This is a genomic window from Collinsella sp. TM09-10AT (genome assembly GCF_003436275.1).
Taxonomy (GTDB): Bacteria; Actinomycetota; Coriobacteriia; order Coriobacteriales; family Coriobacteriaceae; genus Collinsella.
On record NZ_QSOP01000015.1, the window covers coordinates 6,449 to 58,518 of the forward strand.

The following is a 52,070-nucleotide window of genomic DNA, read 5'->3' on the forward strand; positions in this document are numbered from 1 at the left end:
TGATCGCTCACTTAATCTAATGGGATAGTTAGTGAGGCCGGAGCAAAAGCTCCGGCCTCCTTATATAAGGGCTCGGCAAAGCCGAGCCACTAAATTTATATCAGCCCCAGAACATATTTGAGAACTGTTCCCGGAGTACATACTCCTAGGGCCGGAATGAGGTTGCTTTCCAACGCATTCCGCAGGGGGCGGCATTATTTTGTAGCGCGAAGCGCGAATCAAAATAATGCCGCATGCCCGAGGACGCGTTGGAAAGCAACCTCATTCCGGCCCGAACAGGTCCGTCTACCAGCGCATTTACAAATTCGTAAACTTTTTTGAAAAAAGTGCTTGCACAGTTCTCGAATCATAGGTTATTATCTTCCTCGATGAACGCGCGGGTCGAACAAAACGAACTGCGAATCAACAACATAGCATGTCGGAGTGGCGGAATTGGCAGACGCGCTAGCTTGAGGTGCTAGTGACCGCTTTTTGGTCATGCGGGTTCAAGTCCCGCCTCCGACACCATCGCATTTGAGAAGCCTCTTCGGAGGCTTTTTTGTTACCGATAGACGGTGGGGTCCACGATGGAAACGCTTGAACGCAACGAGTGGGCAGACGTTGCCCAACTAGTCGAGATCACGAGCGATGCTGTCATCATCTGCGAGCTCGACGGAACCATTCTGCATGTGAATAACCGCTTACTTGGTTTGATGTGCGAGGAACGCGCCGACGTCATCGGTGGAGATGTTAAAGACGTCCTGTACTCGTCCGCTTTTGAACGTGCGACGGAACATCGTCTGCCATTTGAAACTGATGGCTCCGAGAACGAACTGATGCTCAAGCTAAGTGACGGCTCTTTTATTCCCGTCTTGGTTCGTGCGGGCTCCGTAACGCCTCCACGCATCTTTGGGCGCCGCGCACCACGTGTCCTGGTGGCGCTTCACAGTATCGAGGAACAGTATTCTCACGACCGTCAGCTCAAGCGTGCGTTATCGGAGCTTAGAGTGGCGAACAAGCGTCTCTCTGGGACGCTCTCGGTCATTATGAGCACTGTGGGCTCCGATGAGTTACCCAGCCTGCTTGATACCGTTTTGAACCAGCTTGTAGGAACGCTCGATGCTTCGGGTGCCGCTATCTATTTTTCTGAGAGCGGCGGCTTTAAGCTCCGCGGTGTTTCCAAGGAGCTGTACGACAGCTACCTGCCCGAGTTTTTGCCGTATGGCGCTGGCATTCCGACGTATGTTCTTCGCGAGTCGCGTGCCTGTCGCTTGTCGATCCAACAGGACCTTGAGGGCGATAAGGCCGCCTCCGGTATGTTCATGGACCTGGATAATCGTTCAAAGCACCTGTTGCGCATGCAGGATATGCCTCCGTACCGCAGTGAAATCTGTCTTCCCGTTTTTTACGGTACGCAGATCCTCGGCGTGCTGGAAGTTGGTTGGAAACGCCCCCAGGCACCGCTCGCCTATGACGTTAATGTGCTCGAGGTCATTTGCGATTACCTGTCTATCCAGCTGGTCGGCATGGCATCGAGCCTTCGCTCCCGTCGCACGGCCGAGCTTGGTCGTTCCCTCAATGTGCTGCGTGATGAGTTGTTTACCTTTCTAGACGATTCCGCTGCGGCTACCCAGGCGGTGTCGTCCGAGATCTGCAATATGCTCAACTGCCATTTTTGCCCTGTTGAGTATGACGCCAGTCTGGATTCCTACGTCATAGATTTTGAAGGCGGCAGTCGCGTTGCTTTGCCGGACGATCCCGAGAAGCTTTTCTTTTCCACGACGGCGCCAGCGGCACGTCTGGGGGCTGCCCCTGATGGCTTTGAGGCATCTGTTTTGGGCGGCACGAGTGCCGAGGACCTTAAACACGTCCGTATAACTCGCGTTGACGAATCGATGCCTATGGGAGGCTGGCTTAGAGCGCATGGCCTGCCTTGCCAGGGTCTCTACGTCGACGCCGGCATCGAGGCGGGGCGCCCACGCCCTGAGGGCGATGGCAAGCACAGTAACGACGCAATCGTTCCTGCTTCTGTTGCGAAGGGGCCGACGACGCGTGCGCTGCTGCTTCGTGATGGCAGCCAAGAGCCGATTGATGACCTTGAATATGACTACTTGGTGCACTTGGCCCATGACTTTGAACTGATCTATGAAGGCGAATCTCAAAAGCGTGAGGAGCGCCATATCGCTCAGACCCTCCAGATTGGCATGAGAAATTCACTGGGGGATGTTCCGGGAATCGCCGCCGATTCGGTGTACCTGTCGGCCACGAACTCGGCGTTGGTCGGCGGCGATTTCTATACGCTCATCCGTCTTCCCGACGATTGCGCCGTCATGATTCTGGGCGATGTGTCTGGCAAAGGCATTGAGGCTGCATCGATGTCCGCACTCGTCAAGACGGCCCTGACGGCATATGCCTGGGAGGGCGCTGGACCGGCCCGCATGGCACGCTCCCTTAACAGCATGCTTATGGGCTTTTCGAGGGTCGAGACGTTCGTGACGGCCTTTATCGCCAAGATTGACCTTAAAGCCGGACGCGCAACGTATTGTTCGGCGGGCCATCCTCCGACCATGGTCATCAGGCCAGAGTCGATGCCGCTGGGTGGCGGCGAGGCTCGTGGGGGAGAGGTCGAGCTGCTTGGATGCCAATCGGGGGTAATCGGTGCCTTTGAGAGCATGGTGTACGAGACAGGCGTGTTTACGTTCGCTCCTGGTGACATGCTATTTATGTACACCGACGGAACAATCGAAGCACGTGACCGCTCGGGTGCTTTTTTTGGCGAGCAGCGCCTTCGTGACCTTCTGCTCTCTGTCTCGGGTGAGGGCGTATCGGGAATCTGCGGCAAGGTCTTGGGCGAGCTCGACCGATTTACCGAATCGGCGCTGGACGATGACATTGCATTGGTGTCCCTTGAGTTTTTACGGGGTCGTTCATAGACGACGCTGGGCGGGCTGAATCCGTACGGTTGGGGAAACGAATGCATCGAGTGGGCTTTTTTGGGGAACCATAGTCGTATGAATGAGTGGAATGACATAGCGGTTTTGACGCCACCAGGCGATATCGACATCGCCACGGTGCCTGCGCTGCGTCGGCGGTTGGATGCTTTGATTGGCCGCGGCGTGCGTCGTGTCGTCATCAACTGTCAGGCTGTTAGCTTTATCGATTCGACGGGCTTGGCATTCCTGCTTACGCGCGCTCGTGAGCTCATGAGGCGAGAAGGCCTGCTCTCGCTCGTCAATGCATCGGGTGAAGTTGTTCGCTTTTTGGAGATTGCTCGTCTTGTCGATATTCTTCATGTCGCGGGGCCGACACGGGAGCCTATTCCCGCCATTCCGGTGGGGGAGCTGCCTCGCTGGAGTAAGAGCGTCGAGGTCCGTCAGGGTATCGAGAATCTTCCATACTACCGACATCGCATCGCCGAACTCCTTGAATCGCTTCCGTTGCGCCGTGATGAGCGCTACGATGTCGCATTGGCGTCGGGGGAGGCGCTGGGTAATGCCTATGACCATGCGGGCGGTATCGGGTGCGTCCTGACGGTTCAGGCCTATGGCGATCGCGTTGTGGTTGAGGTGCTTGATCGAGGTGCCGGCTATTCTATCGATGAAACGAGCGAACCGGTCGCATCAGAGGAGCGCGGCCGTGGTATCAAGCTTATGCGTATGCTCGTCGATAACGTGGAGGTTGCTCGTCGTACGGACGGCGCCGGCACGCGCGTGCAGATGGTGAAGCTGTTTAGCGGAGCGCTGGAGTCGTGTGCCTAGCCAATCGCTTTAGCGCGTTTAGCTACTAAGAACATGCGGCAGACAAGTTTTTTGAAAAAAGTACTTGCGTCTTTTGGACAACTCGCGTAAATTAATAACCCGCAAGCGGACATGGCTCAGTTGGTAGAGCACAACCTTGCCAAGGTTGGGGTCGCGGGTTCGAGCCCCGTTGTCCGCTCCATTGCATTTCCGGACCGTTTAGTCGGTCCTTTTTCGGCGAAGTGGCCAAGTGGTAAGGCAGAGGCCTGCAAAGCCTTTACCCCCGGTTCGAATCCGGGCTTCGCCTCCAGGCAACATCCGGGCGCTCCGGCGCCCGTTTTGTTTTACATATGCGGACATGGCTCAGTTGGTAGAGCACAACCTTGCCAAGGTTGGGGTCGCGGGTTCGAGCCCCGTTGTCCGCTCCAACTATCTTACGCGGTTCTAACGAACCGCGTTTTTTGTTGACGCTGCGCGGGCCCCGGGCACCCCATCTTGCCCCTCAATCGTCGGTCGCGTACATAAAGTACGCTTCCCTCCTCTTTCGCGGCAACCTGGGGCACCCGGAGCCCGCTCGCTGTCGTGGCCGGGGGAGTAAGTCTTCCGTTCTTTTCACTAATCGATCGATTCGTCCCAGGAGGCTCGAGCCCGAGAGGGGGCGAGCGTTTGGGGCGTGGCTGCGGCGTTGATTGCCGTGAATGTCAGCTTTGGGCGTATCATCGTGGGCATCTCGCAAAACCTCGTTGCAAGGGAGACTCATCCCATGGCTACAGAAAAGTCCTCGTCGCGCCCATGGATGTCCGATGCCGCGATCTATCAGATCTATCCGCGCTCGTTTAAGGATTCGACTGGTTCGGGTCTGGGCGATATCGCGGGCATTACCCAGCAGATGGACTATCTTGAGCAGCTGGGCATCGAGGCTATCTGGCTGAGCCCGTTTTACCCATCGCCTCTTGTCGATGGCGGCTATGATGTGGCGGACTACTGCGATGTCGACCCACGTCTCGGCTCGCTTGACGACTTCGATGACATGATCGCTGCGGCTCATGCGCACGGCATCAAGGTCATCGTCGACATCGTGCCCAACCATTCGTCCAACCAGCACCCCTGGTTCAAAGCCGCTCTTGCCGCCGGCCCCGGATCACCCGAGCGCGCCCGTTATATCTTCCGCGATGGTCGCGGCGAGCACGGCGAGCTGCCTCCCACCAATTGGAATGCCAACTTTGGCGGCCCCGCCTGGACGCGCGTCGCGGACGGTCAGTGGTATCTGCACATGTTTACGCCCGAGCAGCCGGACTTTGACTGGTCGTGTCCCGAGGTTCATGCGTTCTTTTGCGACGTCCTGGCGTTTTGGAGCGATCGAGGCGTCGATGGCTTTCGCATTGATGTGGCGCACGGTCTCGCCAAGGATCTCGACCGCGATGACCTCGACCGGTGGCATCTCGCCGAGGGCGATGACATGGTTGAGGACGGCACCCATCCGCTGTGGGACCGCAACGAGGTCCATGAGATCTATCGCGAGTGGCGCCGCGTGTTCGACCGTTATGATCCGCCGCGCAGCGCCGTTGCCGAGGCGTGGGTTCTGCCCGAGCGCCAGTATCTCTACGCACGCCCCAGCGAGCTTGGCCAGACATTCAACTTTGAGTTCGCCAAGGCCACTTGGACCTATGATGACATGCACGCTGCAATCGAGAAGGGCTTGAAGGCGGCCATCGAATCCGATTCCGCCTCGACCTGGGTACTCTCCAACCACGACGTGCCGCGCGTGGCGACACGCTATGCCCTGCCGCAAATCAAGGCGACGCGCTACCATCAGATTGCGCTCGACTGGCTCTTACGCGACGGGTCGTCTTATGACGAGGACCGTGAACTCGGCGAGCGCCGCGCGCGGGCAGCCCTTTTGCTTGAGTTGGCGCTTCCGGGCTCGGCATACGTGTATCAGGGTGAGGAGCTCGGCCTTTTTGAGGTGGCTGACATCCCGTGGGCTGCACTCGAAGATCCCACTGCGACCAATACGCACGGACCGAAGCGCGAGAAGGGGCGCGACGGCTGTCGTGTGCCCCTGCCGTGGGTGGCAGCGGACGATCCCGCGCAGGGCGGATCGTTTGGGTTTTCACCGGCGGACGCCGATGCGGCGCCCCATCTGCCACAGCCTGCATGGTTTTCCGATTACGCTGCCGATAGGGAAGAAGCGGACCCGGCATCGATGCTTGCGTTCTATCGCGACGCCCTCTGGCTGCGGCGCAAGCTGCGCGGGTGCGCCAACGATCTTGCGTGGCTCGATCTTGACGGGTGCACCGGCCTTGCGGATGGTGCCGAGGGCGCTGAGGGCGGCGTCATCGCCTATCGCCGCGACAACGGCTGGGCGTGTGTGACGAACTTCGGTGCAGCACCCGTGGAGCTGCCGGCGGGTAGGGTCCTGCTCACCTCATCACCGCTTGCAGATGGCAGGCTCGCGCAGGACAGCTCTGTCTGGATCATGCTCGCTGAGTTGTAGGGGGCCTCTTGCGGCGAGCTTGCGTTTGCCTACACCTTCCGTGGTGGCTGATGTCTTCGCGAGGTTCGCGAGGGCGTCGCAAAACTTTTCAAAAAAAGTTCTTGCATTTGGGTGGATCATCCCGTATATTAAATCCTCGCAGGCGGACATGGCTCAGTTGGTAGAGCACAACCTTGCCAAGGTTGGGGTCGCGGGTTCGAGCCCCGTTGTCCGCTCCATTTGGGCGTTTAGCTCAGGGGGAGAGCGCTTCCCTGACACGGAAGAGGTCAGAAGTTCAAATCTTCTAACGCCCACCAAATGTTCGCAGCTCAGAGGCTATGTCCTCTGGGCTGTTTTGTTTTGCCACCAAGCACGCCGCCAAATAAGCCGCCAAATATTGATCCAAGGTCTGTACGCGATGGTCTTCGCATCCCGTGGGGGCGCCGGCAGATTGCATGTGTCCTGGTCCATCGTGACCGCAACATGTTGGTCAAGCATAATCTTTTGGATTCTTTTGGCGTGAGCGGCTTGGTTTTGGTAGGATTTGTCAGCGGCTTGACTAAGGGGGTTTTATAACTGCCATGCAGGTAGCCGTGTTGGTAACGTTTTACCGACTTGTCAAATACCCCTCATTTTTAATGCGTCTGCAAAATGACCAATTGCTTTGACCTGCTGAAACACTATATGTTGTGTTTGACCTAAAAAAAGAATACAGGATATAGATGCTTCTTTGTCGTATGATAGATGGCGGACAGAGAACGAAGACCTTAACTGCCTCTTTTGAACGTGTCCTTGAACCGCTTGATTGGCTCTAGGGAATGTCCGCATGGAGGCTTATGGTTTATCGAGAACACAGATTGCGCGACGGCGCCGCAAGGCAGGGGCAGGCCCTGCCGGGCATCGTTTGGCTCTGAAGCGCAATGAGGCTACGACGCGAAAGAGGCAAGAGGATGAAGATCATCAAGCGCAGCGGCACCGAGGCTGTCTTTGACATCGATAAGATCGTCAATGCCATCCGCGCCGCAAACTTGGAGGTCGAGGAGAGCTCTCGTCTTACCGACCGCCAGGTGGTTTATGCGGCGCAAAACGTCGCCGAGGCATGCGAGAACGCGGGCCACACCGTTTCGGTCGAGGAGATCCAGGATTTGGTCGAGGACGAGATCATGCGTCTCGACTGCTACGAGGTCGCCCGCCACTACATCATCTATCGCTATGTTCAGAGCCTGAAGCGCCAGAAGAACACGACCGACGACAAGATTCTGTCGCTGATCGAGTGCAATAACGAAGAGGTCAAGCAGGAGAACTCTAACAAGAACCCGACCGTCAATTCCGTCCAGCGCGACTATATGGCCGGCGAGATTTCAAAGGATCTGACTCAGCGTGTGCTGCTGCCCCAGGAGATCGTGGATGCCCACAATGAGGGCCTGATCCACTTCCACGATTCTGACTACTTTGCCCAGCACATGCATAACTGCGACCTGGTGAACCTGGAGGACATGCTCCAGAACGGCACCGTTATCTCGGGCACGCTGATCGAGAAGCCGCACAGCTTCTCGACTGCCTGCAACATCGCGACGCAGATTATCGCCCAGGTTGCTTCCTCCCAGTACGGCGGCCAGTCTATTTCGCTGACCCATCTTGCCCCGTTTGTTGAGGTGAGCCGTCAAAAGATTCGCGGCGAGGTTGCCCGCGAGCTCGAGGAGCTCGGTGTTTCGGCATCTGCCGAAAAGGTCCGTGAGGTCGTTGAGGACCGTCTGCGCGATGAGATCCGTCGCGGCGTCCAGACGATTCAGTATCAGGTCGTGACCCTTATGACCACCAATGGCCAGGCGCCGTTCGTGACGGTCTTTATGTATCTCAATGAGGCCCGTACGCCCCAGGAGAAGCACGACCTTGCCATGATCGTGGAGGAGACGCTTCGTCAACGCTATGAGGGCGTTAAGAACGAAGCCGGTGTGTGGATTACCCCGGCATTCCCCAAGCTTATCTATGTACTCGAGGACGATAACGTTCACGAGAATTCTCCGTACTTCTACCTGACCCAGCTGGCTGCCAAGTGCACCGCCAAGCGCATGGTGCCCGATTACATCTCCGAGAAGAAGATGCGCGAGCTCAAGCTGTCGAAGGGCGAGACCGCCGGCAACGGCGATTGCTACACCTGCATGGGTTGTCGCAGTTTCCTGACGCCCGACCGCTCGGGCAACGGCTTTAACAATGTTGCCAACGCGCTGAACTATGACCCGACCAAACCTAAGTACTATGGCCGCTTTAACCAGGGTGTTGTGACCATCAACCTGCCCGATGTCGCGCTGAGCTCGCATCAGGACATGGACAAGTTCTGGAAAATCTTCGACGAGCGCCTCGAGCTGTGCCACCGCGCCCTGCTGTGCCGTCATGAGCGTCTGATGGGTACGCTTTCGGATGCCGCACCGATTCTTTGGCAGTACGGCGCCCTGGCGCGTCTGAAGAAGGGCGAGACGATCGATAAGCTGCTCGTGGGCGGCTATTCCACCATCAGCCTGGGGTATGCCGGCCTGTATGAGTGCGTCAAGTACATGACGGGCCACAGCCACACCGAGAAGGAGGGCACGCCCTTTGCCATGGCCGTCATGCAGCGCATGAACGACAAGTGCGCCGAGTGGAAGGCCGAAAGCGATATTGACTTCTCGCTGTACGGTACCCCGCTTGAGTCGACGACCTACAAGTTCGCCAAGTGCCTGCAGCGTCGTTTTGGCATCATCCCGGGCGTGACGGACAAAGGCTACATCACCAACAGCTACCACGTCCACGTGTCCGAGGAGATCGACGCATTCGACAAGCTCAAGTTCGAGGGCATGTTCCAGCAGCTTTCGCCGGGCGGTGCCATCTCCTACGTCGAGGTTCCCAACATGCAGGACAACCTCAAGGCTGTCATCCGCGTGATGCAGTACATCTACGACAACATCATGTACGCCGAGCTCAACACCAAGAGCGACTACTGCCAGGTGTGCGGCTACGATGGCGAGATCAAGATTGTCGAGGATGACGGCAAGCTGGTGTGGGAGTGCCCCAGCTGCGGCAACCGCGACCAGGAGAAGATGAATGTCGCCCGTCGCACGTGCGGCTACATCGGTACCCAGTTCTGGAACCAGGGTCGAACCGAGGAGATCCGCGACCGCGTGCTGCATCTCTAATACCGCTCCGGGACTGAGCCGAGAGGGCCGCTTGGGCATTTGCTCGCTATTTCGGACAGTCCTGCGCAAGACGAAGGCCACATTAAGTGGCCTTCTTTGCGTGCGGAACTCATATCGAGCAAAAGCCCAAGCGGCCCTCTCGGCTCAGCCAAGTTGATGTAGCTGAGATGCAGCACGCGGTCTGCTCACTCCTCGAAGTTTTTAGCGGAAATGAGTTGACTTGCAACAACGCTTTGCTTGCGATAACGGTTGAGCTGCAGCATTGTTTTTATTGGACCTCGAACCCTATACTCGATGTTCGCTGAGTTCATTGAGTATCGCTCGCGAGGGGTCTGGAGTATATCGTCCCGCCCGCAGTTTCGCAGGCCGAAGGCCGAGAATGTTTGAGGACGGGATGATATACTCCAGACCCCCAGGAAGGTTACCTATGAACTACGCGAACATTAAGTATTTCGACATTGCTGATGGAGAAGGCGTTCGTACTTCTCTGTTTGTAAGCGGGTGCCGTCGTGGGTGCAAGAATTGCTTTAACTCTGTTGCGTGGGACTTTGCTGCGGGCGAGCCCTTTGATCGTGCCGTCGAGGACAAGATTATCGAGAGCCTCGATCATCCCTTTATTGACGGCCTGACGATTCTGGGCGGAGAGCCCATGGAGCCCGAGAACCAGGCGGGGCTCGTTGAGTTTGTCGAGTGTGTTCGTGCCGCTTATCCTGCGGGGTCAGGAAAGACCATTTGGTGTTTTACCGGCGATGTGCTCGAGGAGCTTATGCCGGGAGGACGCCACCATACCGAGGTCACGGACCGTATCCTTACCTGTCTTGATATGTTGGTGGACGGCCCGTTTGTTCAGGACCTGTACGATATCACGCTGCGCTTTAGGGGCTCGAGTAACCAGCGCGTGATCGATATGAACGCCACGCGCGCCCGTGCTGAGCGCGAGGGCGTTGCGCTTTGTGATGCGGTTGAACTTTGGCGTGATGATCCGGTCTATTCGACCCATACTATGTAGCTTGTGGTCGATGCCGGAGGGCGTGGTACCATAGCGCGAACGTGAAATCGGAAAAGTGAGGCCCAGATGGTCGATCAGGAAAAAGTCGAGGCCGCCATTAAGCTGTTGCTTGAGGGCATAGGCGAGGACCCAACTCGTGAGGGCCTGCTGGAGACCCCGGCGCGCGTTGCCCGTATGTATGGTGAGATCGCCGGCGGCATGGACCAGAGTGCCGAGGAGCACCTGTCCAAAACCTTTGCCGTCGCTTCGAACGATTTGGTTATCGAGCGCGACATTACGTTCTACTCGCTGTGCGAACATCATCTGCTGCCGTTTTATGGCAAGGCCGCCATTGGTTATATCCCTAACGGTCGGGTGGCTGGGCTTTCCAAGCTCGCCCGCACGGTTGAGGTTTATGCCCGCCGTCTTCAGCTGCAGGAGCAACTGTGCACACAGGTTGCCGATGCCCTCATGGATTATCTCGCTCCCCAGGGAGCGATTGTGTTGATGGAGGCCGAGCATATGTGCATGACGATGCGTGGCGTGCAAAAGCCCGGCACCAAGACCGTGACGCTTGCTCGCCGCGGCGTCTTTGAGACCGATCCCGCGCTCGAGGAGCGTTTCTTTAGGATGCTGGGCCGCTAACCATGAGAGTCGTCAACGACTTTACATCGAAGACCGATGAGGGGACGTCGCGTCGCGGCTTTATGGCTTCGGGCCTGGCCCCCTTTGGTGCCATGCCTCGCATTGATTACATTTGTGCCAACGGGCTGTTCCGGCGGCACCTGGGCAACATCGTACAGTTGGAATCGGGGCGCATCTTCTGCCGCCACGGTATTGACCATCTGCTCGATGTCGCTCGCATTATGTGGATCAAGAATCTCGAGGAGCAGCTCGAATTTGACCGCGAGGTCATCTACGCCACGGCACTTCTTCACGATATCGGCAAAGATGAACAGTATGAATCGGGTATATCCCATGATGTTGCAAGCGAACGCGTCGCTGATGCGATTCTCGGCGGCATGCCCGATGACGTGGCGTTTGAGCCGGCCGATGCCGCAGCCATTAAGACGGCCATTCTGGGCCATCGAAAGCTGCGCGTGAACAGCCAACCGCTTGAGCGTCTGCTCTATGCGGCCGACAAAGCGTCGCGCGCCTGCTTTGCATGCCCCGCGCGCAATGCTTGCAACTGGAGCGATGATAAAAAGAACCTGTCGATTCGCGTGTAGTTAGTTTGCGCGGTCGGGGTTCTAAACGAAGGAGACGATCGCGATGAGTAACAAGAAACTGCCCGAGAATGCAACCAAGACTGAAGGCGCCGAGCTCGCCCGCCGTGGAAGGGGCGAAATATCCACCGCAACGGCGGTGCCCCATGTAAGCTATGACGATTTGCGCCATGCCGATCGTATTGTCATTGACGGCCTTGAGGTTTTTGCCAACCATGGCGTGTATCCCGAGGAGAACGCGCTGGGTCAGAAGTTCATCGTTTCTCTGGTGCTCTATGCCGACCTGCGCGCGGCGGGGGAGCACGATAACCTGGATGCCTCGATTGACTACGGCTCGGTGTGCCACGATGTTGATGGCTATCTGCGCGAGCATACGTTTAAACTCATCGAGGCGGCAGCCGAGGGTGTGGCCCAGATGCTGCTGCGTCGTTACCCCCTGCTGCTTGGTGTGCGCATAAAGCTCGATAAGCCGTGGGCTCCTGTTGGCCTGCCCCTGGCAAGCTGCGGTGTCGAGATCGAGCGCGTGCGGTAACCGGTTCTAATACGTCTCTATGGGTGGCTGCTTGAGCCGCTGCGACAGAGCTCTATTGTTGGGACAGTACGTGTCGAGCAGGGCGTGAAAACGCTGATTGTGGCTTGGCTCGAGCAAGTGGACGAACTCGTGGGCGACAACCATGTCGAGGCATTCGACGGGGTAGGCGGCGAGCTCGCGCGCGATGCGAATGGCGCCGGATTTGGGCGTGCATGATCCCCAGCGCGTTTTCATGCTGCGCACGGAGATGCGGGCCACGGTGACGCCCATTGCGACTTCGTACGCGTGCACGATGTCGCGCAGCGCCGATGTGACCTCGGACGCAAAGAGCTGGTCGATGTGGGCTTGGAGCTCATCGGACGTTAGGCCGTCGAGGATTGCGTGCCGCTTGGCCTGTGGGCCTTCGTCCGATTCATCGGTACCCATAAAACTTGCGAAGGTGGCCTGTTTGGGTCGCGGTGCGGGTGATGCAAAGTTGTGATCGAGTGCATCCTGTACCGTGATGGGCTTGCCCCAAAGTGCAATGATGGACGAGGGGCTGAGCGGCTCTGGTGCCGTCGCCTGACGCTGCTCGCGCTGGGCAAGTCGGCTGGTAATCCAGGCGCTGTTGCGCTTCACAAACGCTTCGATACGCTCGCGGGTGGCGCCGAGCGGTGCGCTGGCGTGGACCTCACCGCTCGAAGTGACGCGTAGGTTGAAGTTCTTGACGCACTTTTTGGTAACGACGACGGGGATGGGCGTCCCATCCGGTCGGGATGCGGAAATCGTAAACTGCTGCGTCAAAAGCGGTCCTTTGGATTGGGGACGGGCCGGCATGTCGACCGTTCGGCATGCCGGCCCGCTCAAGGGATGTGAAATTAATAACGCTCAAAGAAGGCGAGCGCGTTGTCGCTGCAGAGCTTTTGCATCACGGTCTTGCCAAAGTGCTTGGAGAGCATGTTCTGGAACTCGGGCATCATGCTGGCATCGGAGAGGAAGGCGGGCACAGTGGCGCCGTCCCAGTCGCCACCGAGTGCGATGACGTCCTCGCCGCCCAGGTCGAGCCAGTGCTCGATATGTGCCGCTAGCTGGTCGAAGGTGACGTCTGCGGCGGTCTTTTTGGTTGCGTCGTTGGAAAGGAACTCGCTGCAGTAGTTGAGGCCGACGATACCGCCCATGTCGCGAATGGTGCGGAACTGGTCGTCGGTGAGGTTGCGCTTGACTCTGCAGACGGTACGGGAGTTGGAGTGGCTGGCGACGAAGGGGCGCGTGGCGTGGGCGACAACCTCGTCAAAGCACTCATCGTTGAGGTGGGAGACGTCGAGCACCATGCCGGCGTGCTCCATCTGCGTAAGCGCCTCGATGCCGGCGGCGGTGAGGCCGGCGTGGGTGTCGTGGCCGCTCGCGAGCGGTCCCTGCGCGTTCCAGCTGAGTGACGACATAAGCACGCCCAGGCTCTTGAGCACCTCGATCAGCGCGGGGTCCTCGGCAAAGAACGTGGCGTTTTCGATGGTGTGGATGCAAGCGACCTTGCCGTCCTTGAGCGCGGGGCGAATGTCTGCCGCGCTGCGTACGTTGACCATGCGGTCGTGGTTAAGCATGGCCTGGCCGCTCATGTGCGCCATGATCTGCGCCTGGAAGCGCGCGGCGTGGGCGGTGGGAATCTCGTCGGGGACAAACGTGGCGAAGCACTGTGCCCACGGCGTGTTGCCGATCTTTGCGAGCGAGATGGCGCAGGCGTTGCCCTCGATGAGGTCGAAATCTTGCGGATGCGTTTCGTCGCCGGGGAAATAACCGTCGGTGCCGGCGGTAAAGCGCAGGTCGAGATCGAGCGTGGCCCAGCCGATGCGGTCGGCGGTGTCGCAGTGTAGGTCAAATACGGGATATGCCATGGTTCCTCCGGTTGCAGCGTTTCTTTGCAAACTGTCTTTGAATTGTATGACTAGGGTATAGTTAGCGCCATATGTTCATGGCGGCCCGCGTTGTGCGCCGCCCTTATCACGGAGGTTTCCATGTCCAACCAGGGCAAGAAGGTCAAGACTCATTATCGCGGCACGCTCGACGACGGCACGCAATTCGATAGCTCCTACGATCGCGGCGAGCCGCTGGAGTTCACCTGCGGCGCCGGTCAGATGATCAAGGGCTTCGATGCCGCTGTTGTCGACATGCAGGTGGGCGAGAAGAAGACCGTGCATATCCCGGCCGCCGATGCCTACGGCGAGCACAACCCCGAGATGGTCCTGACCTTCCCGGCCGAACAGGTTCCCAACATCGAGCAGATCGAGAAGGGCATGAAGCTCTTCCTGTCCACGCCGAGCGGTATGCCCGTCCCCGCCGTGGTCATCGACGTAACGCCCGAGGCCGTGACGCTCGACGCCAACCACGAGCTGGCCGGCAAGGACCTCAACTTTGATATCGAGCTCGTCGAGGTCGAGGGCTAGAGTATGCCTGAACGCTTGGTTTCGACGACATGCTTGGGAAATCTCAACGATCCGTCCTATGAACTCCTACTTCGCCGGGAGCTGGGCGGTGTCTTTGAAGTTGACGAGCTCCTGCTCGATTGGGACCAGGCTGATGCGCGCACGTTTGTGGGCGTGACGGAGCTGGGGCGCACGATCGATGTTCGGCTGGATACTGCCGACGGCAGTCGTCTTGCCGACGGCGACGTGCTCGCCATCGACCGTTCGGGCATGGTGCCCGTGGCGGTTGTCGTGCGCCTGCGCAGTGCCGAGGTTTATTTGGTCGAAGTTGACCGCATGGACCCGATTGCGCTCGCGCATGCGTGCTGGGAGATCGGCAATATGCACGCGCCGCTTTTCCGAGGCGATTCGGACGAGCATACCGTGCGCATGTATACGCCGGTGCAGCCTGTTTTGGGCCGCATGCTTCGCGGCGTCGAGGGAGCTCGGATCTCGATCGTTTCGCGCGAGCTCGATGCGGGCCGACGCTTTGCGTCGAGCGCGGCCGATGTTGTCGTGAGCATGGCTCCGGACTTTACCATCGTTAAAAAGACTCGCGACTAAGCGCGCGTATGCGCAAGACGGGCTTTGAGGGGTGACCGATCAAGGTCCGTCTTGCTGTTGATAGGAGGCTTTGGGGGAAGCATATGGGTCTTGAGGGAATCAAGCTGATTGCATGCGATTTGGACGGCACGTTGCTGCACCCGGGGGAGCGCGAGCCGCGTTCCGAGGCCTTTGAGCTTATCGATGAGCTGCATCGTCGCGGTATCGTGTTTATGCCGGCGAGTGGCCGTCAATATGCGAGCCTGCGCTACCTGTTTGCCCCGGTGGCCGATGAACTCGCCTATGTATGCGAAAACGGAGCCCTGGTCATGAGCGAGGGGCGTGCCGTTGTCAAGCGTTCTATGGAGCGTGGCCTGGCCATGGATATCGCGAATGCCGTGGTTGCGTACCCCCATGCCGACGTGACCCTTTCGTGTGAGGGGCACCTCTACACCATGAGCGGCAACGACGCGTTTGTTGACCACCTGCGTTATGAGGTCCACTGCGATGTGGCGGTGGTCGACCGTCCAGAGGACATCGACGAGGGCGTCATTAAGATTGCCTTCCAGACGCCCGAGGTGGAGCAGCCGGCGGCGCTGGAGTATTTTGTGCGTCGCTTTAGCGACCGGGTCGATGTGATGACGTCGGGAACCGAATGGACCGACTTTATCGGCTTTGATTCGGGCAAGGGGTCCGCGCTTGCCGATTATGGTTGTGCGCTGGGGATCTCACCTAACGAAATGATGGCGTTTGGCGATAACGAAAACGATCGCGACATGCTCAACGTGGTGGGCCATCCCTATCTGATGGAGAGCTGCAATCCCAGCATGCGCGGTGTCAATGACCGTGTCCGCTACGTGCGCACGGTCGAAGAGGAGCTGCGTCGTCTACTTGCTGAGTAGGCATGTCCCAAACATCTACCGGCAGTCGGGGCAGAGACCCTCGAAGATGGTGTAGTGCGACGTGACGTGCCAGTCGATTTGCTCGGACGCCTTGGCGTCGAGCTGGGCATCGAAGGGGAGCGGTACGTCGATGACGCGGCTGCATGAGGTGCAGATGATATGCGCATGCGGCTCGATCGTGCGATCGAAGCGGCTGCCGCCCGGCGTCTTGATGGAGAGGATCTCGCCGGCGTCGGCCAAGAGATTGAGATTGCGGTAGACCGTACCGCGGCTGATTTTGTCATCCTGCGCGCGCACGACGTTGTAGATTTCGTCGGCGGTGGGATGGTTATAACTTTGGCGCACGGCGTCAAGAACCAGCTTTCGCTGCCTGGTATTCCTTCTTTGCACCGCCATGCGCCTCGCCTCTTTTCTATCAACGGTCGTAGGTAAATGATACCGTATTTAGCACACAATACTAATAACGAGGAATGAAACTGTCTTCATTGGCAAGTGGGGCTTGGGCCTGGGCTTCTACGAGGCGAAAACGCGTTCCCATGCGCTCGTAGGAGGCATGAAGCGCCTCGAGATGAGATAGGATGTTTGCCGGAGCTCCCTGTATCTCCATCTCGACCGAGCCGTCTTCCATGTTACTCACCCAGCCGGTGAGTGCGCGTGCCTGCGCGAGGTTGGTGTTGGTAAAGCGAAAACCAACGCCCTGGACTTGCCCCGCCCAGCGCAGGAAATAGCGCAGGGGAGTGTCTTGAGTGACCTCGTCGCTTGCGAGCACAGTAAGCCTGCGGCGCAACTCGAGCTCGATGTTTGATGGTTTTTGAGGCTCTCGGCTGCCGCCGGTGACGCTGGAGAAGAACGCATCGAAGAAGCCCATCGCTAGGCCTGCTTGCCTGCGTCGGACGGGAAGGTAATGCCGGCCTGCTGGCGCACGGCATCCATGATGCGCAATGAGACGAGCGTGACATCGCGGTAGTGGCCAAGTTCGTGACGTCCCGCCGGGGTCTCCCAAATCTCTTCCTTAACGTTATCGATGCCGCCGATGGCGGTGATAAAGTCTGTGAGTTCGTATTCCATAGTGTTGCTCGATTTGGGCAGGTCGAGCACGCGGCCGTTGTCGCCCTGTTCGCGCGGTGCCTCGGTCGCCGAGCCGCGTACGACATCGCCGCGATAGTCGATGCGGACATTGCGGGGCGTGGACAGATGGTCGATCTGGATAGTGCCACGCTCGCCTTCGATCTGCGAGGGTAGCAGGTCATTCGTTATTTTGGAGTGCGCGAGCTCGACGGAGATACGGCCACCGCCGTAGCTGGCGAGGATGGAACCGCAGCCGTCGATGGGGCCGTGCGTGAGCTGTCGCGTGGCGGGGTCGAGCAGAGTAGCCATGCTCGTAAGGCCGGAGGGCATGCCGAAAATCTCGACCATGGGCTCGACGGTGTAGACGCCAATGTCCATGAGGGAACCCGATGCCATATTGCAGTCGAAGATATTGGTGGCGCGTCCCGCGAGAATCTCGTTGTAGCGCGAGGAATATTTGCCAAAGCGCAATGAGGCGCGGCGGATGGGGGCGATCTCGCCCAGGGCGTCCTCGATGGCGTGGAAGGCGGGGTCGTGGAGGGGACGCATGGCCTCGAGGGCCACGACACCTGCTGCCTCGGCAGCGCGGAAGACTTCCAGCGCCTGCGCTTCGGTGGCGCAGAAGGGCTTCTCGACGATGACGTGCTTGCCACCGGCGATGCAGACAAGGGCCTGCTCGTAGTGAAGTGCGTTAGGGCTGCCGATATAGACGGCGTCGACGTCGGCAGCTGCCGCGAGCTCATCGAGTGAAGTAAAGTTTCGCTCGCCACCGCGCTCGGCGGTAAAGGCGGCACCGCGATTGGCATCGCGTGAAAGCGTGCCCACAAACGCGGCTTGGTCGTTGGCGTTGACGACTTGGATAAAGTCGTCGGTGATCATGGATGTGCCGATGGTCGCGATGCGCAGCATACGTCCCCCTTGCGTTGTTTGGCCTACAGGATGAGTGTAGCGCGTGGGGATATAAAGCTGCGCGAAAACGCTATTACAGGTCGCTCTCGTTAAAGCCGGCGTCGATATCGAGGTTGCTGCCGTCGGCCGCCGTGGTGGCGAGCTCATCGCAGCGCTCGTTGAGCTCGTGACCGGCGTGACCCTTAACCCAGATGAAATCAACCTTGTGCTTGCTTTTGGCGGTGAGTAGGCGCTCCCACAGGTCGCGGTTCTTGACGGGTTGCTTGTTGGCGGTTTTCCATCCGCGCTTTTTCCAGCCGTCGATCCAGTGCTTGTTAAAGGCGTTGACGACATACTGCGAATCGGAATGGACTTCGACCTCGCAAGGGCGGTTGAGCGCCTCGAGCGCCACGATGACCGCCATGAGTTCCATGCGGTTGTTGGTGGTCTTGGCATAGCCGCGCGAAAGCTCGGAGGTGAAGGTCTTGCCGGCGGGGTTGGTGTATTTGAGCACGGCGCCGTAGCCGCCGCGTCCCGGATTTGATCGGGCCGAGCCGTCGGTATAGATGATGACCTTCACGGGCTTCCTTTCGTTGGGTACGTTTCGTGTGAGTGACCATTGTAGCGCCATGCCCGCCGGGGGCCAGCAATCTACGATTTCTACCCCGTCTTCGGACTGTTAGTTGGCATGGATGATGCGGTTGAGCTCGTCGAGGTATTGCTGCAAGAGGAGAGAGGGCTTGCGCTCGTCGTGCATGATGTAGCCAACGTGCATCGTTGGGGCGTCTGCTAGCGGGATCGATGCCATGCCCCATTGCATTTCATTGGAGAGGACACCGGTCGACAGGGTGTAACCGTTCGACGTGATAAGTAAGTTAGTAAGTGTTCCGCGGTCCGAGATTCGTATGTTGCGGTCGCAAGGGATATAGCTAAAAGGTTCCTCGGCGTAATAGAAGGAGTTTGAGGTTCCCTGCTCAAAGCTGTAGCGCGTATAGGGCGTGAGGTCGGCAAGGGACAGCTGCGGGCGGCGTGCGAGCGGGTGGCGCTCGCTAACGAAGACGTGGACCGTCGCGTCGAATAGGGGATGGAAGCTTGCGCGGGCATCGGCGAAGGCCTTCTGCAGAACGCGGGCGTTAAAGTCATCCAGATACAGAATGCCGATATCGCTGCGAAACGCACGGACGTCATCGATGATCTGCGATGTGGTGGTCTCGCGCATGATGAACTCGAACTTGCTGTCGCGGCAGCGCTCGACTACGTTGACAAAGGCCTCGACCGAAAAGGCGTAGTGCTGGGCGGAAATGGCGAGGCGGGCTTGCGGGGTGCCACCGTCCTCGTAGCGTGCCTCGAGCATGTCGGCCTGCTCTACGACCTGGCGCGCATAGCCCAAAAGCTCGGTGCCGTCGTTGGTGAGCGTGACGCCGCGGCTGGAGCGCGTAAAGATCTCCAGATGGAGCTCTTGTTCTAGGCTTTTGACGGCGTTTGAGATGTTGGACTGAGCGGTATAGAGGCGCTGAGCTGCGGCGTTGATTGAGCCGGACTCTGCCACGGCGATAAGAAAACGAAGCTGCTGGAGTGTCATCGGTGCCCGTCCTTTCGATAGCTATCTAAAAAACCGATAACAGGTTAGCGCTTTTAAGTGATTGACCGAGCGAAACAATGCTCGTACTATTCAAAACACACAAAGGCGGTAGGTAATTAAGCCGACCACGGAACCGGGATGTCAAAAGGAGGACCGCATATGAACTGCTTACCAAGACGAATGCCGGGCTCCTGTTTGCGCCCGTCGGCGTGATCAGGAGACAGCGACTTACTTCTCTCTTATTTATTTACTTTCGTTCGATCAAGGAGATCATCATGAGCCAGTTCATCAACAACCCCGAGCACACCTTTGGTTTCGATACCCTGCAGCTTCATGTTGGCCAGGAGAGCGCCGACCCCGCATCCGACTCCCGCGCCGTGCCTATCTACCAGACCGCGAGCTATGTGTTCCGCAACTCCCAGCACGCCGCCGATCGCTTTGGTCTTGCCGACGCCGGTAACATCTACGGCCGTCTGACCAACTCCACCCAGGGCGTCTTTGAGGACCGTATCGCCGCGCTCGAGGGTGGCGTGGCCGGTCTTGCCGTCGCCTCCGGTGCCGCTGCCATCACCTATACCCTGCAGGCTCTTGCCCAGGCTGGTGACCACGTGGTGGCTCAGAAGACCATCTACGGCGGTTCCTACAACCTGCTCGAGCATACGCTCTCCCAGTTTGGCGTCGAGACCACGTTTGTCGATGCCCACAACCTGGAAGAGGTTGAGGGTGCCATCAAGGACAACACCACGGTCATCTATCTCGAGACGCTCGGCAACCCCAACTCTGACATCCCCAACATCGACGCCATCTCCGAGATCGCCAAGAAGCACGGTCTGCCGGTTGTCGTCGACAACACTTTCGGCACCCCGTATCTGTTCCGTCCGCTGGAGCATGGCGCCAACATCGTTGTCCACTCCGCAACCAAGTTCATCGGCGGCCACGGCACCTCGCTGGGCGGTGTGATCGTCGACGGCGGTAACTTCGATTGGAAGGCGAGCGGAAAGTACGCCCAGATCGCTGAGCCCAACCCCTCCTACCATGGCGTCTCGTTTGCCGAGGCTGCCGGTCCCGCCGCCTTCGCAACCTATGTCCGCGCCATCCTGCTGCGTGACGAGGGTGCCTGCATCAGCCCGTTCAACGCCTGGGTCCTGCTCCAGGGCACCGAGACCCTGTCGCTGCGCGTTGACCGTCATGTCGAGAACACCAAGAAGGTCGTTGAGTTCCTTGCCGGCGACAGCCACGTTGCCAAGGTGAACCACCCGAGCCTGCCTGAGCACCCCGATCACGAGCTCTATCAGAAGTACTTCCCCAACGGCGGTGCCTCGATCTTCACCTTCGAGATCAAAGGTGGCCAGGAGGCTGCCTGGAAGTTCATCGATCATCTGCAGGTGTTCTCGCTGCTCGCCAACGTGGCCGACGTCAAGTCGCTCGTCGTGCACCCGGCTACCACCACGCACTCCCAGCTCTCTGCCGAGGAGCTCGCCGAGCAGAACATCACGCCCTCCACGATCCGTCTTTCCATCGGTACCGAGAACGCCGAGGACATCATTTGGGATCTGAAGCAGGCCTTCGCCGTGCTGGACGAGTAAGGCGACTTGTGCAAGGACCCCTTGCGACTCGATAGGTATAACTGCATAAATGCCTGCTCAAGGCGCCTGCGCAAGCAATGGTTGCGCAGGCGTCTTTTTTGCATAGGAAGGGCGCTATTACAGGGTTTTTGGCATGCTTTATGCATTTGAGTTGTGGAAAACTCCTGTTGAGAGGATGTGAGTTTTACGCAATTGACGTGCGCCTTTTGAGTAAAACCGCAGGTCGCGATTTGCTCGAGGTACTATGCAGCGCGATCGAATCACACGCAGCTCAAACGCAGCAAAAACGCACTACGGAGGTTTCCAGCTACATGAGGATCGATTCACGAAAACCGAAAGCCGCTGCCCTTTCCGCCGCTCTGACCGTGGCACTTTTGGCAGGCGCCGGCGCAACTGATGCCCACGCGGCAACACTGTCCGATACGGTTGGATCTACGCCGTCCGAGGCGACGCTGGTACAGCCCGTTGATTATCGCGGCGATGGTTATGGTTCCATGCAGGAGTGGAACGCCTCGATGGAGGCCATGCGCGATTCCCTTGAGATGCGCGCTCAGATCATTATGAATATGTATGGCGACTATGCTACCGATAACGAGCGCGCTGTGCTGCAGGGTTGTATCGACGGTGCGGGTAGTCTGTTGACGATGGGGGAGGTCGACACGAAGTCGACCGAGCTCGATGAGCTGCGCACTGCGCTTGAGAATGCCAAGCGCGAAGCGCTCGAGGCCGCCGCAGCCGAGGCCGAGGCCGCCGAGGCCGTTCAGGCTTCGTATTACAACGCCGGCTCCGGCTTGTCTTACACGTCTGCTGCGTATTACGCGAACGGCTCGGGTCTGACGCGCTCGAGCGGCGTCAATAACTATAACGGCCGCCGCGAGACTTATTACAGCAGCAACGTGTTGTATCACCACCGCACGGGCGAATGGACGCAGGATTCCGAGGGCTTTTGGCGCGATTCCGATGGCTACTACGTCGTTGCCGCGGGCGATAAGGCCCAAGGCTCCACGTTTACCGGTTCCAAGGGCGAGTGCAAGGTCTATGACTCCGGCTGTGCTGCCGGAACCACCGACTACTATACCGGTTGGTAATCTGCCATCAGAGCAAAATAGGCACATGATGGGCGGGCGTCTTTGCTGAGCTTTTAGGCAACGTAAAGCCGCCCTTTCTTTATGTGCGTTTGAGTTAACAGAGCCCTTACCGTGGCGGTACGCTGGGCGTATGCATGCTGGGCACACTGGTTCATGAGAAATAAGGTCTTTCTCGTGGAGGAAGTGGTCTCATGAACGCTCGAGATATCGCTATCGCCGCCGTCGCATTGGTACTTGGCTGTCTTGGCCCTACAGCTGCGTTTGTCGCAGGCATGCAGGGCTCGTGCGGGGCTGCTCCTATTGTGGTCGGCGCGCTCATCGCAGCAGCGCTGCTGGGAAGTGCGGGCGTGACCCTTTGCCGCGATGACGAGGACGAGACGCCGCAGGTGCGGCGCTAGCCGTTGTGAAGCTGGTTTTGCCCATAGATGAAGAAGGAAGCCGCCGCAAGGGGAGTACCCTTTGCGGCGGTTTTTGCTATTGAGACTGTTGGATGCGGTGCGGCGGCGTTACCAGCTGGCCTCGATTTCGCGGATGCGCGAATAGAGCCATTCGTTTTGCGGCACCTGGATACCGTGCTTGGCCGCGAGGCGGCAGATGGTACCCGCAAATTCCTCGACCTCGGTTCTGCGTTGAGCGATGCGGTCTTGCGCCATCGAGGGCATGCCGGCGGGATCGAGCCCTTTTATGAGACGCACCATCTGCGTTAGGTCTGCCTCGGTGAGCTCGATGCCCTCGGCATTGGCGACTGCAAGCGTCTCGCGCATGGCGGAGACAAAACTGCGGAGCTGCTCGGAGCCCTGCTCCGTAGCGCTTCCGTAGGTGCCGCCGTAGGCCATACAGGTCTGGTTGATGCCGTCGTTGAGCATGAGTTTGGCCCACATGCGATGTGCGATGTCGTGCTCGACGGTATGGGCGATGCCGCAACGCGTGTAGAGCTCGTCGATGGCGATAACGGTTGCGGGGTCGGTGCCCGCTGCCGCACCAAAGCGGATCTCGCCGGCATTGGTATAGGTGAGCTCCCCGTTGAGGAATACGGCGTCCATGCCCTGGCAGATACCAAGGACGGTGTGCTCCCAGCCAAAGCGCTCGGCAATCTTCTGCTCGCTCGTGATGCCGTTGCACAGCGACGCGATCAGCGTGTCGGGTCCCACGACGCTTTCCAGGGTTTTGAGCGCCACATCGAGCCCGGTTGTCTTGACCGTGAGGATGACCAGGTCGACGGGCGTCGCCTCGCTCGCGCGGACGGACTTGAGCGCGCAGGGCTTGCCGTTGACGGTGAGCGCATCACCCGCGTGGCGCTCAAAGCGCGCGTCGTCCATAACGTATTCGACGGCGTCGTTGCCGAGCGCTTGGGTGATCATGCTGCCGTAGAGCAGGCCCACGCCGCCCTTGCCGATGAAGGCGACCTTGTTGATCTGCATGTGAATCATCTCCCCATAAAAAGGCGCCCGCGTATGGGGCGCCTGATGGATTGTATGCCGCCGGGCCATGTCGCGTGCACCGGATGGCCGTATTTAGAAGAACAAACGCATGGGAACTTATGACGCGGGGCAGACCGCAAAGACACGTGCGGGATATCCGACGCCATCACGCACCTTGGGGAAGGTGCAGAAGATGACGGCGCCCGTGGCGGGAAGCTCGTCTAGATGGTCCATGACCTCGATCTGATAGCGGTCGACCGAGAGGATGTACTGTTCGCCGGGGTAGGGGTAGGCGTCCTCACGCGTGGTCACGCTCGCCGGGTCGGTGTCAGCCGGCTCGTGGCCGATGGCGCCGATGTCGCGCTCTTCAACGAGCCACTTGATGGCGCCGAGGTCCCAGCCGGAGTAGTGGGGCTGGCCGTCCTCGTCCTTGTTCTCGAGGTCGGCGAGCTTGGACCAGTCGGAGCGGAAGGCGACGAAAGCGTCCTCGGGAATGCGACCGTGCTCATCCTCCCAGGCTTTGAGGTCCTCGATGGTCAGGATAAAGTCGGGATTCGCGGCGCACTCCTCATGCTTGTCGATCACGCAGAGCGGATGCATAAACTCGATGGGTTCAATCTCTCCAAGGGAACGACCCTCGACATGGAAGTGGCGCGGCGCGTCGACGTGGGTGCCGTACTGCGAGGCGACCGAATACTGGAAGCAACGCATGGGCGCGAGCATGTCCTCGGGCGTGCCGGGCAGGTAGTCGAAGAGCTTGGTGGACTCAAATGGCTTAAAGCCAAACCAGTGCGGGGTGTCGCATGAGAGCGTGTGGGTGAGGTCGACCCAGCGATAATCGTTGCTTTTGAGCTGGGAGGCGAGGTTCCAAAGGTCGAGCGCGGGCATGGGCGGCTCCTTTCATCGGGCTTTTTGCTGATGTTAAAGCGGTGCCGTGACAGCTCGATTTCTGCTGCGTTACGATACGTTCTCGATTGCGATTCCACGATGTTTCGGCCGCGTGACCATTGTGTTTCGCCTTGCCGGGGCGCTGATGGCGAAAGGAGGGGCCGTGCAATATCGCGTTGACCCCAAAAGTGGTAACCGAATATCCGCTCTGGGTCTGGGCTGCATGAGATTTCCCGGTGCGCCGGGACACCCCGATGCGAAGACAGCCGATGCCATCATTTCCCGTGCGGTGGAGCAGGGGATTAATTATCTGGATACCGCGTATCTCTATCCCGGTAACGAGGTGTGCGTGGGCGCCTCACTTGAGCGCTTGGGGCTGCGCGACCGGGTGTTGCTGGCGACTAAGTTGCCGCACGCTTCGTGCAAGTGCGCGGAGGATTTCGACCGGTTTTTCGACGAACAACTGCGCCGCCTGCGGACCGATCATATCGACTATTACCTTATGCACAACATTACCTCGCCCGCCCAGTGGGAACGCGTGGTGGCGTTGGGTATCGAGGACTGGATTGCGCACCAAAATGCTGCGGGGCGTATTCGCCAGATAGGTTTTTCGTATCACGGCAGTGCGGCGGACTTCCTGACGATGCTCGACGCGTATGACTGGGATTTTTGCCAGATTCAGTACAACTACGCTGGAGAGCGCTACCAAGCGGGAGCGGCGGGACTTATAGCAGCCGCCGAGCGCGGGCTCGCGGTGTTTGTGATGGAACCGCTTTTGGGCGGACGCCTGGCGGGCAAGCTGCCTCCGCGGGCCCGCGCCGTGCTCGATGACGCCCGTGACCCGCATTTGCGCACTCCTGCCGCCTGGGGACTTTCGTGGGTGTGGAACCATCCTCAGGTCACGATGCTGCTTTCGGGCATGACCGATACCGCACAGGTGGACGAGAACGCGGCATTGGCGGATCGCGCACTTCCGAATTCGATGACGACAGAGCAGCTCGACACCATCGCACGTGTGCTGGGAGAGTTTGAGAAATCGAATCGCGTGCCCTGTACGGGGTGCGGCTACTGCATGCCGTGCCCCAAGGGCATCAATATTCCCGGCTGCTTTGGCGCCTACAACGCGAGCTACGCGCATAGTTGGTTTACGGGGCTGTCTCAGTACTTTACGGCGAGTGCGGTGCGAACGAACGAGCCCAAGCTGGCGAGCAATTGCGTCAAGTGCGGCAAATGCGCACGTCACTGCCCGCAGCACATCGATATTCCCGAGCGTCTCGACGATGTGCGCCGACGTTTCCAGCCTGGCCCCGTAACGGCTGCGCTTAAAGCCTTTTGCAAAACGCGCTCCTCATGACCCTTTTATAACTTGCGGTGGAATACGGTCTGTTTGCGCCAAAATAAGGCACCAATAGACCGTATTTCACCGCAACTGATGAGGGGGAGCTGGAGATGCTAACGATTGGGTGTCATCTTTCGACGACGAAGGGCTATCGGGCAATGGGGGAGACGGCGCTGTCCATTGGCGCCAATACCTTTGCGTTCTTCACGCGCAACCCGCGCGGCGGCAAGGCGAAAGACCTTGATATGGATGATGTGGCGGCCCTGCGCGAGCTTATGGAGCAAAACGATTTTGGCCCGCTTGTGGCTCATGCTCCGTATACCTATAACCCCTGTTCGGCTAAAGAGCGGGCGCGCGAGTTCGCCTTGGAGGCAATGGCCGAGGACTTGCAGCGTCTGGAAGCACTGCCCGGCAACTACTACAACTTCCACCCCGGCGCGCATGTGGGGCAGGGCTCCGACGCCGGCATTCAGATGATCGTCGAAGCCCTGTGCCAGGTGATGTTTGAGGGCCAGCAGACGACGGTGCTGCTCGAGACCATGGCGGGAAAGGGTACCGAGGTGGGCCGTAGCTTTGAAGAGCTGGCGCGCATTATCGAGGGTGCTGCCGCCAGGCGTCCAGAGCTATCGGACAAGCTGGGCGTGTGTCTGGACACCTGCCATGTGAGCGATGCCGGCTACGACATCATCCATGATCTGGACGGCGTTCTCGACGAGTTCGACCGCGTGGTGGGTATCGACCGCTTGCGTGCCGTACACATCAACGATTCGAAGAACCCCTGTGGTGCCCATAAAGATCGTCACGAGTGCATCGGAAAGGGATACCTTGGCAGCGAGGAGTTTGGCGGCGGTATGCAGGTTATGCAGAATATTGTATCGAACGGCCGCTTGCGCGCATTGCCATTCATTTTGGAGACACCGAACGAACTTGCAGGTTATGCGGCTGAAATCAAACTGTTAAGGTCGTTGCAGCAGTAATGACTGTCATAAAGTGGAGTGTTCCATTCACGTTATGGGTTTGTTTCAATCAGTTTTCTAATTGCGGATTCTTCCAAACGGGCGCATAATATCCAACAGTTTTTGCAGACCTCTGAATCAAACGGGGTCACCGGAAGGAGACTGATTATGAAGCTGAAGAAGCTTGGCGCATTTGCCGCCACGGGTGCCATGGCACTCGCTCTTGCACTGACGGGTTGCGGCTCGTCCAACGCCACCTCTGGTTCCGATGCCGGTTCCAGCAGCTCTGACGACGCGAAGGTCGAGAAGGTCGATGGCTCCAAGGAGTACGCGCTCGTCAAGGACGGTACGCTGACCGTCGGCACCTCTGCCGAGTACGCTCCGTTTGAGTACAAGGATGACAACGGCGACTACCAGGGCTTTGACCTTGAGCTCATCAAGGCTATCGGTGACAAGCTGGGTCTGGATGTCGAGTACGTCAACAACGACTTCGACACGCTCGTCCCCGGCGTTGCTTCGGGCGCCAAGTACGACGTCGCCATCGCGGCTATCACCGACACTCCCGAGCGTGAGAAGGAAGTTACTTTCTCCGATTCCTACTACATGGACGATCAGGCTATCGTGACCAAGGTCGATAACACCGACATCACGGCCGACAACTACAGCGAGAAGCTCAACAACGCTGACGCTACCATCATCGTCCAGTCTGGATCGACCGCCGAAGCCTTTGCCCAGGAGAACTTCCCCAAGGCCAAGATCGTCCCCTACAAGGATGCTACCGAGTGCTTCAGCGCCTTGCAGTCCGATAAGGGTGACGCCGTAGTCACCAACCGCTCCGTTGCCAGCCAGCTGACCGCCGAGCAGTTCAACACCTGCCAGACCATCAAGCAGATTAGCACCGGCGAGGAGTACGCCATCGCCATCAACCAGGGCAATACCAAGCTCAAGGACGACATCAACCAGGCTATCAAGGACCTGACCGACGACGGTACCGTTGACGCCCTCATGGCTAAGTACAACATCAAGTAGAATAGTCACTTGATTGCAAGCGGGCCCTTTCCGTTTTGGCGGAGAGGGCCTTTGCGTTTCTTGAATGGGCGTCATCCCGCCCCGTTATGTCGGCAACTTAAACGTTAGGAGCCACCTTGTCTCGATTGAACCAAGGAGCCATGGGCAAGAGCCATCCACTGCCCTTGATGCTCCAAAAGCTGGCCTGTGCCCTGGCTGTGGCGCTCGCCCTGGTATGCGCGGGGGCCTGCGTGCCCTCGACCGCTCAGGCGCTTGAGACCGCAAAGATTACCGCCCGACCCAACACCGGTTCGGGCAGCGCTGTGGTCGGCGGCACCGAGACGCGCATTACCTGGGAGGTTCAGGCCGATACCGACGAGGAGCTGAGCGGTCTTTCGCTGACGTTTGTCGACGGCACGACGTTTGGTACCGATGACACGCGATTGACGATGCTCTCGGGCGAGGATCTCATGGATCGTACGCCCATGAAGCCCACGTGCAAGGCTAACGGCCAGACACTCAAGATCGACTTTGGCGAGACGGCGCCCGCCGGCGGCTATTTCCGCGTTGAGGTCTACGGCGTGACGTTTCCCGTCGAGGGCGGCGAAGAGGCCTTTAGCGGCACCTATACGCTCGCCGACGGTTCGACCAAGAAGATTTCCAAGATTCCTTCCGTCGAGATCAAGGGCGTGACGGCCTTCGATAACTTCCTGGCCGATCTTAAGGAGCAGCCGTGGGTCGAGGCCTGGAACTCCAATATGTTCCTGCGCCTGTTCTTGAACCCGGTCATTTTGGTCCAGAGTCTGCCGATCGTCTTTAAGGGCTTCCTCATGTCGCTCTCGATCGTGCTCGTGGCGTTTCCGCTGGCAATCCCCTTTGGCTTTGCCTTGTCGCTCATGCGCATCTCCAAGTCGCGCATCCTGCGTTGCCTTGCCGGCATCTATGTGAATATCATCCGCGGTACGCCGGCGTTCCTGCAGATTTACATTGCATTCTTTGGCCTGCCGCTGGCCGGCGTCAAGGTGGACGACTATGTCCTGGGCGTTATCGTCATGGCCATGAACTCGTCCGCCTACCTGTGCGAGATCTTCCGCGCCGGTATTCAGTCGATCCCCAAGGGCCAAAACGAGGCCGCGCGCTCGCTGGGCATGAACGCCTTCCAGACGCTACTCTACGTTATGATTCCGCAGACGTTCCGCAATGTTCTGCCTACGTTGACCAGTGAGTTCATCCTGCTTTACAAGGATACGTCGCTGCTCGCGGCCGTGGGCGTGGTCGAGATCGTCATGAACGCCCGTACCATCGTGGCTACGACGGGCTCCATTACGCCGTATGTGGTTGCCGCCCTGTTCTATCTGGTCATCACCCTGCCGCTCGCTCGCTTGGTGAGCGGCCTTGAGGCGAGGCTTTTGGGCACGGCCGAAACTAAGAAGAAGCGTCCCGCCAAGAGCGCCGGACAGGTCGTCGCGACGCCCGCCGATCACATCGCCGGTCTGTAAGGAGGTCCTATCATGAGCGAAACCAATAACTCGAACGAGGTCGTCGTCAGCATCAAGAACCTCCAGAAGGCCTTTGGCGATAACGTGGTCCTGCGCGATATCGATCTGGATGTGCACAAGGGCGAGGTCGTCGTAGTTCTGGGTCCCTCGGGCTCGGGTAAGTCGACGATGCTTCGCTGCATCAACCGTCTTGAGCATCCCACGAGTGGCTCGATTGTCGTTGAGGGTGTGGACGTGTGCGCCAAGGGCGTCGATCTTAACAAGGTGCGCACGCATCTGGGTATGGTGTTCCAGCAGTTCAATTTGTTCCCGCACCTCTCAGTCAAAAAGAACGTCATGCTCGCGCAGCAGAAGGTGCTCAAGCGCAGCAAGGAAGAGGCCGAGAAGATTGCCGTCGAGGAGCTGACCAAGGTCGGTCTTGCCGAGCGTATCGACTTTATGCCGAGCCAGCTCTCGGGCGGTCAGCAGCAGCGCGTTGCCATCGCCCGCGCCCTGTCGATGAACCCGCACGTCATGCTCTTTGACGAGGCCACCTCGGCGCTCGACCCCGAGCTCGTGCGCGACGTCCTGGGTGTCATGCGCGACCTGGCACGCGACGGCATGACCATGATCGTCGTGACGCACGAGATGGGCTTTGCCCGCGATGTCGCCGACCGCGTCGTCTTTATGGACGGCGGCGTCATTGTGGAAGAGGGTACGCCGAGCGAGGTCTTCGACCACCCCAAGAGCGAGCGCACCAAGGCGTTCTTGGGAAATATCTCGTAGCCGGTTGATGTAACTGCCGTTACAAAAGAGCGGGGGCTGGACTTGAATCCAGCCCCCGCTCTTTTGTAGGGATGGGGATGCGCTGTGATACAGGCTCTTTTGGAGGCCTGGTTTCGTTACGCGAGCTCGGCTCCGAGGGCCTTGCAGGCCGCCTCGCCCTCATCGTCGGGCGCATCGTAGCAAATGACGGAGTCCACGACGTTGACGCCGGCCTCGTCGGCGTCGGCCTTCCAGTTGTCCATCCACTCGCCCTCGGCCCACGAATAGGAGCCAAAGAGGACGACCTTCTTGTCGCCGAGGGTCTCCTTGACCTCGTCCCACATAGGCTGAAACTCGTCATACTCAAGCTCCTCGGAGCCCATGGCGGGGCAGCCGAAGGCGAAGGCATCATATTCGGCGGCCTTGTCGGCAGAGAAGTCGGCGCAGGGGATGACCTCAGTCTCGGCCCCCGCGGACGTGGCGCTTTCGGCGACGAGGTTTGCCATGGCCTCGGTATTGCCCGTGCCGCTCCAGTAGACGACGGCGATCTTGCTCATGTTTTGTCCTTTCGGTCGTGCGGCGCTTGCCGCGGCTTGTACGTTCTATCGGGTTGCCTGGGCAAGTTGCGCCAGGCTGCAGCCCTGCTGATAGATAAAAGTGAAGTATTGGGTGCAGGCACGGTAGGCATCAAACGTCGCAAGCGCCTGCTCGACATTTGCGTAGACCTTCCAGGCCCCAAAGACCTTGTAGTTCTCGCCGCGCTGGACGATAAACTCGTGCACGTCGTCGTAGGGATATCCAAGGAAGTAGCCTATTTCGTGCGGAAACTCGCAGGTGCAGTCTTTGCTGCAGCTAGCTTGCTGGGGTAGTGCGCATCGAGTCTGGCTGCAGGCGCATTCCGCGACGTTATTGCTCGCGAGCGTGATGCGTGATGCCAAATGCACAAGGCATGCCGAAAGGTCTCTCGTGTCGTAGCCTTCCGAGGTGAGCGCCGTTTGGACGCGAGGGTCTGCGAAATAGGTGGTGAGGCTTTTGGCTCGGTACGCGTACACGAGCGCTCCGCAGGGCCGCCAGACCAAAACACTCAGGTGGATGCCGAGCGGGTCAAGCTCGCGATTGCACTGGGCGATAACGTTGAGCAGGCGTGCTCGGCGTTCTGCAATGGTTTCGGTTGTGGTCGAGCCGTCCCCGTGGGCGTAGGTGCCTGGATAGGTAAAGAGCGATGCCGGCTTGATGCCCGCGAGCGTGGGAGAGCAGTTGCGCACGACTGCCGCCTGAAACGTTGGGATGTCTATGGTTCGAGTCACGGCGCTCCTTACGGATCTAAACTGTTAGCCTAGGAAAACTTATACACGAAAGTAAGCCATGGTCAACAAAAAAGTTTGAAGAGGGAAACTAATTGACCGAACAGACATGATTTTGGGTTAAGATGGGGGCACCCCATGGGGGTATCTAGATAGTGCTACTTGAAAGGGGAGCGCATGAGTGACTTGCTCAACCCTGCGAATCTCATCGTGCTGGCCGTCATTGCCGTCGGCATGTTTTTTGGACTGCGTCGCATTGCCGCTTCGACACACGGGAAGAGTTGCTGCAGCGATGGTACGAGCGGCAAGAAGGCCAAAAAGGTTGTTGTGGTGGATACCGATGCGTCACACTATCCCTATAGCGATGAGCTGCTCATCGGCGGCATGAACTGTGACGGCTGCGCTCAGAACGTAGCCAATGCCCTCAATGCGCTGGATGGCGTGTGGGCAACGGTGACGTATGCGGACCACACGGCACGCGTGCGCTCTAAGCGGCCGGTTGATCGTGGTGTCCTCGAGACGGCCGTGAAAGACGCGGGCTACTACGTCATGACTCTGTAAGCGCCGCCCTGGATGCGCTTCCTTGGCTAGGCTCGTCCGCGCAGTTCGATGTCTTGGATGTCGTCGAAGTCGATGGCGATGTCTCGGAGTTTGAGGAGCTTGAAGGCGGGGAGCGCCTCGTCGAGGATGCCGGTGCGGCTGCGATAGCCGTATGTATCGTAATAGGTGACACGAATCAAGTCGCCACGTTTGAGACCCTCGAGCTTTTTAGAAAGCGCGAGGGCTTTTTCTTCCGTGAGCTCACGTTTTGGCTCGACGGTGATTTCCTGCTTGCGCACGAGTTCGTAGTATCCCGTGAGGGCGGCAAAGGGCATAAACTGTGCGGCGCGGTTGGCGCGCACGGCACCGTTGGCAGTGAGGTTGGGGTCGGCGGCGCGGCGTCTGCCCTCGGGGTCCGCCAGGCGCTCGAAGGCGGTCGGCGGGCGCACGGGCTGCTGCTTGGGTTTAGGCACGATGTCCTCCAACTTGGCCGTTGCGTTCGCGCGCGGTGGCGCCGGCGGTAAAGCTTAATCCCTTGACGAGCGCGTTCTTGCCGTACTTGCCTTTCACGGCCAGGACGGCGCGCGCCAGGTCGCGCTCGCGCTCATCGGCCTCGATATCGCTGAACAGATCGATGGTGGCAAATTCCTCGGGCACAAGATTGCCAAATCCCAGGTTGATGCGCTTGACCGGTCGTTTGGGATCGACCGTTTGTGCCCAAAGGTCATCGAAATACCCCATGATTTTCTTAAACGAATTAGTGCGCTCGGGCAGCTTTCGCGAGGCGTTGGAGTGCGCAAAGAGTGCGGCATAGCCACCACGCGGTTTGCCGCCATGCTCTCCCACAAAGATGCCATCGATTGCCTGCGCTTCGCGCACCAGGCGACGCCTTTCGTCATCGCGCTGGACGGGCTTGGGAGCTCGGGGCGCGAGCTCGGGGCCGTCGGTCGCTGCGGGCTCGATGCTCGAGGTGCTCGAGCGCAAGTGTCCGCAGCCGTCTATATACTGCGCCGTGCCGCTGGCGTTGAGCCGGCGTATGTCGGCGCGCTCGCTCGCGTAGCCCACAAAGAGCGAGATGCTGTCGCAGACCACGTGCTTATCGACTAGATCCAACACGGCGTTGTCGACCATTTCGCGCAAGACGGTGTAGGCCTGCTCGTAGGCATAGCCCTTCGAGAGCACCTGTCCTGTGGTGGTCGAGGTCGCTTGCGGGCGATAGGCTTGGATATCGGCGATGGTTGTCGGCTCGCGCCCGAAGGCGTGGTCGATGAGATATTCGGCATTGACGCCGAGTTCGTCGTAGAGCAGGTTCTCGTCGAGTGCGGCGACGCCCATCAGGTCGTAGACGCCGTATTTCTCGAGACGGGCCGCCACGCCGGGGCCGATGCCCCAGATGTCGGTGATGGGGCGATGGGGCCAGATCTCCTTGCGAAAGATCTCGTCGTCGAGTACGCCAATGCGGCTGGCTACGTGCTTGGCGGTGATGTCGAGCGCCACCTTGGCCTGGAATAGGTTGGGGCCGATACCGACCGTCGCCGTGATGCCGGTGCGCCCCAAGACCTCGTCGCGCAACATGCAGGCGAACCCTTCGGCATCGGTGTGATAAAGGTCCAGATAGGGCGTCACGTCGATAAAGCACTCATCGATGGAGTAGACGTGCACGTCCTGGGGGCTGACGTATTCCAGATAGACGCCGTAGATTTGCGCCGACACCTCCATGTAGTGTTGCATGCGCGGCACTGCTTTGATGTAGTCGATGCCGTCGGGAATCTCGAATAGACGGCAGCGGTTGTGTATCCCGAGGTCCTTCATGGTCTGCGTGATAGCGAGACAGATGGTCGTGCGTCCGCGCGATTCGTCGGCAACGACCAGGTTGGTGGTGAGCGGATCGAGCCCACGATCGACGCACTCGACGCTGGCATAAAACGTCTTGAGGTCGATGCAGATGTAGGTGTGCTGCTCGTGCTCCATCCGAGCCTCCCATCAAACACATGTTCTTATCGAATACCTGTTCGATAATACCTGCTCGACCGGACACCGTCAAAACCTGCCCCTTTTTGGCAGGTATGGTCGTGCGGCTGCATCGGGTTTTTAACGCAGCCCTAAAGAGTGCGTAACAGCTCGGAAAAGCTCGCTTCGTAGCATGAGGCTAACGATTGATACCACCATAAAGCACGGAAGGGTTGTGGGGATAATGGTCAACTATGGGTTTGGTATGCCGACGCGCTTGGTTGCGGATGGGGATGTGGCTCGCTGGTGCGGGCGATTGGTTGCCCACTATGGCGGCACCAAGGCACTGGTCGTGCTGGGAGGCGACAAGCACACGCGTGATGAGCTCGTTTCGGCGGCGCTGGGCTCGGTTGATCGAGCTCTGCTCGAGCGCGTGCTTTTCCGCTGCGGCTCGGTTGAAGGCGACGGAGGAGACGAGCTGATCGACGAAGCCGTGGCCCTGGCGATCGACGAAGGCGTGGACTTTGTCTTGGCGATTGGCGATGCCGATACTGCCGGCTTTGCGCGCGAGCTCGCCCGTCGCATGGCGGCGCTCGATGTCGGCGAAGACGGTTTTGTCCCTTATGGATGTATCGTCTCGGAGGGCAAGGTGCCTGCCGTCGTGGGGGCCGGCGAGGTTCCCGTTTTTGCCATCATCGCGCCCGAACTGCTGGAGGGCATCGGGTCTCCTCTGCGTGAGTTACTCGGTAGCGTCTGCGCCGCGGCCTAATATTTGCCATAAAGGGATAGGTCATTTTTGATTGGTAAAGCGTTTGACCTGCCAAAATAAACCTGTCCCTTTTTGGTCGGTTGCCGTTTGGGGGCCGATTGGCAACGCTCGCTGATTATAGTCTTGACCTGCGCTAGAATAGTGGCATCTGAATGTCCGGGCGCATGGAGGCGTGTGCCCGTATGCTGAGGAGGACTCTATGGCAACTGTTGCCGCACCTATCGATGCTACGTCGACTGCCGCTTGGAAGGCGCTCGAGGCCCATCAGGAGAAGCTCGAGGCCGAGGGTATCGACCTCAAGGCCTGGTTCGCCGCCGATGCCGAGCGCGTGAACAAGCTGAGCTTTGACGCCGGTGACCTGCACTTCGACCTGTCCAAGAACCTGGTGACCGATGAGACCGTCAAGCTGCTGTGCGATCTTGCCCGCGAGGTGAAGCTCGAGGAGCGCCGCGACGCCATGTTCTCCGGCGAGCACATCAACACCACCGAGGACCGCGCCGTCCTGCATACCGCGCTGCGCCGTCCGGCAAGCGAGAAGGGCCAGCTTATCGTCGACGGCCAGGACGTCGTCGCCGACGTGCACGAGGTCCTCGATCGCATGTATGCCTTCGCCGAGCGCGTGCGCTCCGGTGAGTGGAAGGGCGTTACCGGCAAAAAGATCGAGCACCTGGTGTCCATCGGCATCGGCGGCTCCGATCTGGGCCCGGTCATGGCTTACGAGGCCCTGCGTCCCTATGCCGACGCCGGTATCGATTGCCGCTATATCTCCAACATCGATCCCAACGACCAGGCCGAGAAGCTCAAGGGTCTGGATCCCGAGACCACGCTCGTGATTATCGTCTCCAAGACCTTCACCACGCTCGAGACCCTCACCAACGCCCGCGAGGTCAAGACCTGGATGCTCGAGCAGCTCAAGGCTCAGGGCGCCATCGATGGCTCCGATGAGCAGAACGCCGAGGCCGTGGCAAAGCACTTCGTTGCCGTTTCCACCGCGCTCGAAAAGGTCGAGGCCTTCGGTATCGACCCCGCCAACGCCTTCGGTTTTTGGAACTGGGTCGGCGGCCGCTATTCCGTCGACTCCGCCGTGGGTCTGTCGCTGATCGTCGTGCTCGGCCCCGAGCGCTTCCAGCAGTTCCTCGAGGGCTTCCACGCCATCGACGAGTACTTCTGCAACACGCCGCTCGAGAACAACGCCGTCGCGCTGATGGGTCTGCTCAACGTCTGGTACGTCAACTTCTTCGGTTCCAAGAGCCACGCCGTGCTGCCGTACTGCCAGTACCTGCATCGTTTCCCGGCCTACCTGCAGCAGCTCACCATGGAGTCCAACGGCAAGCATGTCCGCTGGGACGGCAGCGCCGTGACCTCCGACACCGGTGAGATCTTCTGGGGCGAGCCCGGCACCAACGGCCAGCACGCCTTCTACCAGCTGCTGCACCAGGGCACCGTGGTGGTTCCGGCCGATTTCATCGCCTTCGCCAATACCGCCAACCCTGCGACCGACAGCGGCCAGGACGTGCACGAGCTGTTCCTGGGCAACTTCCTGGCCCAGACCAAGGCACTCGCCTTTGGCAAGACAGCCGACGAGGTTCGTGCCGAGGGCACGCCCGAACAGATCGTCCCGGCTCGTTGCTTTGAGGGCAACCGCCCGACGACCTCGATCTTCGGTGACACGCTGACCCCGTTCGCGCTTGGCGAGCTCATCGCCCTGTACGAGCACATTACGTTTGTCGAGGGCACGGTCTGGGGCATCGACTCCTACGACCAGTGGGGCGTCGAGCTGGGCAAGCAGCTTGCCAAGCAGATCACCCCGGCCTTCCACGACGACGCCGCCAAGGCCGAGCAGGACGCTTCGACCCAGGCGCTCATCGAGTTCTATCGCGCTCATCGCAAGTAGTCTTTACGGCTGAGTTGGCTTATGGCTGAAAGGGGCCCGTATCCGTTGGGATACGGGCCCCTTGCTATTTGGATAGGATGGAATGTATCGGGAGGCGCCTCGACGGGCATCGCAATCGTCGAAGGCGCGCCGTTCATGTTTGGGACAATATGACATTTTTCCCGTTGCAAACAGCGCCGCCGTGGGTGTTCTGTATGATGGCTCAGACAAGGTTGTTCAATGACAGGGAGGCATATATGGCAATCAAAGCCATCGCAATGGATATCGACGGTACGCTCACCAACGACCAAAAGGTCATCAGCCCGCGTACGCGCGAGAAGCTGCTCGCGACGCAGGAGTCGGGCATTAAGCTCATCTTGGCTTCGGGCCGTCCCGCATGGGGGTTGCACGCCTTGGCGCAGGAGCTCGACCTTCAAAACCATGACGGTCTGCTAGTTGCCTTTAATGGCGCGCATGTGGTCGACGCTCAGACCGATGAGGTCCTTTTTGACCAGGCCATGCCGGCTGACGAGCTGCACCGTCTGATTGATCATCTGCGCAATTTCGACGTGATCCCTATGATTTCGCTCGGTCGCGATTTGCACGTCGAGGACTCGTACCATTGCATGATCACGCTGCCTGACGGCTCGCAGAAAAACATCGTCAAATACGAGCGCGATGCCTGCGACCTTAAGATCCGCGAGGTCGAGAGCTTGCATGAGGTCGTGGACACTTATCCCGTAGACAAGCTGCTGACGGCAGGCAACCCGGCCTACCTGCAAGCGCATTACGAGGAGATGTATGCGCCCTTTAAGCAGACGCTTTCGGGCATGTTTACGGCCGACTGGTACTTTGAGTACACGGCGCCCGGTATCGACAAGGCCCGTGCGCTTGAGGGTGCCCTGCTCAAGCTCGGCATCGATGCCAGCGAGGTCGTCTCGTTTGGCGACGGCCAGAACGACAAGTCCATGATTGAGTGGGCCGGCACCGGTGTTGCCATGGGCAACGCCGTCGATGAGGTTAAGGCAGTTGCCCAGATGGTAACCGCCAATAACAACGAAGACGGTATTGCAGTGGCGCTGGATAAGCTGCTGGGTTAGAATCGCCGATTAATGCATGGTTTGGGCGCCTGCTTGCGGGCGCCCTTTTGTTAGGGAGGGTGCCGTGTCCGCATTTCCGTTCGACGCCGTTATCTTTGACATGGACGGTGTCATTGTCGATACCGAGTATTACTACCTGGGCGAGACTGCCGCGTTTGCCAAGGAGCTTGGGCTTAACCTGACTCAAGAGGAGTTGAATGGGCAAGTCGGTACCTCGCATCAGTTCTTCCTGCATATGCTGGTCGATTGGTTTGAGCGCGCCGGTAAGGGGCATTTCACTGGCGAGGAAGCGTTGGCCCGTTGGGACGAGTGGGCGCATAAGCGTCCGCGCGACTATCAGGCTTTGATTAACCCAGGCGCCGTGGATACGATTCGAGAGCTGCCACGCCGTGGCGTTCGCGTGGCGCTTGCCAGCTCGTCTCCCATGGATAGCATCGAGGAAGTGCTCAACGCGTGCGGGCTGTCGGATGCCTTTGAGTATGTGGTGAGCGGCGAGCAGTTTAAGGAGAGTAAGCCCGAGCCCGACATCTACCTGCATGCGCTGGACCTGCTGGGGCTGCCCGCGAATCGCTGCTGCTGCGTTGAGGATTCCGTTCCGGGCATTACCGCAGGTAAGCGCGCCGGTCTGACGGTAATCGCCAAGCGCGAGGAGCGCTTTGGATTTAGCCAAGATGCTGCGGATAAGATTATCGACCAGCTGCCCGATTTGTTGGAACTCGCGTAGGGCCGGGGTGGTACGGCGGCTATTACAGCGATCTCGTTGGGACGAGAGGGGAGCGGCACTATGACATTCAACGTTAGCGCTCTTGGGTTTGGCGATAACGTCGTCGATCGTTACGAGCATATCCACACTATGTATCCGGGTGGCAATGCGGTGAACTTTGCCGTGTATGCCAGGAAATGCGGAGCCGCGCGCTCCGCGTATATGGGCATCTTTGGAAACGACGCCGCGGCTGAGCATATCATCGCGAGCCTTGAGGACGAGAGCGTCGAGCTCGCCAAATGTAAACAACTCATCGGCGAGAACGGTGCGGCTCGTGTTACCGTGGTCGATGGTGACCGCGTGTTTCTGGGGTCGAACGAGGGCGGCATCCGTGGTGATGCGCGCTATGTGCTCGATCGCTTTGACCTTGCGTATATGAAGCAGTTCGACGTGGTTCATTCGGGCAACTATTGCTTTACCGAGCGCGAGCTGCCCAAGTTGAAGGCAGCGGGCGTCACGGTCTCTTTTGACTTTTCGGACGATTCCACCGACGAGTACTACGAGCAAATTGCGCCCTACGTCGATTTTGCTTTCTTTAGTGCGGCGGATGCCGCGGGTGAGGACGAGACTCGCGAGCGTCTGGCATGGGTGCAGGGCTTGGGTCCGCGTTTTGTATCGGCCACGGCTGGCGCTGAGGGCTGCATTGCCTACGACGGCGAGCGTTACTATCGGCAGCATGCCAAGCCTGTGGCAGATATGAAGGACACCATGGGGGCGGGCGACTCGTTCCTGACCTCGTTCCTGATGTGCTATCTCGATTCTGCCAAGCGTGGCGAGGATGGCGCTGAGGCCATCGAGCGCGCGCTCGACTTTGCGGCGGGGTTTGCCTCGACTGTATGCGGCATGGAAGGCTCCTGGGGCCATGGAGCGCCGATTTCCGAATAGGTGAGCAGTCCCGGGAAGTCGAATTGTTGTCTTCTCGGGACCCTGTGGGCAAAAAATGCCAAATATGAGTACTGTCACTAATTTAGTAACAGGGAAATTATGCTTTTAAGGCCCTGGTTGAGCGCCTGGGGGCGATTATAACCTGTTAAATATGGCTTTAGCCATGCTAAAACGCCTTGATAATGAACAGCTGTACATTATCAAGGCGTTCTTTTGTCACAATATAATGCTACTAGCTTTGCAGCAGTACTCATATTTGGCGTTTTTTGCCCACCGGGGTCAGTTGAAGTCAAATATGGAGTGCGAATTTCCTAAAACGGTTGATTCGACGCTCTCCTCGGCGCAGTTTTTAAGTTCGGCGATGTGCAGGGAGGCGCTTTTTAGCGATGTGATGAGCTGTCGCGCGCTTGCATCTGCTTGCGGTTCGGCTGGAGCGTCGGTTTCGAGCAGCAGACGGTCGAGTGGGATCTGTCGGGCGTATTCACGACCGCGCTTGGTAGCGAGCATCCGCTCGTTCACGGAAAAATAGCAGCCTGCGTTTCGCGCACGGACGAACTCGTTCGAGGTGCCGCTAAACCAGTGAAAGATGATGGCGGGGGAGTTGGGGCTTGGGGTGAGTAATCCATATGACTCAAGGACGTCCAGTACGGTTCCTGCCGAACGAACAGCGTGAATTGATATCACGCGCCCGGCGAGAGGGTACTGCACGAGTGCATCGCAGAGACGGTCAAGTGCCTGTATTTGAAGCGGTTCGCTTCCGGCAAAGCGCGCGGAAAAGTCGAGTCCTACCTCGCCGATATAGCGTTCTTGGTCAGCAACTTCGCAAAGCAGATTGACTTCGGCAGGACCGCAGCGGCCGTCGGCGAGCCACCAGGGATGGAGGCCGGCGCCCGCGATAATGTTTGGGTATCGGCTGGCCCGCTTTTTTGCTGCCGCGAAGTCGCGTGGGTCGACCCCGCAGTCAAAGAGCCCCAGACCCAACGCCGCCGACTCACTGGCTGCAGCATCGGGGCTGAGCATCAAATCAAGATGACAATGCGTGTCAAAGAATCGCGGTTCCATCGCAAGGCATCCTGCTAGTCCAAGCGCTGACCATCGGCGCGCACACGCTCGGTGCCGCGCCCGCTGATCTGGCGGATAACCTCGCCGGCAATCATCTGACCCATGATGGGCGGCATAAAGCTGGCGGTACCCAACTCGGTACGCTCGTGGATGTTGGACGGGTCGCGGGGTTGGGTTTTAACCGATTCCTCACAGCTAAACAGCACGTGCAGGCTCTTGATTCCGCGCTTCTTACATTCTTTGCGCATAATGCGGCTCATGGGGTCACGTACCGTATCGAAGATGTCGGCAAAGCGGAGGCACTCGGGATGGAGCTTGTTGGCCCCGCCCATGGAACTGACCAAACGAATGTCGTGGTCCTGAGCATATTTGGCAATGGTGAGCTTGGCCGAGATGGTGTCGATGGCGTCGACGACGTAGTCGAGCTTGCCGCCCGTCTGCTCAAAAACGCTCGTAAAGAACTCGTCGATATTGTCGCTCAGCAGATATTCAGTTCGCTTGATGGCGGTGGTGGCGGGATTGATGTCGTGGATCATGGCTTCCATAACATCGACCTTGCGCTTGCCGACGGTGCTGTGAAAGGCGATGGCCTGGCGATTGATATTGCTGGGCGCGATGATGTCCTTGTCCAGAATCACAAAATGCCCGATGCCGCCGCGGGCAAGTGCCTCGCAGCAGTTAGAGCCCACGCCTCCGCAGCCGAGTATCAGCACCGTGGCGTTGGCGAGCTTGTCGAGTGCCTCGCGGCCCATGATGATCTCGAGCTTGGTATCGCGTGTCTCGTTGGGAGTTGCGGCTGCGGTTTCGGTCATAGACATCCTCCGATGGGGAAGCGAATCGTGTTTTAGCTATCGCCATTATAGGTAATCGCCCATAGGTTGCGATGGCGCTTACTTTGATGTGGTTTGAAGCATTTCGATTAGATAGTTAGACAAACATCTAAATATCGAGTATAGTGTGCGCGTTATGAGAGATGGTGAGAGGAGGTCTTATGCCGGGAGAGGGTTTTAAAGCGCTGGCCGATCCTACACGACGGCGCATTTTAGAACTGCTGCGCGAGGGCAATTGCACGGCAGGGGAGCTTGCCGAGCATTTTGACATCAGCAAGCCATCATTGAGCCATCACTTGGCGACGCTCAAAAACGCCGGGTTGGTGACTGACGAACGTCATGGCCAAAACATCGTTTACAGCTTAAACACCACCGTCATGCAGGACTTGATCGGTTGGTTTATGGGCTTTACAAACACTGAAGGTGATAAGGATGAATAACGAAAACAAAGGCATTCATTCCACGGGGGTATCGTCGCGCGTGTGGATTGCGCTGGTCGCTCTATGCGTCGCCAATGTCGCAGCGCATCTGATAGTGATGCCGAGCTTGCCTGCGCAGATTCCCACGCACTGGGGCGCGAACGGCGCCGTCGACGGTTGGGGTCCTAGCTGGATGGCCTCCGCGCTCGGCGTGCTGCCTCTGGCGCTTCTCGCAATGTTCTGCGTGGTGCCGCGCGTCGATCCCAAAGGTGAGGCATATCGAACCTCGGGTAAGTTCTATCAGGGCTTCGTAATCGCCTTCACGCTGCTCATGTGTGCCATAAGCTGGCTGGGGGAGCTAACGGTGTGGGGCATCGTGCCGGTGGTAGGAACGGTCAATTTGCTGGTATCAGGCGCTATCGGCTTGCTCTTTATTGGTATGGGCAACTACTTACCGCGCGTAAAGCAGAACTACACGCTCGGTATCAAGACGCCCTGGGCGCTTGCCGATCCCGAGAACTGGCGCCGTACGCAGCGTTTTGGCGGTGCCTGCTTTATGGTGCTGGGCGTTGGCCTGATTGTGATGGGCGTGGCGGGTAGCGTGCTTTCGAGTGAAGTCGTCGCCGCGGTGATTGCGGTTCTGGCGTTTGGTTCAGCTGGAGCTGCCTACGTCTATTCGTATCTGCTGTGGCGTAAATCGCAGCGAGCCGCTCGTTAAGGTTGCGGAAAACTAGCGTACGCAGTTCATAGTATGTTCCGGGGGATTTTTCCCAGGTAGTATTAGGGGGTGTGGGCAACCATGCCCCTTTTTCGTTTAGTTTCAGAGCTGGTTTCCTCATTTCGTTTCCACTAAAGCGAATCAAGAATAGGGAAACAGAAGGTAGAAAGGATAAAACAGGCAAATGGCGGAGTTTATCTACCAGATGTATCAGGCTCGTAAGGCCCATGGCGACAAGGTAATCCTTGACGACGTGACCCTGAGCTTCTACCCCGGTGCCAAGATCGGCGTCGTGGGCCCCAACGGCATGGGTAAGTCGACCCTGCTCAAGATCATGGCCGGTATCGAGGAAGTCTCCAACGGCGATGCCAGGCTCACCCCCGGCTACACCGTGGGCATCCTGCAGCAGGAGCCGCCGCTCGACGACGACAAGACCGTTATCGAGAACGTGCGCATGGCATTTGGCGACATGATCGCCAAGGTCGATCGCTTTAACAAAATCGGCGAGGAGATGTGCGACCCCGACTGCGATATGGACGCCCTCATGGCCGAGATGGGCAAGCTCCAGGACGAGATCGACGCCGCCGACGGCTGGGATATCGATTCCAAGCTCGGCCAGGCCATGGACGCCCTGCAGCTGCCCGATTCCGACATGCCGGTCAACGTTCTTTCCGGCGGCGAGCGCCGTCGCGTTGCCCTATGCAAGCTGCTGCTCGAGGCCCCCGACCTGCTGCTGCTCGATGAGCCCACCAACCACCTGGACGCCGAGTCGATCCTGTGGCTCGAGCACTTCCTGCATAACTATCAGGGCGCGGTGCTTGCCGTCACGCACGACCGCTACTTCCTGGATAACGTCGCCGAGTGGATCTGCGAGGTCGACCGCGGCCATCTCTACCCCTACAAGGGCAACTACTCTACGTATCTGGAGACCAAGGCCGCGCGCATCGAGGCCCAAGGCAACCGCGACGCCAAGCTCGCCAAGCGTATGGAGGCCGAGCTCGAGTGGGTGCGCAGCTCGCCCAAGGCCCGACAGGCCAAGAACAAGGCCCGTCTGGCTCGCTACGAGGAGATGGAGGCCGAGGCCCGCGCAAGCCAGAAGCTCGACTGGACCGACATCCGCATCCCCGTGGGACCGCGTCTGGGCAACAAGGTGCTCGAGGCCCATCACCTGCACAAGGAGTTCGACGGTCGCGTGCTCATCGATGACCTTTCGTTCACCCTGCCGCGCAACGGCATCGTGGGCGTCATCGGCCCCAACGGTGTCGGTAAGACCACGCTGTTCAAGACGATTGTGGGCTTGGAGCCGCTGACTTCGGGCGAGCTCGAGGTGGGCGAGACCGTCAAGATTTCTTACGTCGATCAGAACCGTTCCGGCATCGACCCCGACAAGAACCTGTGGGAGGTCGTCTCGGACGGCCTGGACCACATGATGGTCGGCGAGACCGAGGTTCCGAGCCGCGCTTATGTGGCGAGCTTTGGCTTTAAGGGCCAGGACCAGCAGAAGCGCGCTGGCGTACTCTCCGGTGGCGAGCGCAACCGTCTGAACTTGGCGCTTACGCTCAAGCAGGGCGGCAACCTGCTGCTCCTCGACGAGCCCACGAACGACCTCGACGTCGAGACGCTGTCCTCGCTCGAGGCGGCGCTGCTCGAGTTCCCGGGCTGCTCGGTGGTCATTAGCCACGACCGTATGTTCCTGGACCGCGTCGCCACGCACATTCTGGCGTGGGAGGGCACCGACGAGAATCCGGGCAACTGGTATTGGTTCGAGGGCAACTTCGAGGCCTATCAGGCCAACCGCATCGAGCGCCTGGGCGAGGACGCAGCCCAGCCGCATCGTATTCACCGCAAGCTCACGCGTGACTAGTAGCAAGTAGAAAGGCCGCCAGCAAGGGCGGCCTTTCTTGTAGCAATTGCACTGCAGCTATGCCCTGGCTGCTGGTTGATTCATAATCAAAGTCATCTCTTTGGGATTAAAGCCCGTTTTTGCTATGAGTGATTTTCTAATTCCGTTTAAAACGTAAAGACGTATTGGGTTACAAGGACATAAGCAAATCGAATTGAAATATAACCAGTGCTGTAACGTTACAAAAAAGGTTATAGAATAGGAGTATCTTATAAGTCGCTCCTCTAGAAAGAAGAACATATGCTTTCGCGTCGTCGTTTTCTGCAACTTGTCGCGTCTTCAATTGTCGCCTTAGCCGCACGTCCGAAAGAGGTTTTTGCTTCGACGGGCAATATTGATGGTGAGCAGATACAATTTACTTCAGAAATTGCGCAAGAGCTTGCCGATAAATATATAAAGGGACTCCTCGGCTCTTCGTATACGCCTTCTAACCCTATTCCTTTTGTAGACGTTGATGGGTCCCCGCTTGGCTACATTGTTCCGGTTGTGACATTCAATAGAGCCGCGGGCTATTTGGTTTTAGATGCTTCAGATGATGAAATACTTACGGGATATCGTTTTGGAGACGGCTTAGTCAGCCCTATGGATCGGGGAGGAGATCTTGGTGTTGAGTCTTATTCTTTCAATAACCCAGTCGTAATGATCAATCCATTCGAATTCGGTGTGCAATCTTTGGACGGTTCAATAACAACAAATTGCGGAAGAACAATCCCGGCTGTTTCCATAGAAGGACGGCCTGTCGTTTTATCGAATAAACCTTCAAGCTGGAACGATGTCGTAATTTACGCAACTCAAATGCAGGATTACACAGTATCTGGATTTCGTTCCATTTCTCAGTTTATGTCATATGATGAAAGCGAGATTAAGAGGCTTACTGCCCACTATGCTTGTATGGTGACCGCTTTTTCGAACGTTGCGGAACTGTATGGCATTGCCAATTTATATAGCGACCCTTCGCAATATATGCAGATATGGAATTACACCAATACCCATGCTCTTTCCGCTGAAGAACAGACTGTTCCCGGCGTTGTTTTGGGCGGAACGCCGATATCAACCTGTGCAACGGGGTTTACAAATTACTGCGCAAGCAGAGGAAGTGCTCTTATCGCCCGCACTGTCTCCTCTCCGGCTATCGCGAGCATTCAAAATGAGATTAACTCTAATAGACCGAATGTTTTACATGCGAGTTTGTACAACGGATCAGCCCATTCTGTAACAGCGGAGGCTTACGCCACACTTACTGGTAAGAAAACTGGAGAGACAAGGCAGATGATTGGCATAGCGGACGGCTGGAATTCATCTTTATCCTTCCTGAAGTATGATCAGAGCTATTATGCGTGGACTTATGGAACGACTTTTTCGAAGTAGGGCGATTCGTCTAGCTCTGTCTTTGGTGCTGATGGCTTCATTGGTGGGCTGTTCAACAAAGGAAGAGATATCGCGCGGAGGTTCCGGAGAAGTGACTGCGACAGACTCAGGTTCATTAGAAATAGCTGGCGGGCATGCCGATGTGATGTTACAAGGAAAAGGCGTGCTTAGGTCGAATGATGCTGAAGACGCTGTCTGCTCAATAGAGGATTTGAAGACAGGTGAAACTGCATCGTACCGAGTTTCAGATAATGCTGCGAATATGATTGAGTCGATACCGACCGGAGCGCAGGTTTCTTTTAGATACTTTGCTCCGCAACTTGAGGATGAGCTTGCTTCTCTGGTGTCTATATGCGCCGATGACAACTAAAAGGCCTGAATTCAAACGGCCTCGGATGGTCAATTGGCTATCCGAGGCCGTTTTTTACTCGACCGGGGCTTCGACCTTGTCGATGGCCCAGGTGGCTCCGAGGCCGCCGGTGGTGTTGCGGCGAATGCGTACGGTGACTTCGTGGCGTTTGCCGGCCTGTGTGTAGCGCAGGGGGAAGCTCGCGCGGTTACGGCCGGCCTCGATGGTACCGCGCTCGCGAGCGATCCAGTAGTACTCGCCGACGATGCCGAGGGTGTCAGCGCCGTAGGGGAGATAAGTCGACAGCTGGTGCAGCAGCGGGCTAGGGCAGAAGACCTCGGTCGCGAAATCGATGGGGAAGTCCCCGGGGATGGTCGGTGCTGCGGGAGCGGGGGCCGGTGCTGAATTGGGGACCGGAGTCGGTGCAGGTGTGGGAGCCTGGTCACAGGCGGGTGCGGATGCGGACTCAATGACAGGTGCAGACTCAGATGCCGCTTCTGGCTTAGCTATGGAATCTGTCGGTTCCACGGAGATGGACGTGTCTTCGGTCCCGGTTTTGGCATCGGCCTGCGGAGTGTCCTCTGCCTCGACGTTCGGCTTGGCCTCGACCGGCGTGGATACCATGGTGGTGATGCCGGCGTTGGCGTTCTCGGGGTCGTAGACAACCGTGAGCGAGATGGCAGGCTGGGGCGCCTCGGGCTCCGGTGTTGCCTCGGCAGCATCTTGATCCGCGAGCTCGTCGGACTGATTGTCCTCGGTGTTGTCGCCAAAGACATCGTGGTTCTGGAACACGGGCGCCTCGGGCTGGCCAGCCGCCTCTTCGGTTGTCGACTTGGATGCCTCGTTGAGCTCCACAGCGGCTTCCTGCTCTGGCATGACTTCGGGATCGGTCATGGCGGCGATTTCGGTTTCGGCTTCCGCTGCCACCTCAATAGCGACTTCGATCTCTATCTCGGGCTCGGGCTCCGGCACAGCTTCAACCGCGGCTTCTGGTTCGGGACGCTTAACGTGCTTGGGGCGCACAGCCTTGAGGTCCTTCTCACCGCGCTTTTTCTTTTTGTAGGACTGCTTAGCGCCCTTGGCGGTCTTGGGCTTGTCCTCGCCCTTGGCAAGGGCGGCATCCCAGGCCTCGTTGGCGATGACGGTGGCATACAGGCGACCGCCCTTAAAGACGGTCAGCTTAATGCAGTCGTCAAGCTCTTCGAGCAGCTCGCGCGTGGATTCGAAGCCCAGGTCATAAGCGGTCATGTCGCCAGCGGCGAGCGCCTCTTCGACCTGCGTCATAAACGTTTGCTTGCCGCATCCAATCGCATCGCGCAGCAGGCGATACAGATAGATGTGGTTGCCCAGTGAAAGCGTGGGCCTAACTATTGTCTTGCTCATGGCAAATCTCCTCTTTACACATGTAAAGCATCTTACCATCGCATGGCGCTCGCCATGGCGGCGCCCAAGGCAAACGGGCGCGAACCGCTGTCGATTCGCGCCCGTTATACAGGTCGGTTATCTATGAGAGGCAAATGTGCCTAGTTGCCCGATGTCGCGCCTTGGCTTGAACTGTCAGATGCCGTGCCGGACGCGGTTCCGCTCGAGCTGTTGGTGTTGCTGTTGTCGGTAGATCCCGTACTCGGTGTATTGCCATTCGCCTGGTCGCCCGTGCTCGGTTGAGAGCCGTCAGTCGTTTGACTTGAGTCAGTCGTGCCGGATTGCGTGCCGCTGTTGTTCGCAGAGGAATCGACGCCCTGCGATTGGTTTTGGGTGTTCGAGGACGAATTGGCAGAGGTAGAACTGTCTTGCGTATCGTCCGTCTGTGCCTGCTGATCCTGCGACTGGGTGTTGCCATTTGCATCGCTCTCGGTCGTGCGCGACGACAGGATTGGCTCGGGACGCTCGCCCAGACCCTCACCGGCAGTGGTGATAAGGATGGCGCCGGCGCAGGCGATGACCGCGACGATGGCGATAGCGATCGAGAAGACGATGACCTTCTTTTGCGTCTGGCTGCGCTCAGCCGCCGCCTTGGCGCGCAGGCTGTTGGGAGCGACGCGCGCCGTGGTCGCGCGTCCCGCAACCTGGCGCATCTCCTGCGTGGTTGCGGCGCCACCTAGGTGCTCCTCGACATTGGGCTCAACGGGCTCGTAGGCGCCGGTAGGGTAGTCGACAGCGGCATGCGTGCCCTTGATTGCTTCGGCGCTGGCGGAGATAAAGTGGCGATAGACCTGCGAGGACACAACAGTGATGACTGAGCTCACAGCGGCACCAATCACCGAGCCGGCAATGCCGATCTTTGAAGCAAGCGCCACGCTCGTGGCGGCAGCTGCGGCGCCGGCGATGATCTGGGGAATGGAAATGTCGTCAAACAGGCCCTTTTTGGGCGCGATGGCCATGGTCTGTCCGATGGAATGGTTCTCGTGCACGCCGTTGTTGAGCGCGGCCGGTGTCATGACGCGCGTGCGCGGCGCGTCAGTGTACTTGGTTGTCATACGGGGTCCTCCCGGTGTAAATCTGCTTCGTTTTGTGTAGCCATCAGGGTACCCACCAGATGTGAATCGTACGTGACATTTAACAGATACCATCAACTCATCAAGGGGGCTTGCTGTCTTTGGTGCAATAGCTTGATGCTAAACTGGATTTACGATTGCGAGGTGGTTTACGTGATGTACCCGTATATGACGTTCGAAGACGGTACCGAGGTCATTCATTCTGACCTGATTGCGGATGGCGATATCGAAAAGGTTATCGTGCATTTTGAACGACCGACGGCAGAGGGCTTCGACTCCGCTCGTTGTGAGTTGCCTTCCTGTTCGTGGACTGACTGGGAAGGGCATTTTACTCAGAGTGAAAAACGAGCTTTCGAAGAGTGTCTGAGCAAATAATTTAGATTAGTTCGAGTTTAGTTCGAATAAAGAAGCTGAATGCGATGACCTAAAGCGTATGCATTTTTAGTATTAGATGCGTATGAAATGGAGGATGTGAATGGATGAGCTAATAGACTTTAAAAAACGATTTCTCAAGAATGGCGAGCTGGTTTCAATTCCAAAAAAGGAAAGCTATAAAAGAATCATGCTGCTATGGGCCGTCTCTTTCTTTGAATTAAATACAAGTTATACGGAGCTTCAGGTTAATCGTGTGCTGTCACAGCTCTATCCTGATTATGCCGTGTTGAGGCGGTACTTGGTTGATTATGGATTCCTATTAAGGGATGAACGAGGCCTGAAATACGAGGTTAATCGTGATGTTCACGGTATTGAGAGCTAGCCGTCCGGTTCGGGTCCTATATATTGCTAGAGGGATAAGCGAAATAGGCAATTGGTGTGCGAATATTGCTTTGCCAATGCTGATTTACGAGGTAACTCACGATGTTTCTGCAACTGCTTTGATGGTCTGCTGCAGATTTGCCCCCTCTCTGTTTTCAGTTGCGCTCGCGCAGCTGCCTCAGAAGATGGGTATCGGGACACTGCAGGCCATGAGATTGGCAGACTTAATTCGCGCGGGATTATTCGTTTGCTATATTTTTGTTGATAGTAAATGGAGTATGTTTGCTATTACGTGCGCGGTATCGCTTTGCCGAACGGTAGAAATGCCCTGCTTTTACTCGTTGTTAAGAGCCAATACGAATAGTATCAATCGCGACGTAATTAATAATTCGTTTGGGTTCCTGCAGAATTTGATGATGGTTCTGGGGCCAGTTGCCGGCGGTTTTGTTGTCGCTCAATTTGGGGCGGAGGCTGTTCTTGCATTAGACGCGCTTTCTTTTGCCGCGTCGTTCTGGTTGCTGCGAGATGTTCCGTCGGTTATCGAGGTTAATGATAAAGAGGGAATAAGCAAAAATGAAAAAAACAGGACTGCATTTAGTGATCTTAGCGCGAAGCACTTGGCAATTGGTTTCCTATTAATCGATATTTCTAGTGGCGTGGCATTCGGCTCTCTGAATTCTCTTTTGCCAGCTATAGCGCAATTGCAATTTGACTCGTCATCGATACAATACGGATTCCTTCAGAGTAGTCTTACAATCGGACTGTTGTTCGGAAATACAATATATGGTCGTTTAATCAGTGGTTCCGATTGCGTTAAATCATATTATTTGTGACGTATCTTGCGCTCGGTGCGTATCTGGCGTTTGGCTATCGCTATGCGTCTGGGATATCGTTTATTTTCCTTTTTATCGTCGGTGCCGGAAACGCCATTCAAGATGTGCTTCTCATAACATCGCTGCAGGATTTGGCGAGAGACGGATCTGAATCGATAAGCCTGTTTTCAATTAGGGAGTCTTTGCAATCGGTTGCTGTTGTTATTTCAACACTTCTTGTTTCGCTGTTCACGAGCATCGCGATGTTCTCAATTCTCGTTACAGGACTTGGTGTATTTTCAATTATGATGGTAGTTGTGTTTCAATTAAATTATTTGCGAAAGATGTGACGTTGATATGCCTAAAACGCTTTTAGTATTTCCCCCAGGATGGAGTCCAGTGGGGCCGTATCTTGCCTTGCCTGTTTTGAAGTCATATCTTCAAGAGGTTGAACAATACAAAGTTGACATTGTTGACTTAAACGTGGAATTTTACGATGACCTCCTATCTTTTAGACATGTCGAAGAGTGCTGTAAAAGGTATCGGGAATCAAAGGATTCGTTTAGTTCGAATGTTCAATTAACAATCGAGTTGATACAAAAGTCGGCACTTAATGTTGACGAGGCAAAAGATATTTTCAGATCGAAGAGATACTTTAATCTAAAAGAAAGACAATATGCCGAAAACATTTTTAGAAATGCACTCTATATCATAAATCGCGTCTCATATGGAGTTAAATACACGTTCAACTCCATAGATCTGCCCTATGATTATTATTCGACACCAGAAATAATGAAATCGCTTGCGGATACCTTGCATAATCCGTTTATTTCCTTCTATGAAACTGCCTTTCTTAAGCGTATTCAGAGGGAAAAAATCGAGTTTATTGGGATTTCGGTGAGCGGCTGTTTCCAATTGATTTCTGCAGTTACGTTAGCGAAACTGATTAAGGAAGAATGTCCATCTGTTAAACACGTCTCATTGGGCGGCAATTACATTACTCGTTTAGCAGATGACTGCATGAAAGAATGGCATCCCTTTTTTGAATACATTGATTCGATAATGATGTATGACGGCGAAGAGCCGCTTGCACGTCTTCTTGAGGCTCTTGACTCTGGTGATGACAATCTCGACTGTGTTCCAAACCTTTGCCATGCTAAAGGTGGAAATATATAAAAACCATCGGATTGAGCAAACATTTATCAACGATACAGTTCCCGATTTCGATGGCTTCGCCCTTTCTAAATACTTCATGCCTGAGTTAATATTGCCGGTTTATTCCTCTAGGCAGTGTTTTAATCATTGCGCCTTCTGCACCATTCCCGGTGCTACCGGTGGTTGTTACCGAAAGATGCCTATATCGAGAGTATTTGAAATAATGTGTCGGTTAAATGAAAAATACGGCACGAGAGTTTTCTCTTTTGTGGATGAAACATTCGAAGGCAAAAGAATGGAGCAACTCGCGGATGAAATAAACGCATCGGGAAAAACGTTTTTCTGGCATGGAGAAACGAGGTTCTCTCCAACCCTAAGTACAGAAGTTTTTAACAAGATATACCAAAGTGGATGTAGGCAGATTCAGTTTGGCCTCGAGTCATACAACCAAAGAGTTCTTGATCTAATGAAGAAGAACACGAGAGTTGATTGGATTGATCGCAATATCCATGATTGTCTCAATGCGGGTATTCCTGTTCATCTATTTTTTATGATTGGCTTTCCGACCGAAACTAAAGAAGAGGCTCTGAACACCTTAGCTTATACAGAGAATGTTTTGAATTATTCAAAACAGGTATGTGGTGTTCCATATTCCACGAGAGGATTTACGAATTTTGGTCTCGTTATGGGGTCGGATGTTTGGAATCATCCCGATAAGTATGGTGTCTCTGTAATGCCGAAGTCCCAATATGAGGATTTGCGCCTCGAAGTGGATTATGTTTCAGGCACTGGTTTAACTTTAAATGAAGCAAAATCCTTATCTGATGAGCATCATATTGATTTTTATATGCAAGAGGTCATAAACGGTAGCGACACAATTGACTTGCCCCAGCGGCTTCATATTTCGGTGACGCATAATTTCTTTCGCAAATTGACAACCGCATAGCGGAACACGGCC

At 57.4% G+C, this 52,070-nt stretch carries 53 protein-coding genes and 6 tRNA genes; 42 read left to right on the top strand and 17 right to left on the bottom strand.

Features of this window, described 5'->3' with window-relative positions; all coding sequences use genetic code 11:
• The first annotated feature begins 417 nt into the window (after positions 1-417).
• From DXD77_RS07065 to folB, 14 genes are all read left to right on the top strand, one after another.
• A tRNA-Leu gene (locus DXD77_RS07065) sits at positions 418-507 on the top strand.
• Positions 508-566: 59 nt separating this feature from the next.
• Positions 567-2,912, top strand: a complete 2,346-nt coding sequence (locus DXD77_RS07070) for a GAF domain-containing SpoIIE family protein phosphatase (RefSeq protein WP_117648302.1) — start codon at positions 567-569, stop codon at positions 2,910-2,912.
• 78 nt (positions 2,913-2,990) lie between these two features.
• Positions 2,991-3,737 carry an anti-sigma factor antagonist gene (locus DXD77_RS07075; RefSeq protein ID WP_117648303.1) on the top strand — a complete coding sequence of 249 codons (747 nt, stop codon included), beginning with the start codon at positions 2,991-2,993 and terminating at the stop codon, positions 3,735-3,737.
• Between the two features lie 105 nt (positions 3,738-3,842).
• Positions 3,843-3,918 (top strand) — tRNA-Gly (locus DXD77_RS07080).
• 34 nt (positions 3,919-3,952) lie between these two features.
• Positions 3,953-4,026 (top strand) — tRNA-Cys (locus tag DXD77_RS07085).
• A gap of 42 nt (positions 4,027-4,068) precedes the next feature.
• A tRNA-Gly gene (locus DXD77_RS07090) sits at positions 4,069-4,144 on the top strand.
• 335 nt (positions 4,145-4,479) lie between these two features.
• Positions 4,480-6,213, top strand: coding sequence for a glycoside hydrolase family 13 protein (locus tag DXD77_RS07095; RefSeq protein ID WP_233506766.1), 1,734 nt, complete (start codon positions 4,480-4,482; stop codon positions 6,211-6,213).
• A 142-nt stretch (positions 6,214-6,355) separates the two neighbouring features.
• Positions 6,356-6,431, top strand: a tRNA-Gly gene (locus tag DXD77_RS07100).
• 3 nt (positions 6,432-6,434) lie between these two features.
• Positions 6,435-6,509: transfer RNA gene (locus DXD77_RS07105), tRNA-Val, on the top strand.
• A 633-nt stretch (positions 6,510-7,142) separates the two neighbouring features.
• Entirely contained in the window at positions 7,143-9,365 is a 2,223-nt protein-coding gene (gene nrdD, locus DXD77_RS07110; RefSeq protein WP_117648304.1) for an anaerobic ribonucleoside-triphosphate reductase, read from the top strand.
• A gap of 427 nt (positions 9,366-9,792) precedes the next feature.
• Entirely contained in the window at positions 9,793-10,374 is a 582-nt protein-coding gene (gene nrdG / locus DXD77_RS07115) for an anaerobic ribonucleoside-triphosphate reductase activating protein (protein WP_117648305.1), read from the top strand.
• A gap of 66 nt (positions 10,375-10,440) precedes the next feature.
• A complete protein-coding gene (gene folE, locus DXD77_RS07120; RefSeq protein WP_055251394.1) occupies positions 10,441-10,998 on the top strand; it encodes a GTP cyclohydrolase I FolE in 558 nt (185 codons plus the stop codon).
• A 2-nt stretch (positions 10,999-11,000) separates the two neighbouring features.
• Positions 11,001-11,582: an HD domain-containing protein gene (locus tag DXD77_RS07125; protein WP_172622418.1), complete on the top strand. Its 582-nt coding sequence runs from the start codon at positions 11,001-11,003 to the stop codon at positions 11,580-11,582.
• Positions 11,583-11,625: 43 nt separating this feature from the next.
• Positions 11,626-12,111 (top strand): dihydroneopterin aldolase, encoded by a 486-nt coding sequence (gene folB / locus DXD77_RS07130; RefSeq protein ID WP_117648306.1) that lies wholly within the window; start codon positions 11,626-11,628, stop codon positions 12,109-12,111.
• A 6-nt stretch (positions 12,112-12,117) separates the two neighbouring features.
• Here folB and DXD77_RS07135 read toward each other — a convergent pair whose 3' ends face one another.
• Both DXD77_RS07135 and DXD77_RS07140 read right to left on the bottom strand, forming a co-directional pair.
• Positions 12,118-12,894, bottom strand: coding sequence for a M48 family metallopeptidase (locus DXD77_RS07135; protein ID WP_158549110.1), 777 nt, complete (start codon positions 12,892-12,894; stop codon positions 12,118-12,120).
• Between the two features lie 74 nt (positions 12,895-12,968).
• Positions 12,969-13,982 (bottom strand): dipeptidase, encoded by a 1,014-nt coding sequence (locus DXD77_RS07140; RefSeq protein WP_117648308.1) that lies wholly within the window; start codon positions 13,980-13,982, stop codon positions 12,969-12,971.
• A 120-nt stretch (positions 13,983-14,102) separates the two neighbouring features.
• Between DXD77_RS07140 and DXD77_RS07145 the strand changes: the two genes are divergently transcribed.
• The 3 genes from DXD77_RS07145 to DXD77_RS07155 all read left to right on the top strand — a co-directional run bounded on the left by DXD77_RS07145 (position 14,103) and on the right by DXD77_RS07155 (position 15,994).
• Entirely contained in the window at positions 14,103-14,531 is a 429-nt protein-coding gene (locus DXD77_RS07145; protein ID WP_035138874.1) for a peptidylprolyl isomerase, read from the top strand.
• Positions 14,532-14,534: 3 nt separating this feature from the next.
• Positions 14,535-15,113 (top strand): urease accessory protein UreE, encoded by a 579-nt coding sequence (locus DXD77_RS07150; protein WP_117648309.1) that lies wholly within the window; start codon positions 14,535-14,537, stop codon positions 15,111-15,113.
• 83 nt (positions 15,114-15,196) lie between these two features.
• Positions 15,197-15,994, top strand: coding sequence for an HAD-IIB family hydrolase (locus tag DXD77_RS07155; protein WP_117648310.1), 798 nt, complete (start codon positions 15,197-15,199; stop codon positions 15,992-15,994).
• Between the two features lie 15 nt (positions 15,995-16,009).
• On the opposite strand, the gene DXD77_RS07160 is transcribed toward DXD77_RS07155, so the two are convergent.
• The 5 genes from DXD77_RS07160 to DXD77_RS07180 form a co-directional block, all read right to left on the bottom strand.
• Positions 16,010-16,390, bottom strand: a complete 381-nt coding sequence (locus DXD77_RS07160; protein ID WP_199409017.1) for a Fur family transcriptional regulator — start codon at positions 16,388-16,390, stop codon at positions 16,010-16,012.
• 61 nt (positions 16,391-16,451) lie between these two features.
• Entirely contained in the window at positions 16,452-16,862 is a 411-nt protein-coding gene (locus DXD77_RS07165; RefSeq protein ID WP_117648311.1) for an acylphosphatase, read from the bottom strand.
• Between the two features lie 2 nt (positions 16,863-16,864).
• Entirely contained in the window at positions 16,865-17,971 is a 1,107-nt protein-coding gene (locus DXD77_RS07170; RefSeq protein ID WP_117648312.1) for a Gfo/Idh/MocA family protein, read from the bottom strand.
• Positions 17,972-18,044: 73 nt separating this feature from the next.
• Positions 18,045-18,581, bottom strand: coding sequence for a ribonuclease HI (rnhA, locus tag DXD77_RS07175; RefSeq protein ID WP_117648313.1), 537 nt, complete (start codon positions 18,579-18,581; stop codon positions 18,045-18,047).
• Positions 18,582-18,629: 48 nt separating this feature from the next.
• The gene (locus tag DXD77_RS07180; RefSeq protein ID WP_055251412.1) at positions 18,630-19,532 is read right to left on the bottom strand and encodes a LysR family transcriptional regulator; all 903 of its coding nucleotides are present in this window, start codon (positions 19,530-19,532) and stop codon (positions 18,630-18,632) included.
• Between the two features lie 275 nt (positions 19,533-19,807).
• Between DXD77_RS07180 and DXD77_RS07185 the strand changes: the two genes are divergently transcribed.
• The 3 genes from DXD77_RS07185 (at position 19,808) to DXD77_RS07195 (ending at position 22,604) form a co-directional block, all read left to right on the top strand.
• The gene (locus tag DXD77_RS07185; RefSeq protein ID WP_117648314.1) at positions 19,808-21,118 is read left to right on the top strand and encodes an O-acetylhomoserine aminocarboxypropyltransferase/cysteine synthase family protein; all 1,311 of its coding nucleotides are present in this window, start codon (positions 19,808-19,810) and stop codon (positions 21,116-21,118) included.
• Between the two features lie 365 nt (positions 21,119-21,483).
• Positions 21,484-22,206 (top strand): hypothetical protein, encoded by a 723-nt coding sequence (locus DXD77_RS07190; protein ID WP_158549111.1) that lies wholly within the window; start codon positions 21,484-21,486, stop codon positions 22,204-22,206.
• Between the two features lie 191 nt (positions 22,207-22,397).
• Complete coding sequence (locus DXD77_RS07195; RefSeq protein ID WP_117564436.1) at positions 22,398-22,604, top strand: hypothetical protein; 207 nt, start codon at positions 22,398-22,400, stop codon at positions 22,602-22,604.
• A gap of 108 nt (positions 22,605-22,712) precedes the next feature.
• Here the strand turns inward: DXD77_RS07195 and DXD77_RS07200 are convergent, their stop codons facing one another.
• Together DXD77_RS07200 and DXD77_RS07205 are read right to left on the bottom strand one after the other, a co-directional pair.
• Entirely contained in the window at positions 22,713-23,627 is a 915-nt protein-coding gene (locus DXD77_RS07200) for a ketopantoate reductase family protein (protein ID WP_233502382.1), read from the bottom strand.
• A 117-nt stretch (positions 23,628-23,744) separates the two neighbouring features.
• Positions 23,745-24,515 carry a cyclase family protein gene (locus DXD77_RS07205; protein WP_117648316.1) on the bottom strand — a complete coding sequence of 257 codons (771 nt, stop codon included), beginning with the start codon at positions 24,513-24,515 and terminating at the stop codon, positions 23,745-23,747.
• A 163-nt stretch (positions 24,516-24,678) separates the two neighbouring features.
• Here DXD77_RS07205 and DXD77_RS07210 point away from each other — a divergent pair, with 163 nt between their 5' ends.
• From DXD77_RS07210 to DXD77_RS07230, 5 genes are all read left to right on the top strand, one after another.
• Complete coding sequence (locus DXD77_RS07210) at positions 24,679-25,869, top strand: aldo/keto reductase (protein WP_117646576.1); 1,191 nt, start codon at positions 24,679-24,681, stop codon at positions 25,867-25,869.
• A gap of 95 nt (positions 25,870-25,964) precedes the next feature.
• A complete protein-coding gene (locus DXD77_RS07215) occupies positions 25,965-26,831 on the top strand; it encodes a deoxyribonuclease IV (RefSeq protein WP_117646575.1) in 867 nt (288 codons plus the stop codon).
• Positions 26,832-26,978: 147 nt separating this feature from the next.
• Positions 26,979-27,839 (top strand): ABC transporter substrate-binding protein, encoded by an 861-nt coding sequence (locus DXD77_RS07220; RefSeq protein WP_117648317.1) that lies wholly within the window; start codon positions 26,979-26,981, stop codon positions 27,837-27,839.
• 116 nt (positions 27,840-27,955) lie between these two features.
• On the top strand, positions 27,956-29,317 hold the full coding sequence (locus DXD77_RS07225) for an ABC transporter permease subunit (RefSeq protein WP_229057804.1): 1,362 nt from the start codon (positions 27,956-27,958) through the stop codon (positions 29,315-29,317).
• A gap of 12 nt (positions 29,318-29,329) precedes the next feature.
• Entirely contained in the window at positions 29,330-30,082 is a 753-nt protein-coding gene (locus DXD77_RS07230; protein WP_055251428.1) for an amino acid ABC transporter ATP-binding protein, read from the top strand.
• A 116-nt stretch (positions 30,083-30,198) separates the two neighbouring features.
• On the opposite strand, the gene DXD77_RS07235 is transcribed toward DXD77_RS07230, so the two are convergent.
• Positions 30,199-30,618 (bottom strand): flavodoxin, encoded by a 420-nt coding sequence (locus DXD77_RS07235; protein WP_117564429.1) that lies wholly within the window; start codon positions 30,616-30,618, stop codon positions 30,199-30,201.
• Positions 30,619-30,663: 45 nt separating this feature from the next.
• Positions 30,664-31,368 (bottom strand): DUF3793 family protein, encoded by a 705-nt coding sequence (locus tag DXD77_RS07240; RefSeq protein WP_117564428.1) that lies wholly within the window; start codon positions 31,366-31,368, stop codon positions 30,664-30,666.
• A gap of 174 nt (positions 31,369-31,542) precedes the next feature.
• Between DXD77_RS07240 and DXD77_RS07245 the strand changes: the two genes are divergently transcribed.
• Entirely contained in the window at positions 31,543-31,926 is a 384-nt protein-coding gene (locus DXD77_RS07245) for a heavy-metal-associated domain-containing protein (RefSeq protein ID WP_117564427.1), read from the top strand.
• 26 nt (positions 31,927-31,952) lie between these two features.
• Here DXD77_RS07245 and DXD77_RS07250 read toward each other — a convergent pair whose 3' ends face one another.
• Positions 31,953-32,378 (bottom strand): hypothetical protein, encoded by a 426-nt coding sequence (locus DXD77_RS07250; protein WP_233506767.1) that lies wholly within the window; start codon positions 32,376-32,378, stop codon positions 31,953-31,955.
• Positions 32,371-33,876, bottom strand: coding sequence for a DNA repair protein (locus tag DXD77_RS07255; RefSeq protein ID WP_117564426.1), 1,506 nt, complete (start codon positions 33,874-33,876; stop codon positions 32,371-32,373). The genes DXD77_RS07250 and DXD77_RS07255 overlap by 8 nt, the downstream gene beginning before the upstream one ends.
• A gap of 223 nt (positions 33,877-34,099) precedes the next feature.
• Between DXD77_RS07255 and DXD77_RS07260 the strand changes: the two genes are divergently transcribed.
• The 5 genes from DXD77_RS07260 to DXD77_RS07280 all read left to right on the top strand — a co-directional run bounded on the left by DXD77_RS07260 (position 34,100) and on the right by DXD77_RS07280 (position 39,245).
• Positions 34,100-34,624 carry an iron-containing alcohol dehydrogenase gene (locus DXD77_RS07260; RefSeq protein WP_158548943.1) on the top strand — a complete coding sequence of 175 codons (525 nt, stop codon included), beginning with the start codon at positions 34,100-34,102 and terminating at the stop codon, positions 34,622-34,624.
• A 199-nt stretch (positions 34,625-34,823) separates the two neighbouring features.
• Entirely contained in the window at positions 34,824-36,518 is a 1,695-nt protein-coding gene (gene pgi, locus DXD77_RS07265; protein ID WP_117564424.1) for a glucose-6-phosphate isomerase, read from the top strand.
• Positions 36,519-36,754: 236 nt separating this feature from the next.
• On the top strand, positions 36,755-37,597 hold the full coding sequence (locus DXD77_RS07270) for a Cof-type HAD-IIB family hydrolase (protein WP_199407912.1): 843 nt from the start codon (positions 36,755-36,757) through the stop codon (positions 37,595-37,597).
• A 64-nt stretch (positions 37,598-37,661) separates the two neighbouring features.
• Complete coding sequence (locus DXD77_RS07275; protein ID WP_311774750.1) at positions 37,662-38,321, top strand: HAD family phosphatase; 660 nt, start codon at positions 37,662-37,664, stop codon at positions 38,319-38,321.
• 60 nt (positions 38,322-38,381) lie between these two features.
• Positions 38,382-39,245 carry a PfkB family carbohydrate kinase gene (locus tag DXD77_RS07280; RefSeq protein ID WP_117564422.1) on the top strand — a complete coding sequence of 288 codons (864 nt, stop codon included), beginning with the start codon at positions 38,382-38,384 and terminating at the stop codon, positions 39,243-39,245.
• A gap of 279 nt (positions 39,246-39,524) precedes the next feature.
• On the opposite strand, the gene DXD77_RS07285 is transcribed toward DXD77_RS07280, so the two are convergent.
• The gene (locus DXD77_RS07285) at positions 39,525-40,307 is read right to left on the bottom strand and encodes a TatD family hydrolase (RefSeq protein WP_117564421.1); all 783 of its coding nucleotides are present in this window, start codon (positions 40,305-40,307) and stop codon (positions 39,525-39,527) included.
• 14 nt (positions 40,308-40,321) lie between these two features.
• Positions 40,322-41,119 carry a ThiF family adenylyltransferase gene (locus DXD77_RS07290; RefSeq protein ID WP_117564420.1) on the bottom strand — a complete coding sequence of 266 codons (798 nt, stop codon included), beginning with the start codon at positions 41,117-41,119 and terminating at the stop codon, positions 40,322-40,324.
• Between the two features lie 179 nt (positions 41,120-41,298).
• Between DXD77_RS07290 and DXD77_RS07295 the strand changes: the two genes are divergently transcribed.
• The 5 genes from DXD77_RS07295 to DXD77_RS07310 all read left to right on the top strand — a co-directional run bounded on the left by DXD77_RS07295 (position 41,299) and on the right by DXD77_RS07310 (position 45,915).
• A complete protein-coding gene (locus DXD77_RS07295) occupies positions 41,299-41,577 on the top strand; it encodes an autorepressor SdpR family transcription factor (RefSeq protein WP_022094448.1) in 279 nt (92 codons plus the stop codon).
• Positions 41,570-42,274 (top strand): SdpI family protein, encoded by a 705-nt coding sequence (locus DXD77_RS07300; protein WP_089573029.1) that lies wholly within the window; start codon positions 41,570-41,572, stop codon positions 42,272-42,274. Before DXD77_RS07295 ends, DXD77_RS07300 begins: the two co-directional genes overlap by 8 nt.
• Positions 42,275-42,458: 184 nt before the next feature.
• Positions 42,459-44,138: an energy-dependent translational throttle protein EttA gene (ettA, locus tag DXD77_RS07305; protein ID WP_055251458.1), complete on the top strand. Its 1,680-nt coding sequence runs from the start codon at positions 42,459-42,461 to the stop codon at positions 44,136-44,138.
• Positions 44,139-44,417: 279 nt separating this feature from the next.
• Entirely contained in the window at positions 44,418-45,545 is a 1,128-nt protein-coding gene (locus DXD77_RS10290) for a hypothetical protein (RefSeq protein ID WP_147324150.1), read from the top strand.
• A gap of 25 nt (positions 45,546-45,570) precedes the next feature.
• A complete protein-coding gene (locus DXD77_RS07310) occupies positions 45,571-45,915 on the top strand; it encodes a hypothetical protein (protein ID WP_233506768.1) in 345 nt (114 codons plus the stop codon).
• A gap of 54 nt (positions 45,916-45,969) precedes the next feature.
• On the opposite strand, the gene DXD77_RS07315 is transcribed toward DXD77_RS07310, so the two are convergent.
• Complete coding sequence (locus DXD77_RS07315; RefSeq protein ID WP_117648318.1) at positions 45,970-47,277, bottom strand: hypothetical protein; 1,308 nt, start codon at positions 47,275-47,277, stop codon at positions 45,970-45,972.
• 140 nt (positions 47,278-47,417) lie between these two features.
• Positions 47,418-48,371 carry a hypothetical protein gene (locus DXD77_RS07320; protein ID WP_117564417.1) on the bottom strand — a complete coding sequence of 318 codons (954 nt, stop codon included), beginning with the start codon at positions 48,369-48,371 and terminating at the stop codon, positions 47,418-47,420.
• 186 nt (positions 48,372-48,557) lie between these two features.
• On the opposite strand from DXD77_RS07320, the gene DXD77_RS07325 reads away from it, so the two are divergent.
• The 6 genes from DXD77_RS07325 to DXD77_RS07340 all read left to right on the top strand — a co-directional run bounded on the left by DXD77_RS07325 (position 48,558) and on the right by DXD77_RS07340 (position 52,058).
• Positions 48,558-48,764 (top strand): hypothetical protein, encoded by a 207-nt coding sequence (locus DXD77_RS07325; RefSeq protein WP_233506769.1) that lies wholly within the window; start codon positions 48,558-48,560, stop codon positions 48,762-48,764.
• A 100-nt stretch (positions 48,765-48,864) separates the two neighbouring features.
• A complete protein-coding gene (locus tag DXD77_RS07330; protein ID WP_055251466.1) occupies positions 48,865-49,146 on the top strand; it encodes a DUF2087 domain-containing protein in 282 nt (93 codons plus the stop codon).
• On the top strand, positions 49,124-49,978 hold the full coding sequence (locus tag DXD77_RS07335; protein ID WP_117648319.1) for an MFS transporter: 855 nt from the start codon (positions 49,124-49,126) through the stop codon (positions 49,976-49,978). The genes DXD77_RS07330 and DXD77_RS07335 overlap by 23 nt, the downstream gene beginning before the upstream one ends.
• Positions 49,975-50,307 (top strand): hypothetical protein, encoded by a 333-nt coding sequence (locus DXD77_RS10405; RefSeq protein WP_117855747.1) that lies wholly within the window; start codon positions 49,975-49,977, stop codon positions 50,305-50,307. Before DXD77_RS07335 ends, DXD77_RS10405 begins: the two co-directional genes overlap by 4 nt.
• Positions 50,308-50,314: 7 nt before the next feature.
• Positions 50,315-51,133, top strand: coding sequence for a hypothetical protein (locus DXD77_RS10295; protein ID WP_147324147.1), 819 nt, complete (start codon positions 50,315-50,317; stop codon positions 51,131-51,133).
• On the top strand, positions 51,027-52,058 hold the full coding sequence (locus DXD77_RS07340) for a radical SAM protein (protein WP_117648320.1): 1,032 nt from the start codon (positions 51,027-51,029) through the stop codon (positions 52,056-52,058). The genes DXD77_RS10295 and DXD77_RS07340 overlap by 107 nt, the downstream gene beginning before the upstream one ends.
• Positions 52,059-52,070: the final 12 nt, after the last annotated feature.

What these genes read in the sequence shown, in the direction of transcription:
- DXD77_RS07070 (WP_117648302.1), top strand. Translation starts at nt 567, where the DNA reads ATGGAAACGCTTGAACGCAACGAGTGGGCAGACGTTGCCCAACTAGTC.
- DXD77_RS07075 (WP_117648303.1), top strand. Translation starts at nt 2,991, where the DNA reads ATGAATGAGTGGAATGACATAGCGGTTTTGACGCCACCAGGCGATATC.
- DXD77_RS07095 (WP_233506766.1), top strand. Translation starts at nt 4,480, where the DNA reads ATGGCTACAGAAAAGTCCTCGTCGCGCCCATGGATGTCCGATGCCGCG.
- nrdD (WP_117648304.1), top strand. Translation starts at nt 7,143, where the DNA reads ATGAAGATCATCAAGCGCAGCGGCACCGAGGCTGTCTTTGACATCGAT.
- nrdG (WP_117648305.1), top strand. Translation starts at nt 9,793, where the DNA reads ATGAACTACGCGAACATTAAGTATTTCGACATTGCTGATGGAGAAGGC.
- folE (WP_055251394.1), top strand. Translation starts at nt 10,441, where the DNA reads ATGGTCGATCAGGAAAAAGTCGAGGCCGCCATTAAGCTGTTGCTTGAG.
- DXD77_RS07125 (WP_172622418.1), top strand. Translation starts at nt 11,001, where the DNA reads ATGAGAGTCGTCAACGACTTTACATCGAAGACCGATGAGGGGACGTCG.
- folB (WP_117648306.1), top strand. Translation starts at nt 11,626, where the DNA reads ATGAGTAACAAGAAACTGCCCGAGAATGCAACCAAGACTGAAGGCGCC.
- DXD77_RS07140 (WP_117648308.1), bottom strand. Translation starts at nt 13,982, where the DNA reads ATGGCATATCCCGTATTTGACCTACACTGCGACACCGCCGACCGCATC.
- DXD77_RS07145 (WP_035138874.1), top strand. Translation starts at nt 14,103, where the DNA reads ATGTCCAACCAGGGCAAGAAGGTCAAGACTCATTATCGCGGCACGCTC.
- DXD77_RS07150 (WP_117648309.1), top strand. Translation starts at nt 14,535, where the DNA reads ATGCCTGAACGCTTGGTTTCGACGACATGCTTGGGAAATCTCAACGAT.
- DXD77_RS07155 (WP_117648310.1), top strand. Translation starts at nt 15,197, where the DNA reads ATGGGTCTTGAGGGAATCAAGCTGATTGCATGCGATTTGGACGGCACG.
- DXD77_RS07160 (WP_199409017.1), bottom strand. Translation starts at nt 16,390, where the DNA reads ATGGCGGTGCAAAGAAGGAATACCAGGCAGCGAAAGCTGGTTCTTGAC.
- DXD77_RS07165 (WP_117648311.1), bottom strand. Translation starts at nt 16,862, where the DNA reads ATGGGCTTCTTCGATGCGTTCTTCTCCAGCGTCACCGGCGGCAGCCGA.
- DXD77_RS07170 (WP_117648312.1), bottom strand. Translation starts at nt 17,971, where the DNA reads ATGCTGCGCATCGCGACCATCGGCACATCCATGATCACCGACGACTTT.
- rnhA (WP_117648313.1), bottom strand. Translation starts at nt 18,581, where the DNA reads ATGGCGCTACAATGGTCACTCACACGAAACGTACCCAACGAAAGGAAG.
- DXD77_RS07180 (WP_055251412.1), bottom strand. Translation starts at nt 19,532, where the DNA reads ATGACACTCCAGCAGCTTCGTTTTCTTATCGCCGTGGCAGAGTCCGGC.
- DXD77_RS07185 (WP_117648314.1), top strand. Translation starts at nt 19,808, where the DNA reads ATGAGCCAGTTCATCAACAACCCCGAGCACACCTTTGGTTTCGATACC.
- DXD77_RS07195 (WP_117564436.1), top strand. Translation starts at nt 22,398, where the DNA reads ATGAACGCTCGAGATATCGCTATCGCCGCCGTCGCATTGGTACTTGGC.
- DXD77_RS07200 (WP_233502382.1), bottom strand. Translation starts at nt 23,627, where the DNA reads ATGCAGATCAACAAGGTCGCCTTCATCGGCAAGGGCGGCGTGGGCCTG.
- DXD77_RS07205 (WP_117648316.1), bottom strand. Translation starts at nt 24,515, where the DNA reads ATGCCCGCGCTCGACCTTTGGAACCTCGCCTCCCAGCTCAAAAGCAAC.
- DXD77_RS07215 (WP_117646575.1), top strand. Translation starts at nt 25,965, where the DNA reads ATGCTAACGATTGGGTGTCATCTTTCGACGACGAAGGGCTATCGGGCA.
- DXD77_RS07220 (WP_117648317.1), top strand. Translation starts at nt 26,979, where the DNA reads ATGAAGCTGAAGAAGCTTGGCGCATTTGCCGCCACGGGTGCCATGGCA.
- DXD77_RS07230 (WP_055251428.1), top strand. Translation starts at nt 29,330, where the DNA reads ATGAGCGAAACCAATAACTCGAACGAGGTCGTCGTCAGCATCAAGAAC.
- DXD77_RS07235 (WP_117564429.1), bottom strand. Translation starts at nt 30,618, where the DNA reads ATGAGCAAGATCGCCGTCGTCTACTGGAGCGGCACGGGCAATACCGAG.
- DXD77_RS07245 (WP_117564427.1), top strand. Translation starts at nt 31,543, where the DNA reads ATGAGTGACTTGCTCAACCCTGCGAATCTCATCGTGCTGGCCGTCATT.
- DXD77_RS07255 (WP_117564426.1), bottom strand. Translation starts at nt 33,876, where the DNA reads ATGGAGCACGAGCAGCACACCTACATCTGCATCGACCTCAAGACGTTT.
- DXD77_RS07260 (WP_158548943.1), top strand. Translation starts at nt 34,100, where the DNA reads ATGGTCAACTATGGGTTTGGTATGCCGACGCGCTTGGTTGCGGATGGG.
- pgi (WP_117564424.1), top strand. Translation starts at nt 34,824, where the DNA reads ATGGCAACTGTTGCCGCACCTATCGATGCTACGTCGACTGCCGCTTGG.
- DXD77_RS07270 (WP_199407912.1), top strand. Translation starts at nt 36,755, where the DNA reads ATGGCAATCAAAGCCATCGCAATGGATATCGACGGTACGCTCACCAAC.
- DXD77_RS07280 (WP_117564422.1), top strand. Translation starts at nt 38,382, where the DNA reads ATGACATTCAACGTTAGCGCTCTTGGGTTTGGCGATAACGTCGTCGAT.
- DXD77_RS07285 (WP_117564421.1), bottom strand. Translation starts at nt 40,307, where the DNA reads ATGGAACCGCGATTCTTTGACACGCATTGTCATCTTGATTTGATGCTC.
- DXD77_RS07290 (WP_117564420.1), bottom strand. Translation starts at nt 41,119, where the DNA reads ATGACCGAAACCGCAGCCGCAACTCCCAACGAGACACGCGATACCAAG.
- DXD77_RS07295 (WP_022094448.1), top strand. Translation starts at nt 41,299, where the DNA reads ATGCCGGGAGAGGGTTTTAAAGCGCTGGCCGATCCTACACGACGGCGC.
- DXD77_RS07300 (WP_089573029.1), top strand. Translation starts at nt 41,570, where the DNA reads ATGAATAACGAAAACAAAGGCATTCATTCCACGGGGGTATCGTCGCGC.
- ettA (WP_055251458.1), top strand. Translation starts at nt 42,459, where the DNA reads ATGGCGGAGTTTATCTACCAGATGTATCAGGCTCGTAAGGCCCATGGC.
- DXD77_RS10290 (WP_147324150.1), top strand. Translation starts at nt 44,418, where the DNA reads ATGCTTTCGCGTCGTCGTTTTCTGCAACTTGTCGCGTCTTCAATTGTC.
- DXD77_RS07315 (WP_117648318.1), bottom strand. Translation starts at nt 47,277, where the DNA reads ATGAGCAAGACAATAGTTAGGCCCACGCTTTCACTGGGCAACCACATC.
- DXD77_RS07320 (WP_117564417.1), bottom strand. Translation starts at nt 48,371, where the DNA reads ATGACAACCAAGTACACTGACGCGCCGCGCACGCGCGTCATGACACCG.
- DXD77_RS07325 (WP_233506769.1), top strand. Translation starts at nt 48,558, where the DNA reads ATGACGTTCGAAGACGGTACCGAGGTCATTCATTCTGACCTGATTGCG.
- DXD77_RS07330 (WP_055251466.1), top strand. Translation starts at nt 48,865, where the DNA reads ATGGATGAGCTAATAGACTTTAAAAAACGATTTCTCAAGAATGGCGAG.
- DXD77_RS07335 (WP_117648319.1), top strand. Translation starts at nt 49,124, where the DNA reads ATGTTCACGGTATTGAGAGCTAGCCGTCCGGTTCGGGTCCTATATATT.
- DXD77_RS10295 (WP_147324147.1), top strand. Translation starts at nt 50,315, where the DNA reads ATGCCTAAAACGCTTTTAGTATTTCCCCCAGGATGGAGTCCAGTGGGG.
- DXD77_RS07340 (WP_117648320.1), top strand. Translation starts at nt 51,027, where the DNA reads ATGACGGCGAAGAGCCGCTTGCACGTCTTCTTGAGGCTCTTGACTCTG.